The organism is Streptomyces sp. NBC_01689 (genome assembly GCF_036250675.1).
Classification (GTDB): domain Bacteria; phylum Actinomycetota; class Actinomycetes; order Streptomycetales; family Streptomycetaceae; genus Streptomyces.
Genome location: NZ_CP109592.1, coordinates 8,437,260 through 8,494,930, shown reverse-complemented (window position 1 = coordinate 8,494,930; position 57,671 = coordinate 8,437,260). Strand labels below are relative to the sequence as shown.

Below are 57,671 nucleotides of genomic sequence, written 5' to 3'. Positions count from 1 at the left end.
GCACTGACCCGGAGGACGGTGGATTCGCGGGATTCGCGGGACGCGACAGGGCGGGCATCTCCTCCGGGGAATCGGGAGGTGCCCGTCCTGTCCCGTTTCTGGGGGGCGGGCAGGTACCGGGTCCCGCCCGCCGCGCCCGACCGAGCGGACGGAACCCGTCACCCCGGGCGGAACCCGTCACCCCGTCCACCGGACGTCGGACGGCCCGAGCTCTCCGGGCGGACCGGACGGGCCCGCCACGGACAGGGATCGGCACCCCGGACAGCTCCGCGCGACCCGAGGCACGTACCGTTCGAGCAGGTGGGGATACGGACACGGCGGTCTCCGGCGGTTCGGGCCCCGTCCGGCAGGACGGCGCTCCTGACCGGGCGCAGACGCACGGCCGCTACCACCACCGCACCACCCGCACCACCCGCACCACCCGCACTACCCGCACTACCCGCACTACCCGCACCAAAGCCTCCCGGAAGGACGAGCCCCGTGCTCAGGTCGTACGCAGCACACTTCGACACACCCGCCGGGTATCTCGACTTCGCCCGGTTCGGGCCGCCGTCGCGGGACGCCCTGGCCGCCACCACGGGAGCCATGGAGGACTCCGCCCGCGCGGACCACACCACCGTGGACGTCCTGATGCGCGCGGAGGGGGTCGCCCGGGAGACGGCGGGCCGCCTCGCGGGCACCGACACCCGGCACACCGTGCTGCTCCCGAACGCGTCCACGGGCCTGTTCCACGCCGCACTCGGCATCCGGGAGGGAGTGGTCCTCGCGCCGAGCACCGACTTCCCCTCCAACCAGTACCCGTGGCGCCGCACCGCGGACCTGGGCCGGGCCGTGCCGCGCTGGCTCACACCGGCAACCGGCGGCGGGGTCACGCCCGACCTCGTCCGCGCCGCGCTGACCGACGACGTCGTGGCCCTGTCCGTCAGCGCGGTGGACTTCCGCACCGGCTTCCGCGCGGACCTGGCGGCGCTGCGCGAGGCGATCGGTCCGGACCGGCTGCTGATCGTGGACGCCATCCAGGCGTTCGGTGTGGCCGAACTGCCCTGGGACGCGGCCGACGTGGTGGTCGCGGGCGGCCAGAAGTGGCTGCGCGCCGGCTGGGCCACCGGATTCGCCGCGCTGTCCGACCGCGCGCTGGAAACGCTGGACCCGGTCCTCACCGGCTGGACGGGCGTCGAGGACGTCGGCCTCTTCGACGGGACGGAGCACCCGCCGGCCCCGGACGCGCAGCGGTGGTCGATCACCAACCTCAGCCCGGTGACGGCCGCGGCTCTCGCGGCCGCGCTGGGCCTCGTCGAGCGGCACACCGTCGCGGCGATCGAGGCAGCCATCAGCAGCCGGATCGACGAACTCACCGAGGTCGTCGGGGAGTACGGCGGCCGGGTCCTCTCCCCCACCGACCCGGCACGACGCGCGGGCATCCTCTCCTTCACGATGCCGGACCACGCCCCCGCCGTCGTCGCGAAGGCCCTGCACGCCGAGGGAGTCACTCCCACCGTCCGCGCCGACTCGCTCAGACTCTCCCCCCACGCGTCGACACCCCCGGAGGTCTCCACACGCGTGGCCGCCGCACTGTCGTCGCTCCGCGCCTGAACACTCCCGCCCACCGACTCTCACACCGCCGCGTCCGTCGTCCTTTCCCCGTGCGCCTCTTCTCACCTTCACGCACGGTGAGGGCCGGCCCCGTCGGCGCGCGGCGTCATGCCGGGCGCGCGGCTCCCCTCGCCGGTGTCGAGAGGCACAGTAGGGTCCACACGAGTGAGGGGCCGCGCGGACAGAAGACAGAAGCCTGCGGGGCACACGGCATGCGGGAAGGGCGTCGACATCGTGGAGCGGGCCCGAGTACTGCTGCTGGACGCGGCTCCCGGCGAGTTGCTCGATCGTGAGCTGGAGCGGCTGCTCGGCCATGGACTGGCCGTCACGCTGAACCTCCGGCGGGTGGCCGACCCGGCGGGCGCGCGGACCGCGTGGGCCGGACTGGTGGACTTCACCGACTTCGATCCCTTCGACGAGGCCGCGCTACTGGCCGAGACCGTCCGGGACGGGCTGGGCCACCACGCGGTCAAGTCCCGCGCGGGGGTGCCACTGCGGGCCGGGTTCCTCGCGGCGGCGACGGACACCGGCCTGGCCAACCGGCTCCGCGTCATCGGCCGGGCCGGAGCGGGCACCGATCACGTCGAGCTGGCGGCCGCCGTCCGTCACGGGGTCACCGTGACCCACACCCCGGGTTCCAACGCGAACGCCGTCGCCGAGTTCGCCCTCGCCCAACTGCTCGCCCTGACCCGGGATCTCCGCTCTCATGACGACACCGCGCACCGCGGCGAATGGCACGCCCCGGCCGTACCGGCGGTGGAACTGGCCGAACTGACCCTCGGAATCGTCGGACTGGGCCGCGTCGGCCACGCCCTGGCGGAGCGGGCGACCGCCCTCGGCATGCAGGTACAGGTCCTCTCACGGCGCCGGACCGACACCCTGGTGCCCCAAGCCCCGTCCCTCGCCGCGTTGTCGGCCACCAGCGACGTGGTCTCCCTGCATCTGCCGCTCACTCCGCAAACCCGCGGGCTGGTCGGCCGGGAGGAGCTGGCGCTGATGCGGCCGGGGTCGATCCTGCTGAACACCGCGCGGGGCGGAATCGTCGACGAGCGGGCGTTGGCCGACGCGCTGCTCGACCCCGCGCATCCGCTCAAGGCTGCCGCCGTCGACACCTTCCTGCACGAGCACGCCGCCTTCGCCTCACCGCTCTTCGGCGTTCCGGGCGCCCTGCTCACCCCGCACATCGCCGGGATGACACGGAGCGCCATGGCCACGGCGGCCGTCCGTTGCGCGGACCAGATCGCCGCGCTGCTCGCCGGCCGCCCGCACGGCGTGCCCGTGGTGACCTGATGACGGCCGCCGAGGCGAGGACGCGTCAGTGGCAGTGTTCCTGCCGGCCGAGGGTCTCCACGGGTGTCGCGCCCGGGCGGGTCCACTGCGGTACGGGGCGGCTGGTCGGACCCCAGGTGGCGACGCCGTCCGCGTCCGAGCGCCAGTACCAGCAGGCCTGACGGCCCACGGCCGGGTGTCCCTCGCGTACGTCGCCCAGCACGGTGCGGCCCTCGGGGTTGTCCTCCCACTCCTCGCCGCGGCCGTAGGACGTCATGTCGAGCAGGGCGAGTGATCCGTTGACCGGCTCGTTGCCGCGGCCCGTCGTGGAGTAGGTGAGGAACACCCGGTCGCCCTCGCGCAGGAAACAGACGATGTGGCCCATCGCGCCACCGATCGGCGCGTCCACGCCGCGCACCGAGTACCAGGGCTGGGTGTAGCCCATGAAATCGACGTACGGGGCGACTTCGTCCCAGGGTCCCGTGGTCAGGATGGCCAGGGAGACGCCGCGGGCGTTGAGGTAGACGGCGTCCTTGAGGTGCCACGCCGTGGTGGTGCAGCCTTCGCACTGGCCCTGGTGCGGTGCGCCGTCGTGCCACATGTGCTGGTAGACCACGAGCTCGTCGCGGCCCTGGAACAGGTCGAGGAACGGGACCGGGCCGTCGGGTCCGACGACCTCGACCGTGCCGTCGAGCTCGACCATCGGCAGCCGGCGGCGGGCCGCGGCGAGGGCGTCCCCCTCGCGGGTGTGGGCCTTCTCGCGCACCAGCAGCTCGTCGCGTGCCGCCTGCCAGGCGGCCAGGTCGACGACGGGCGGCTTGCCCGTGAGGTCGCCGCTCGTGTGCTCGGACGTGGTCGTCATGGTTGTCCTCCGTGCTCTCTCGTGCCGGGCGGCGTCCTGCGACGCTCCACGGCTTCACGGGTACAGACCCGCGCCCCGGCCGGAACTCATCGCAACTGCGTCCTCCCGGGCGAACCCGTACGGCGGGGTGAAGGTGGCCCGTGCGGCGCGGCCGGTGATGCGCCGCCGGCGCGGACGTATTCCTCAGGCGCCGACGTACCGCGCGAGGTGCTCGCCCGTGAGGGTGGAGCGGGCGGCGACCAGGTCCGCCGGGGTGCCCTCGAAGACGACCCTGCCGCCTTCGTCGCCCGCGCCCGGGCCGAGGTCGACGATCCAGTCGGCGTGGGCCATGACCGCCTGATGGTGCTCGACCACGACGACCGACTTGCCGGCGTCCACGAGCCGGTCGAGCAGGGCGAGCAGCTGCTCGACATCGGCGAGGTGCAGCCCGCTGGTCGGCTCGTCGAGGAGATAGACGCTGCCCTCCCCCGCCATGTGCGCGGCCAGCTTGAGGCGTTGCCGTTCGCCGCCGGAGAGGGTGGTGAGCGGGCGGCCGAGAGTGAGGTGGCCGAGACCGACCTCGGCGAGCCGGTCCAGGACGGCGGACGCGGCGGGCGTCCGCGCGGGACCACCGCGGAAGAACTCCGCCGCCTCGGTCACCGGCATCGCGAACACCTCGCCGATGTCCCGTCCGCCGAGCCGGTACCGGAGCACCGACGCCTGGAACCGCCGTCCCTCGCACTCCTCGCAGACGACGGCGACACCGGCCAGGGCCGCCAGGTCGGTGTGGAGGACACCGGCGCCCTTGCACGTGGGGCAGGCGCCCTCGGAGTTGGGGCTGAACAACGCGGGCTTGACCCCGTTGGCCCGGGCGAACGCCCTGCGGACCGGGTCGAGCAGGCCGGTGCAGGTGGCCGGGTTGCTGCGTCGGGTTCCCCTGATCGGCGACTGCTCCATCGTGATCACGCCGTCCCGGCCGGCCACCGAGCCGTGGACCAGCGAGGTCTTGCCGGACCCCGCGACCCCGGTGACCACGGTGAGCACACCGAGCGGGATGTCCACGTCGACGTCGCGCAGGTTGTGCGCGCTCGCGCCCCGCACCTCCAGCACCCCGGTCCGCTCACGCACGGACGGTTTCAGCGACGCCCGGTCGTCCAGGTGCCGTCCGGTGAGGGTGCCGCCGGCCCGCAGTCCCTCGACGGTGCCCTCGAAGACCACCTCGCCGCCCTCCTTGCCGGCCCCCGGTCCCAGGTCGACGACGTGGTCGGCGAACAGGATGGTCTCGGGCTTGTGCTCCACCACCAGCACGGTGTTGCCCTTGTCGCGCAGCCGGAGCAGCAGTTCGTTCACGCGCCGGATGTCGTGCGGGTGCAGACCGGCCGTGGGCTCGTCGAAGACGTACGTGACATCCGTGAGCGCGGAGCCCACATGGCGGACCATCTTGGTGCGTTGGGCCTCACCGCCCGAGAGGGTGCTCGACGCCCGGTCGAGCGTGAGGTAGCCGAGGCCGATCTCGACGAACGATTCGAGAGTCGCGGCGAGCACCGGGACGAGCGACCTGACGGACGGGTCGGTCAGTCCGCGCACCCAGGGGGCGAGGTCGCCGATCTGCGTCGCGCAGGCGTCGGCGATGCTGACACCTCCGATCTTCGCGGACCGTGCCGCCTCGCTGAGCCGGGTGCCGTGGCACCCGGGGCAGACGGAGAACGTCACCGCCCGCTCCACGAAGGCGCGGACGTGCGGCTGAAGGGTCTCCTTGTCCTTGTTCAGGAAAGACTTCCTCACCCGCGCGAGGAGACCTTCGTAGGTGGCGCTGATCCCGTTCACCCTGACCTTGACCGGGTCCCGGTGCAGGAGGTCGTACCGCTCCTCCTCGGTGTAGTCACGGACCGGTCTGGAGGGGTCGAGGAAGCCCGACTCGGTGAAGGTCCGCACCACCCAGCCGTCGGCCTTCCAGCCGGGGACGGTGATCGCCCCGTCGGCCAGGGACCTGGTGTCGTCGAAAAGTTGGGCGGGGTCGATGTCCGAGACGTGGCCCATGCCCTCGCAGCGCGGGCACATGCCGCCGACCACGCTGAACTCCTTCTCGGTCGTCCTGCCGTTGACCACCAGGACGCCCGACCCGTCGGCCGAGGGGACGTTGAAGGCGAACGCCCGCTGCGTGCCGATGTGCGGTTCCGCGAGGCGGCTGAAGAGGACGCGCAGCAGCGCGCCGGCGTCGGTGGCGGTTCCCACCGTGGAGCGGGCGTGCGCGCCCATCGGCCGCTGGTCGACACGGATCACGGTGGTCAGTCCGTCGAGCACGTCGACGTCGGGCCGCGCCGGGGTCGGCATGAAGCCCTGGACGAAGGCGCTGTAGGTCTCGTTGATCAGGCGCTGCGACTCCGCGGCGATCGTGTCGAACACCAGGGAGCTCTTGCCCGAGCCGGAGACCCCGGTGAACACCGTGAGCCGCCGCTTGGGGATCTCGACGTGGACGTTCCTGAGGTTGTTCTCGCGTGCCCCGTGCACCCGGATCAGATCGTGCCGGTCGGCGGCGTGGGGGGCGCCCGGACGGGAGACCGGCCGTGTGCCGACCGCGGCGGTGCCCCTCCCGTGTGCCGGACGCGGCGCGTCCTCGTCGTGGGGCGTGGTGACGGATTCCTCGGCTTCCCGGTTCATGGGACTTCAACGTATACCTGAAAGAACGGTTGAGACTTGGCCGCCGAGAATGCGGTCTCGGGCGGCTAAAGTCTCAAACCATGAAGCACCTGCGCCCGTTCGACCTGGCTCGTGAGCACGGCATCTCGACCCAGGCGGTGCGCAACTACGAGCGGGACGGGTTCATCCCGTTCGCCGAGCGCACCCCGTCCGGCTACCGGACCTACACCGAGACACACGCGGTGGCCCTGCGCGCCTATCTGGCGCTCGTCCGGGCGCACGGGCACGGCACGGGCGGACAGATCATGCGGTCGCTCCACGCGGGCGACCTCGACGCCGCACTGACCGCCGTCGACCGCGGCCACGCCCAACTGCTGCGCGACCGGGGGACGCTGGACGCGGTCGGGCGGGCCGTCGAGCATCTGGCCCGGCGTGGAGGTCCCGCCGGACCGGATCCCTCCGCGGAAGCCTCCGCCGGCGGCGGGCCGCTGAACGTCGGCGATCTCGCGCGCCGCCTCGGGGTCACCGCGGCGACCCTCCGCAACTGGGAGGCGGCGGGCATCCTCGCACCCGCCCGGGAACCGGTCACCGGACATCGCGTGTACGCCGCCGCCGACGTCCGCGACGCGGAGCTGGCCCATCTGCTCAGGCGCGGCGGCCATCCGCTGGAGCACATCGGCACGGTCGTCCGGCAAATCCGTACCGCCGGCGGCACCGAGGCGCTGGCCGCCGCCCTCGACGACTGGCGGCGACGGCTCACCGCCCGCGGGGTGGACATGCTCGACGCGGCGGCCCGACTCGCGGGCTACGTCGCGCTCTTGGGTGTCCGCCCGCCCGGTGGAAGTCCGGGCCCCGGGGTGTGAGGGTCGGCCACCCGCCCACGTACCGCTTGCCCCGGCCGGTCGTGACGCCGCCGCGGACGGCGGTACGTCTTCTTCGTCGGCGCTCCCCGGGCCTCTCGTGCCGCCGTCGGTCCGACGCGCGTGCGTGGGACCGACGGTGGGGACGGACGGGAAGGAGAGCCGCCGGACACCTCAGGCGCGCGGTGTCTTCCGGTTGCCGGAACCGGTCTTGGTCTCCACGCGCTTCGGCGACGCGGGCTCGGGACGCTGCCGGTGCCGGGACGTGCGCTGGCGCGGTGGCCTGGTGAGGGTGATCTGCCGGACCAGTTGCTGGAAGCAGGTGAGCGACGCGAGCGCCGGTACGACGGCCGCGGCCACCCCGGTGACGGACTTGTGCGCGTCGGCCACGCAGAACATCACGGCGACGAAGGAGAACAGCAGGACGACGTACCACGAGTGCACGGCGCGGCGTCGGTGCAGTGCGGCGCGCAGGACCGAGAGCGACGCCACCATCCAGGGACCGTAGATGAGTAGAGGCCACCACGGTCCCGAGCCGGTCTGGGTGGTGGACGCGATGTGCCGCAGTGGCGCGTAGGCCACCATGCCGCCGAAGACACTCACCATCGACACGATGACGGCGGTCATCGCTGCGATCACGAAGCTCACGGTCTGCAGCCAGCCGGACCGGGGCTTGCGGACCCGCACCTTCCGATGCCCCTTCGAGGAACGCCGGATGGGCGGTAACTCGGCGGTGATCCGGACCAGGTTGTCCATCGGATCGCCGGACGGGTCGTCGTCGTAGGAGGGTTCACCGCGAGGTGGCGGCACGGTGGCGTCCTGCTCCGCGGCCGCCGCGTCCTGCAAGAGGTACGTGAGTTCCTCGACCGGGTCCCAGCCCGGTTCGTAGAGGGCGTCGGCGGCACCGCCGTACCGGTCGGTGCCGGGCCCGCCCGGGTAGTCGGGAGGTTGCTCGTACCGAGCGAAGGAGAGGTCCGGATAGTCGTCGTTCACAGGTATTCCGCCCCCGCCCGCTCAGGGCCGGGTGACAGCCGGGACGTCCCCGTCGGATGACGGGGACGTGGCGGCGAACGTGCAGGTGGGTCGCCCGGACGCGGCGATTCGGGCCGCGGAGGGACGCTCCGCCGTGGCTCCGGGGAGCGACGGGGCAAAGGGACGCGCTTGGGTCATATTCGATTAACGTCGGCCGGGTCCTTCAGGTGTGCGGCAAACGAGTGACCGCACACCTGCCGGACGATTCACGGAAGCGTCGCCCGCGAGCCCCGGTCGACGGTTCCTGCGAGCGCTCCCGTGAGGATCGGACCGCTTCGCCGGCCGGTGCGGAAGGGGTCCGCCCGGGCCCCGTCCGTCACCAGGCCGCCGGGGCCGGCGGCGGTACCACCGGGGGCCGGTCGTCGCAGGTGATGGTGTTCGGCAGTTCCCAGGACGCCATCCAGGCGCCCGTCGTGCCGCCCCCGTCGTTGCCGCCGAGGTCCTGCACCGCGAACTCGGCGCCTGTGGCGGGGAAGTTGAACGATCCGCAGTTGTTGATGCCGACCGCGCCGACGTTGCGGGCGTCCACGTTCTCGAAGGAAGCCGAGCCGGCGGAGCGGGCGCTGAGCACCGACGTGCCGGTGCCGTCGATGCGGATGTCCTTGAAGTGGACGCCCCGGATCGCGTACTTGTCCTTCACCGGGAAATCGGAGACCAGCATGACCGCGTTGTAGGTGGTGTCGAGGAAGTGGTCACCGGTGACCTGGATGTCGGCGTCGATGTCACGCTCCAGCGCGTAGAACCAGATCGCGCCGAGCCCGATCTTCCAGTTCAGCTCGAACGGCCCCGAGCGGACCGTGGTGTTGTCCGTGATCCACAGGTGCCCGGCGAACGGCTCGGCGCCGAAGCGGGAGCCGACCTGGATCGCGCTGCCCTCCCTGATGGGATCGGCGATCAGGTTCTCGGTGACCTTGTTGTCCGAACCCCCGTAGAGCGCGATGCCGTTGGCGATGACGGGGGTCTGCACGGTGTTGTGGGAGAAGACGTTGCGCGAATTGCCGGTCTTCTCCGACCACATGGCCAGACCGTCGTCACCGGTGTTGCGGACGAAGGTGTCCGAGACGGTGGAATCGGTCACGCCGGTGTGGAAGTTGAGGCCGTCGGCGATCTGGTCGGCGATCACGTTGCGGGTGACGCGCAGGCGCGTCATCGGTCCGTCGAACCACATACCGACCTTGGTGTGATGCAGGTAGAGTCCGTCGATCGTCGAGTCGCTCAGCGCCCCGCCGACGGCGTTGACCTGATCGGTGTCGACGCGCTCGCGGACGTCGCCCTCGACGGCGAACCCGGACAGGTGGACGTCGTGACTGCCGCCGTCCGCCGCGTCCTTGCCGTAGAAACCGACACCGGTGTGGACGGAGCCGTCGGGGGCCGGGGTATCGAGGGTGACCTGGTGCCCCCTGACCACCGTGTACCAGCTGCCCGCTCCGACGATCGTCACGTCGTCCACGACGATGTGACGGTTCACCTGGTAGGTGCCCGGCGGCAGGTACACCTTGAGGTGCCGCTTCTTCGCGTAGGCGACCGCCCGGTCGAACGCGTCGCCCGCGTCGCGCCGGCCGGTGGGGTCGGCGCCGAACGCGAGGACGTTCGCCGCGCGCGCCTCGACGTGCGGCGCGCCGACGAGTTGGGTGTCGAGCAGGTCGATCACGGTCCAGGCGGCGGCGCCGCCCTTGGGCGCGGTGAGGCGGACGGTGTCCCCCGCCGCGTACCGCTTGCCGAGCAACAGCCGCTGCTCGTCGTAGAAGTGGCTGGGCCGGAACGGTTTGTCGACGGTGGGTGCCGGAGTGGTGGAGGCCGGCACGCAGCCGCACTCGGTGATCCACCAGTCCGGGTGCAGCAGGTCGGCCCGGGGGTCGTTGGTGAACGGGTACTGGTTGTAGAGCCACGAGTAGCGCGAGGTGAGCGTCATCGTGGAGCGGTGCCTGCCGTCGACGGAGACGTCCAGGGGCGCGGTGATGCCGCCGCCTTCGGGGGCGTCGGGGATGCTGTAGCGCACGGTCAGGGCGTTGGCGGCGCGCGGCAGCGTGAACTCGACGTACTGGCCCGGCTTCAGGCGTACGGCGGTCCGGCCGGAGGCTTCCGAGGGCAGGGTGTAGGCGGTGCGGTCGGGCCCTATGACGGTGCCGTCGGTCGCCGCGTTCTCCGCCTCCTGTTCGGCGAAGTCCACGGCCGCGCCGCGCCCCGCCACCAGCGCCGGGTCGAGCGCGGCCCGGGTGACCACCGGGGTTCCCCCGCCACCGCCGTGCCCGCCGGACCCGGGCGCCGCGAGCGCCGCCGGGACCGGTGCGGTGAGTGTGAGCACGAGTCCGGCGGCCGCCGCCGTCACCACCGTGGCGATCCTGGCCGGTCTCCGTGGCCGGCTGCGGACCCGCTCCGCCGCCGCGCGCGTGCTGTACCGCGACATCAGATTCTCGTTTCTCTCGGAACGGACGAACGAGGACGGATGGGGGGTGAGCACGGTCGAGCGGGGGTCGGGCGGAGCCGGGCCGACGGAGCGGGCGAGGACGCTGGGTCCGCTCTGCGGGCCGAAGGGGGAGGAGCGGACCGTGCCGGTGCGGTGACAGTAGGGCGTCCGCGGGCGCCCGGACAAGACACCGGACGCGTCTTTCCAACTTCCCGTAGGAATCCTGCGTTGTTTCATCGATTTCTTGCAGTACCCGAGCCACCGGGGACACTCTCGGAGGTCCATCGGGGACACTCACGGAGGAGGACACGCGCGGGACGACGATGCCTCGCCGCGCTCGCCACCGCCGCGCGCGGAGAAGGTTCTCCCACTGCCGGGCGGCGATGGCCTCGCGGATGCCCACCCGAGGTTCAGCGTGAACGGGCGGTGGCCGACGCCGTTCCACGACCTCTCGGCGGCAGCAGCGGCCCACCCTGGTCGGGCGCCACCTGCCACGGGCCGGAGGAGAACGACAGCCGCCCGTCATACGGGAGTTCGATGTCGAGCCAGTCGCGCGGAAGTGCGGCGCAGTCGACCTCCATCGCGAGGGCCCGTGCGCCGGTCGCCGGGCCGACCGGCGACCGGAACACCGCGGAGCGCTCAGGCGCCGCCGAACCGCGGCCGGGGCACGGGGCGTCGCCGGGGCGGGGTGAAGGTGTACAGATCGAGGATGTCCGGGCACGGCGCGATCCCGGGTCCGCCGGCCCGCACCCAGGTGTTGATGTCCTCCGTCGCGTCACGGTCGTTGACCAGTCCGAGCCAGACCGGCCGCCCACCGGCCGCGCGCCCGGCCGAGGAGGGCTGCACGACGATCACATTGGCCTGATCGCACACGTCCAGACAGGTCGAGACCCTTACGGGAGCGGCCTCCGCGAGGCGCGACGTCTGCGCGCCGTGGTCGACGCCGGTCACCTTGGGACTGCCGCAACAGCAGTCCCGGCACACGACGATCCGGCACGGCACGGAGCCGACCGCGGCCGCCTCCGTCGTCGCCCGGTCCGCTGCTCCCCGGTCGGCTGTTCTCCCGTCCGCGGGACGCCGGTCCGCGGGCCCTTCGTCCGCGGACCCCTCCTCCGTGGATCCCGGTCCGGCCGGGGTGCCGACCGTCTCGTCAACTGGCCCGGTGGGCATGCCGGATCGTCCTCCTGCCCGGGGAAGTCCGCCCCGGTCCGTCGTCGAGGAGGCGACCGCGTGAGTCTCTGGCTCTCGGTTCGCCGCTCACCCGGGCCTTCGCACCCGTGGGGGGGCGGTGGCCTGTCGGGGATCGGGTCGCCGATCACAGTGGCGGGACCGCGCCGGATTCACACCGGCTTCCTCGTTCCGCCGTCGCCTTGTCGCCGCCCATCATCGCATCAGGGCGAAGCCGTCTTGCGTGGGGGAACGCGCCTGGCCCGGAGCCGTCGAAGCCCTGGTCTCGGGCCGGCTCGGCGCACCCCTCGGGCCGCTCGCGAGCGGCCTCCGTCCGCCGGCCGTCGACGGGCGGCGGACAGCGGACGGCGGGCCGAGGGATCAGCACATCAAACGAGGCGGCCGCGGGGTCGTGACCTCCCCGGTCCGCGCGCTCCCCGCCCCTCCGCGGTGGTGCCGGTCAGGCGGCGGGCAGGTCGGTCGCGGCCGAGGATTCCTTCTGCGTCTCCCGTTCGGCCAGGCGCTCGGTCAGGGCGTCGTGCAGGAACCTGTAGGAGTCGCTTCCCAGGACCCATCGGCTCGGGGCGGGGAAGAGCCCGTACCCGGCGTTGTTCACGGCGACGTCGATCCGGCCCAGGGTTCCGCGAACACCTGTTCCACCACCCGGCGAACCGCGGCCGAACTCCGCGCGGCGGGGGGAACGACGCCGCGGACCGAACCCGGTGCCGTCGACCGGCTCACTCCGCAGGAGTTCCAGATCGCCACACTGATCTCACAGGGCCTGACCAATCCGCAGATCGCGGACCAGCTCTTCCTGAGCCCGCGCACGATCGACTATCACCTGCACAAGGTGTTCGCGAAGCTGCACCTCACCTCGCGCACCCAGCTCGTCCGCGACGGACTGCCACACCTGGCGGACCCCGCCTCCTGACCCGTGCCCCTCCGCCGGCTCAAGCGGTGGCCGGCAGAGGGACGTCGGCTTCCCATACGAACCCGTCCGGGTCGGTGAACGGGCCGGTGGCGCCCGCGAGGACGATCCGGTGCGATCCGGTGCCGTCGGCGGGGACACCCGCGTCCTTGGCGAGAGCGCTGCGCTTGTACAGGGCCGGCTTGACGGAACCCGGCCCGGCGACGAACTCCACGTACTTGCCGCCGAAGCTCTTCCCGACGGTGAGGCCCCGCTCCACGTAGAACCGCTTGGCGGCCTTGACGTCCTCGACGCCCAGCAGGAGGACGAGTTCGTCGAAGGCGCGGGTGACCGGGCCCGTGTCCTTCTTCGCCGACGTCGCGATCTTCCAGATCGTGCCGTCCGGGGCCTGGACGACGCCGCCGTAGCCCCACAGCGACTTCGCGGTGGGCTTCAGGGCGGTGGCGCCCGCTTCCAGGGCCGCGTCGACCAGGGCGTCGACGTTGCCCGGCTGGGACACCACCAGGGACAGGGTGAACCCGCGGAACCCCGTCGTGGGTGACTGCGAGTCACGCAGGCGCACCTGCGACGGCTCCAGTCCGAAGGCGGTGGAGTAGAAGCGGGCGGCGGCCGTGGTGTCGGCCACCTCGAGGGTCACGGAATCGATGGACTTCATGACCTCGACGGTAGGGGCCGCCGGGCCACCGGCGCTTCTCGAAAACTGCCCGGTCCTGGATCCGGCCGTTCGGGCCCGCTCTCTCCCCCGCCGCCGGTGGTCAGCCGTGCCGGCGGAGGTCCAGCATGAAGAAGACCTTGTCGTAGCGGTGTTCACCGACCGCGACGAAGCGGGGCAGACGGCCGTATTCGGTGAAGCCCAGCGAACGGTAGAGGTGCAGGGCTCCGGTGTTGTCGCCGCGGGCGTCCAGGGTGAGGACCTCGATGCCCGCCGCCCGGGCGTCGGCGACGAGCGCGGTGGTCAGTGCCCGGCCCACGCCCCGGCCGTGGGCGGCTGCGTCCACCGCGATCTTCTCCAGGTCGGCGTGCGGCCGGTGGGTCGGCCGGGCGTAGCGGAGCCAGTACCCCAGCCCGACGAGCCGGCGGCCGAGGTACGCGGCTCGCAGGGCGGCGTCCCCGTTCCGCGCCGCGGTCATGACGTGTCCCAGCAGCTCCGCCACCTCGTCCGGCGACGGCGGTTCGACCCAGCCCAGCGCGGCACCTCCGGCGACCAGGTCCGCCAGGATCCGGTGGGCCGACTCCGCGAACCCGGCCGCGCGTTCCGGATCGGCGGCCAGTTCCCTGGCGTCCCGGATGACGGGCTCGGTGTGCGCACCGCCGGTTTGCTCACCGCCGGTGTGCTCATCGCCGTCGCCGGTGTGCTCACCGCTTGTCAGGGCCGCGTCCATGGCGAAAGCCTAACCAGTCCGACGTCCGGCCCCGATCCCGCGCTCGACCGGAGCGCACGGTCCACGTCCGTCGCCCGCCCCCGCGTTCCCGGCCGGGCGGGCAGGCGGGCCGTCCGTCCTCGTGGCGTGGCTGTCCGGGCACGGGAACCCGGGCGGATGTCAAGATCGTGTCCGCAGTGATCCCGTCTCTTCTCAGGCCTGTCTCAGGACTGTCATCGGCTGAGGAAGCGGCGCGGGTGCCCCGTGATGAAGGGAGAACGACCGCGGATCCTCCGCGGATCGGCTATCACGGGGAGAACGACCCAGCATGTTGAAGCGTTTCGCCACCATCGCGATGACCGCCGTCACCGGCACCCTGCTGCTGACCGCCTGCAACGGCGAGGACGGCGCCGCCGACGCGAACGTCGGCCACCCCGCCGCGGGTTCGGCCCAGCACTCGGGTGCGGCACAGGCCGCGGGTGTCATCGGCCGCTACTCCAAGGACACTCCGGGGGCGAGGTACTTCACCTCGGTCCTGACGGGTGACAACGAGGTGCCGGTGAAGGGCAAGCCGGCCGTGGGTGACAAGGACGGCACCGCGCTGGCCCTCATGCGCATCCAGGGCGACGAGGTCTCCTTCGCCTTCGCCTGGACCGGCACCGCGACCCCGACCATGGCCCACCTCCACCAGGGAGCACGCGGTACCAACGGAGACATCAAGATCCCGTTCTTCATGGAGAAGCTCAAGGACGGCGGCCCGTTCGTGTTCGGCAGCGTGAAGATCACCGACGCGCGGCTGCTGAACACCATCAAGGCCCACCCCGACCAGTTCTACTTCAACCTCCACACCGGCGAGTTCCCCGGCGGCGCGGTCCGCGGCCAGGCGATCGCCCTGCCCGGAGCCGTCTCGCTGCCCGACGCCATCCGCCACTCCGCGCTCGCGGGCGTGGTCAAGGGAGCGCAGGTCTACGCCTGCACGAAGCAGGACGACGGCACCTACGCCTTCACCCAGGACAACGTCGACGCCACCCTCCAGGGCCACATCCAGCACAGCTTCGCCCAGCACGGCCCCGCCGGCCCCCCGCAGTGGATCGCACCCGACCACTCCTCGGTGACCGGAACCGTCCTCAACAAGTTCGACAACGGCCCCGGCAACATCCCCCAACTCCTCCTCCGCGCCCACCAGACCGGCAAGAACGAGGGACTCCTCGCCAAGACCACCACCGTCCTGCGTCTCAACACCCACGGCGGCGTCGCCCCCACCGGCACCTGCAACCCCACCACCCACCGCACTGCCCGCGTCCCCTACACCGCCGACTACCTCTTCCTCGCCACCAAGTAAGGACATCCCACCCGTCTCCGCCCCCGCCGAGGTGGCGATGCGCGTCCCCCAGGGGCCCGCGTCGTCACCCGGGCGGGGCGGTCCGGGGCCGCGGGGCCCGGCCATGCGCGGCCCGGCCGGAGGAATCCGCCCGGCGGACACCGGCGTTGTCCTCGGGTGGTCCTCGCGTGCTCGCCGCACGGAGGGCCGGATGTGCGGGCGGTTCCCTCCCGTCGTCCTCCGTGGCGTCGCGGGAAGTCCGTTGACGTCACAGCGCCGTTGGTGAACCATTCCGGACCGTGACGACACACAGCGATCAGGACCGGCCGGCGCGGGACCGGGACCGTACGGGCGACCGTCCGCTCGCCCTGATCACCGGGGTGGGCCGCACGGCCGGGATCGGCGCGGGCATCGCCGGTCGGCTGGCCGCGTCGGGCTGGGACATCGCCTTCACCTACTGGACCCCCTACGACGACCGGATGAGCTGGGGCAGCGAGCCCGGCGCGGCCGACGTGATCAGCCGTACCCTCATCGGGCACGGCGCGGCCGTCACCGCGGTCGAGGCGGATCTCGCCGACCCGGACACCCCGGCACGCGTCTTCGACGAGGTCGAGGAACGATCGGGCCGTGTCACCGCGCTGGTGATGAGCCACTGCGAGTCCGTCGACTCCGGGCTGCTGGACACCACCGTGGAGAGTTTCGACCGGCACTTCGCCGTCAACGCGCGCGCCACCTGGCTGCTCATCCGCGAGTTCGGACGCCGCTTCTCCGCGGAACGGGGAACCGGCCGGATCGTCGGCCTCACCAGTGATCACACGGTCGGCAACCTGCCCTACGGGGCGAGCAAGGGCGCCCTGGACCGCATCGTCCTGGCCGCCGCCCAGGAGTTCGCCCACCTCGGCGTGACCTCCAACGTGATCAATCCCGGACCGGTCGACACCGGGTGGATGTCCGCGGAGGACCGCGAGCACTGCCTGCGCGGCACCCCGGCCGGCCGGCTGGGCACTCCGCGGGACACCGGCCGCCTCGTGGACTTCCTGTGCTCAGGGGACGGCGAGTGGATCAACGGTCAGCTGCTGATGAGCAACGGCGGCTTCGCGTGACCGCTCCGCCGTCCGACGGCCAGGCGACAGCCGCTTGCGGGCGCCGAACGGCAAGGGACCCGCGACAGTTCGGACTCGCGCGCGGCCGGGCATCCGGCGCTCCGGCGCCTTGATCCGACGGCCGTGGCCCTCGCGCCGGGACGGTTCGTCCCCTCCTCGGCTCCGGCAGCCGCCTCCGACCTGTGGCGACGCACAACGGTGCCGGCCTCCCCCGTCGCCGTGTCGGTGCGGGGCCGGGGCGGCCGAAAAGACCTCCCCGGCCCAGGTCGGACGGGGGATCAGCGCAGTCCGGCGAAGAGGTCGTTCTCCGGCACGGCGGCTCCGGTGGTGTCCCTGACCCGGACGAAGGTCTCCATGCCCATCAGGTCGCCGAACCTCTCCTTGCCCATCTTGAGGAAGAAGATGTTCTCGCCCTGGCTGGCGTGCGCGGCCAGGGCGTCGAACTTCTGGCCGCTGAACGCGGTGGTGTCCACCCAGGTGGTGATCTCGTCGTCGGGCAGACCGATCTCGGCGATCGCGGCGGCCTCGGCGGAATCCGGCTCCGGCATCTCCGCACCGAACTCGCGCATGACCTCACCGAACCGCGCCATCGTCGCGCGGGGCATCGCCGTCCAGTAGACCTTCGGTGTCAGGTCCGTCATCTCGATCGCCGCCATGGTGATGCGGTGGGCCTGGATGTGGTCGGGGTGGCCGTAGAAGCCGTTCTCGTCGTAGGTGACCACCACGTCGGGGCGGTAGTGCCGGATGAGTTCCGCGAGCCGGGCGGCGCCCTCGGCCACGGGGGTCCGCCAGAAGGAGCCGGGTGCATCGTTGCTCGGCCAGCCCATCATTCCGGAGTCGGCGTAGTCCAGCATCTCCAGATCGCTGATCTTCAGGACCTCGCAGCTCGCCTCCAGTTCCTGACGGCGCATCAGGGCGACGGCCGCCGGATCGTGCCCGGGTCCGCCCGGCTTGACGCCCCCCGGTCCGTCACCGCAGCCGCCGTCGGTACAGGTCACCAGGACCGTACGGACGCCTTCCGCCGCGTACCGCGCGAGGACCCCTCCGGTTCCCGTGGCCTCGTCGTCGGGGTGGGCGTGCACTGCCATGAGTGTCAAGGGCCGGTCAGCCATGAAGAACAGTCCTCCTGCAGATATGTGTCTCGGTCCGGCTGCGCGGCGGGTGTACCGCGATCCTGAGGTCCGGATTCCGGTGGGGGGCGGACGACCCCGCGGTCTTCGTGTCCATCCGCCCGGGTGGTGCCGGTCCCCGGTACATCCAACCGTGCGGACCTTGCCCGCTGTTCCCGGTACGGGCCCGCGGCCTCGCGGGCCGGTGGACGTCGGCGTCTCAAGACCGACCGGACCGGCCTGGTGGGCCGGTCGCGCCCCGGGGCGTGGGCGGTACCGGTACGGCCGTCGGGCCGTGCCTCACCGCGCGATGCGTGCCTCGATGCCGTCGAGCAGGCAGTCGAGACCGAGCCGGAACGTGCGGTCGGCGTCCAGATGGGCGGCGTCGCGCACCACCCTGGCCAGCGCGGGGAAACGGCCGGTGGCGAAGGTGCGCTCCAGATAGGGCCCGAGCGCGACCTGCCACCGTCTCTCGTCCATTCCGGTGGCCCGCTCGGCTCGCCGCTCGGCGATCTCCCGGCGCACCGCTCCGATCGCGTAGGCGTTGACCGCGGCGACCACCGGCATGATGTCGTCCAGGTCCGCTCCGTCCAGCACGGCGACCACCGCGTCCCCGGTGGCCAGCGCCTGCGGCCCGAGCTGGGGACGGCCGCCCAGGAGATCGGCCAGCCATTCGTGCGCGTGCGCGGCACGCCGAGTGGACTCCGCGAGGGACCGGAGCACCTCCCGCCGGCCGTCGCCGGCCGGCCGGATCTCGGCGTGGACGGCGTCGACCATGAGGTCGAGCAACTCCTCCTTGCCTGCGATGTAGCCGTACAGCCGCATCGGCCGGACGTCCAGCGCGGTGGCGACCTTGCGCAGCGACACCGCCTCCAGGCCGTCCGCGTCCGCCAGCCGGATCGCCGCTCGCACGATCCGGTCCCGGCTCAACGGGGCCGGTACGGGCCGATCCGGCGGCTCCGGCCTCTCCCACACCAACATGCCGGTCACCATACATCGCATCGCTCGATACAGTGTATCGACCCATACGGTGTATCGAGGGGAAGTGGTCATGACCATCGCCATCGTCGGAGCCGGCCTCGGCGGCCTGGCTCTCGCCCGGGTGCTGCACGTGCACGGGATGGATTCCGTGGTGTACGAGCGGGAGTCGTCACGCGACGCGCGCGGCCAGGGCGGCATGCTCGACATCCACTCCGGCCAGCGGGCGCTGCGCGAGGCCGGACTGATCGACCGGTTCCACGCGATAGCCCGTGGTGAGGGCCAGGACATGCGCCTCCTGGAGCCGGACGGCACCTTGTTGCTCCAGGAGGACACACCCGACGACGCCCCGCTCGACCGGCCCGAGGTCGACCGCGCCGATCTCCGCGATCTGTTCCTGGACTCCCTCCCCGAGGGAGTGGTGCGCTGGGGGCACGCGTACCTGTCCGCGGCGGACGGCCTGCTGCGCTTCGCGGACGGCGGCAGCGCGCCGTACGACCTGCTGGTCGGCGCGGACGGCGCGCAGTCCCGGGTCCGCGCGCTGCTCACCGACGCCCGTCCGACCCACATCGGCCAGAACATCGTCGAGGTCGGGATCCCCGACATCGACCGCACGCACCCCGACCTCGCGGCGATGGTCGGGCGCGGCAACTACTGGGTGCTCGGCGACGGACTGTCCCTGGCGGCACAGCGCAACGGCGACGGGCGCGTCCGTATCGGCCTCAGCTTCTACCACACCGACGAGGACTGGTTCGCCACCTGCGGGATCCCGTTCCACGACCCGGCCGCCGCCCGGGCGCGGCTGATCGACCTCCTCCCCGGCTGGGACTCCCGCTTCACCTCGCTGATCGCCGCCTGCGACGATCAGGTCGTGCCGCGGGCGATCACCTCCCTCCCGGTCGGGCTGACCTGGCCGTCGACTCCGGGCGTCACGTTGCTCGGCGATGCCGCGCACCTGATGCCACCGGTGGGGCAGGGCGCCAACATGGCGCTGCTCGACGGCGCCCTGCTCGGTCTCGCGCTGGCCGCGCACCCGGACCACATGCCCGCCGCCGTCGAGGAGTACGAACGCGAGATGTTCGCACGGTCCGGTGCGGCCGCCCGGATGTCCGCGGACCTGCATGAGCTGCTGACCTCACCGGACGCCGCCCGGAAAATGCTCGCCTTCTTCCAGCCCGGCTGACGACGGGTGGTGAGGAGGAAGGGCGCCGTGTCGGCCGCGTCGGGGCGTCAGTACCGCGGCTCCGCCGGGCCGGCGGGCGTACGCCGTGTGGCACCGCGGTAGGTGGAGATGCCCAGGGCGAGCAGCCAGTAGCTGAAGACCGCTCCCATCAGGGCCGTGGTGCCCCAGCCGTTCGCCGCGTAGAAGTGCGCGGGAGTGTTTCCGAAGAACAGGGACGGCACGAAGGCCAGGTTGGCGGCCGCCAGGACGAAGGCGGAGCGTCCCGTCCAGCGCGGCAGTGCGTGGGTACGGGAGATCGCGAAGCCGATGGCGGTCAGGAAGAGCGCGAGCAGGAGCCGGCCGATCGACCCGTAGAGGACGTAGGTACCGCTGACCGTGACGGTCGGGTCGACCGGACGGTCGGCGGCGATGACCGCGCCGGCTTCCAGCCCGCTGGAGACCAGGGTGACCGTCGCGTAGACCAGTCCGGTGGCGAAGGCGAGCGTGCCGACCCATTCGTAGGCGGGGTTCGCCTGTGTGACCAGTTCGCGGAAGGCCATGGCGAAGACGATCAGGAACGCCAGCGCGAGGATGCCGATCAGTAACCTCGTGAGGACGTTCGCGTCGGGCGGCGAACCGGAGTAGACGAAATACAAGGGCACTTGGACGATGAAGGCGGCCGCGGTGGCGATGCCGGCGAGGCCCGTCAGCCGCCGGGCGAGCGTTTCCTGCATGAGGGTCTCCTCAGAGTTCGTACGGTGGGGTTCTCGTGGGTTCGGTGGTGGATCCGGCGCAGAGTTGACGGCGGGGCGCGAGGGGTTCGGCGCGAGGGGTCCTTGGGCCGGTTTCCGGGGCCGCCGGCGCACGGCCGACGTCTTCGTGGTCACCCGAGCGCGTCCCAGAACGCGCAGTGGTGGCGGGAGATCACGCTGTGGGTGGGAACGATGTGGTCCGGCGCCAGGGACAGCACCGCGCGGCGCGACCAGTGCGGCGAGGAAGGACCGTTCGGGTCGCCGGTCCGGGCGAAGCGCGTCCAGTAGTCGATCATGGTGTCGGCCAGCCGGTGCTGGGCCGCGGTCAGATCGCGGGAGCGGCCGCCGAGGTCGAACAGGTAGGGCAGTTCGGCCGCGTGGGGCGCGCCGAGCGGGAACGGGGGCGTGCCCGGGGTGAGCGGTGGCGCGTGCTCGTCGGCGAACTCGTAGCGCCAGACCGGGACTTCGGCTGCCAGCAGACGGCCGGCGGATGCCGTCGGGCAGGCGAAGTCCGCGTCTCCGATGACCGCGCCGAACACCGGGCCGCCGTCGGCGCGGTGCACCGGGTACTCACGCACGATCGCCTGCGCCTGCCCTGGGGCCGGGAAGAAGGCGGCCACGACCCCGGGCCAGGTGTCCGGGGTGACGGGGTTGCCCGCCTGGATGATTCCGGCGGCCCAGCCGTTGCCCTCGTCGTGGTTGTCGCCGATGAGTACCGGGACCCGGTGGAAGCGCCCCGCCGCGAGGGCCGCCGCCGGGTCGGCGGGCAGCAACGGGGTCTCGTGGGCGGGCTGTTGATCGGTGTCCTGGGCCGCGAGCAGGCGGGAGACGGGTACCCGGCGCAGGCACGCCGGAACATCGGGGGCGGCACCGCAGCCGACCCCGGCCGCGAACTCGGCCCCCTCTCCGCGGGCCGTCGCCAGTGCGACGGAGGACGGTGCGAACGGCCTGTCGCCGCGGCCCGTGCAGGGACCGCTCTCGATGACGGCCCGCTCGAAGAGCCCGGTGGCGGTGGGTGAGGCGAGCTGGGCGCAGACGCTGTAGCCGCCCGCCGACTCTCCCGCCAGTGTCACGTCGTGCGGATCACCGCCGAAGGCGCCGATCTCGGCGCGCACCCAGCGCAGTGCCGCCTGCTGGTCGGCCAGTCCGAAGGTGCCGGAGCCGGGCAGCCCGCGGTGCGCGAGGAAACCGAGGGCTCCGAGGCGGTAGTCGACGGTGACGACCACGACGTCACCCCGGACGGCCAGGCGATGGGCGTCGTACGAGCTTGCCGCCCCGGTGGTGAGGCCACCTCCGTGCAGCCACACGATCACCGGCCGGGGGCGTGCCCCTCCCGCGCCCTCCGGCCTGGTGACGTTCAGATGGAGGCAGTCCTCGTCGGTGCTGCCGCCCGGTACCTCGCCGGCCGGCTGCGGGCACGCGCTCGTGGGCCGGGTCGCGTCCCGCACCCCGGACCAGGGTGCCGCGGGGCGGGGCGGCTTCCAGCGCAGCCCGCCGACGGGAGGTGCCGCGTAGGGGATGCCCTCGAAGGTGAGGTAGCCGTCGTGGGCGGCGCCCCGCACCGCACCCTCGTGGGTGCGTACGGTCGCGGTGGTGTCCTGCCGGACGGGCTTCGGGGGCCGCGCCGTGGTCCAGGCCGTCGCCGTCACGGCGAGCAGGGCGCAGCACAGGGTGGTCAGAAGGCGGTGTCCGCTCATCGTTCCTCGGATCGTGGTCGTGCGGGCGCGTCGCCCGCGTCCGCGTGGTCGGCTCTCCCTGGTCGGGGTCCGCGGCGTCGGTAGGGAACCGCGCTCCGTCGTACGAGGCCGGGTCACCGTCTCGGCCGCGGGCGCCGCCGTCCGCCCGGTCAGCGGTCGTTGGTCCACCGGTCCCCGCAGCACGGGCAGCGGGTACGGCTTGGGTACTGCTCCATCGCGCGGGTGGCGGTGCGGCTCCGCCGGGTGGGCGGAGGACAGGGCGGGCCGTGCGGGGCCGCCGTCGGAGGCCGCGGCCCGTCCCGCCGGCCGGGAAGGCCCGGGCGCGGAAGGACAGGAACCGGCTTCCCGTCCGGTCAGCCGCCGCCCATGCCGCCCTGAGCGGCGATCATGGTCGTCGGCAGGGCGCGTACGGCTTTCTCCAGACCGGGCGCGAGGGTGCCCAGCCGCCCCGTGCAGGCGTCGATCCGGGTCCGGAACGTCTTCTCGTCCTGACGGGAGAGGACCGAGCGGACACCGCCCGCCGCGGCGAGCGCGAGCAGCGCGGCGTCGGCGACGGGGATCTCCCGCACGTCACCCTCTCCGCGCAGCACGGCGGTCGCGCGGGCGCGGACGGCGGCAGGCGCGGCGCGGTCGGTCGGGGTCAGGCGCCGTGAGCCGAAATGTGTACGGGGCTCCCGCACGGTGAGGAGTCCCGCACGCGCGAGCAGGTCCTCCACCTCGGTCAGGGTCCGTCGGCGACGGCGGCGCACGAGCTGCTTCCAGCCGTGCCCGGCGGCGTCGCGCAGCGCGGCGTCCAGGACGGTGTTGCCGGTCGGTTCCGTGCCGGACACGGTGACGGTGCCGCCGTCCTCCCCCAGCCGGCCGCGCGACGCGAGGTCGATCAGAGTGGCGGCGCGGACCAGCAGTCCGGTCCGGGCGCGGTCGTACGGGCCCTGGGCCGCGTCGTCGTAGGCGAGCAGGTACACGAGGCTGGGCAGGTCGTCGGTCACACGTCGACGCTAGGGCCGGTCACCCCGGCCGGGGATCGGCCGGTGGGACGGGCTGCCGCTGGGAACCCGGTAGGGGTCCCGGCCCGGCCTCCTCCTGGAGGAGGAGGCGCCGTCTTCAGGGGCGGTGGGGTCGCACGAGGCCGTGGTCGTAGGCGGCGACGACGGCCTGGACGCGGTCGCGCAGGCCGAGCTTGCGCAGCACCGCGGTGACATGGTTCTTCACGGTGGCCTCCGAGAGGCACAGCCGCACGGCGATCTCCGCGTTCGACAGCGCCTGCCCGATCAGGGTCAGCACCTCCCGCTCGCGACCGGAGAGGTCCGCGACGGGCGGCGGCGGCGCGGGGTCGGGCGTCGTCCGCAGGAACCGGTCGAGGACGCGGCTCAGCACGGCCGGTGCCAGCAGTGCGTCGCCCCGGGCGGTGACGCGGATCGCGTCGACGAGCTCGCCGGGGCGCATGTCCTTGAGCAGGAACCCGCTCGCCCCGGCCCGCAGGGCGGCGACCACGTGGGCATCGGCGTCCCAGGTGGTGAGGACGAGCACCCGGGCCGCACTGCCGCTCGCCGCGATGCGCCGGGTCGCCTCGATGCCGTCCAGGACCGGCATCCGTACGTCCATCAGCACGACGTCGGGCGCCAGTTCGCGGGTGAGCCGCACCGCTTCCCGGCCGTCGGCGGCCTCGCCGACCACCTCCAGGTCGTCCCTGGCGTCGATGATCATGCGAAATCCGGTCCGGACCAGGGTCTGGTCGTCGGCGACCACCACACGCAGCGTCATGACGCGCGCTCCACCGGCAGCCGCGCCGCCACCTCGAACCCGCCTCCGGGGAGCGCGCCGGCGTGCAGGCTGCCTCCCACGAGCCGGACCCGCTCCTCCATCCCCACAAGCCCGCGTCCCGCTCCCCGGACGCTCGGACCGCCGTACGTGCTAAGCCCGTTGTCGATCACCGTGACCTCCACGCACCCTCCGTCGGCGGTCACGCGCACCCTCACCTCGTCGGCGCCGACGGCGTGGCGCAGCGCGTTGGTGAGGGCCTCCTGGACGATCCGGTACGCGGCCAGATCGACCGCGGCCGGCAGACCGGCGGTGTCGCCCTCACGGTGCACCAGGACGGCCATGCCGGTCGCGCGCAGCGGATCCGCCAGTTCGTCCAGGCGCGCGAGCGAGGGCTCCGGCTCGCGGCGCCCTTCGGCCCGGATGACCTCGGCGTCGGGGCCGAACGCACGTAGCAGCAGCCGTAGTTCGCCCAGCGCGTCCCGGGCGCCCGTCTCGATGGCCCGCAGCGCCTGACGTGCCTGGTCGGGCCGCTTCGTGAACACGTCGTCGGCGGCGCCCGCCTGAATGACCATCACCGACAGGGTGTGCGCGACGACGTCGTGCACCTCGCGCGCGATCCGCGCACGCTCCTCCATGACGGCCCGGCGCGCCTCCGCCCTGGTGCGCGCCCACTGCGCCCTGCGCCACTGGCCCGCGGTCCACGCCAGCACCACCGACAGCAGACAGACCGTCGTCGCAGGGCCGCCGCCCGCCCCGAACGCCAGCGGCGCCGGCAGACACATGGCAGCGAGCGCGCGGACCGAGACCCGTCGCGGTCGGGTGGCCGACAGCACGCACAGCGTCGTCTGCGCGGCGAGCAGCGCTCCCGTCAGCGACACCGCGGGCAGCAACGCCCATACGACGAGCCCCGTCACCGCGTTCGCCGCCAGGACGAGGACCGGGGCGCGCAGCTGCCACCTCAGGGCGCAGACCTGTACGAGGACGAGGGCCAGGGCGACGGGCAGCCGCGGGCCGTGCTCCACGCCGACTACGACCACCGCGGTGCCGAGGACGGTGAGCACCACACCGGCGGTCCCCCACCACAGCGCACGGTCCGCCCGGGGCGACACCGTGCTCCACGCGTCCCCGACGAACACGTCGTCCGGCTCCCTGCGCCTGCGCTCCACGCCCTCACTCTATCGACGGGGAACGCGCGTCAAGGGACCACGCGTCAACGGATCGCGCTCGGGCCCGGCGGGATCGCCGGGCCCGGCCGGTCGCGTGCGCGGCCGGTCGCGCCGAGGTCAGTCGTTGATCAGGTCGAATTCCTCCCAGGGTCCGATCGCCGTGCGGTTGGCGATCAGCGGATCGGCGCCCGCGCTCTCGGCGGTGACGTAGTTGCCGTTGACCAGGGACTTGAGGCTGACGCTTCCGTCGCCGTTGTGGACCAGCTGGAACTGCTCCCAGGTACCCACGGCGTCCACCTTGGCCAGCAGCGGGTCGGCGCCGGCGTTGTCGGCGGTGACGTACTTGTTGTTGGCGTGCGCGCGGAGCGCGACGGAGCCGTTGCCCTGGTCGATCAGGTCGAACTGCTCCCAGGGGCCGATGGCGGTGCGGCTGGCGATCAGCGGATCGGCGCCGCCGTTGTCGGCCGTGACGTAGTCGCCGTTGGCGTGGGCCTTCAGGGAGACCACGGAGCCGTTGCCGGGTGTGCCGCCGCCGCTGCCGTCGAGGCCGATCTGTACGGTGCCCAGATGTCTGGCGGTGGTCGCCGGGGACCCGGAGACCTGTGCGTACGGCAGCGCGGTGGTGGGGGCCGCGACCTGCTCGACCAGGTAGGACTGGCCGGAGACGACCGGCACGTTGAAGGTACCGGCGGTGGTGGAGGGGACCACCACCGCGCCGCCGGAGCCGTTGACGACCTGGACCGCCTTGCCGGGCCAGGGGGTGCGGACCTTCATGGTCCCCGACGAACCGGCCCGGATGGCCACGGTGACCGGGCTGCCGCCCTGCACCTGCACGCTCACCTTGGAGTTCCCCTGCACCGCGACGGTGCCGCTGACGTCCCAGCCGGAAGGCCAGGCCGGGGCGATCCGGAGGGTGCCGTCGTAGTCCTGTACGAGTGCCTCGTCGAGCGCGGTGGCCACACCGGCGACCTGCTCGATGTAGCCCTCGGTGCCGACGGTGCTGCCCAGGTCCGCCAGTCCGTTGATATAGACCTGGTGAGCCTGGGTGATGGCGGCCAGCCGGGAGGCGACCTCACCGGCCATGCCGAGGCGCGCGGCGTGGATCGCGTCCATGTTCCAGTCGTTGCCCGCGCCGTAGAACACCCGGTGGTTGTAGGTGCGCACCGCGAGGTCGTGCAGCGGGCCGGGGTCGTCCGTGACGAGGTTGAACGGCCACACCGGCTCCAGGTCGATGTTCTCGCCGTTCCTGATCGTCGCCGTCGGCTGGTAGGACCAGGCGATGACGTCGTTGCCGGCGGAGTCCGCCGACGGCGGCAGGACCTGGGTGTGGCCGTAGTCCGTACGCGCCCACGGCGGGATCTGGCCGAGCGCGGTGGTGAGTTGGGACTGCAGGGAGGTGTCGGTGTTCAGCAGCTTCGCGGCGCTGACCACGGCGGGGAACAGCGCGGCGTCGGCGGCGAGGTCGGTGGTCGGGTCCTGCACCGCCCACTGTGTCTCGTGCGCGTTCGCCACCGCGTGCAGTTTCCCGTCGGATCCCACTTTCTGGTACGCCAGCAGGAAGGTCGCCGAGTCCCGCATCAACGGGTAGTACGTGCGCAGGAAGTCCAGGTCACCGGTGTACTGGTACTGCTGCCACACGTAGAGGCTGATCTCCGCGCCGGAGGTGACGTTGAGGGCGTTCCAGTTGGGGCTCCCGGGCCGGCTGCAGGCCGCGTTGGCGCCGGGCGACGGGTCGCCGCCGTTGCCGTTGAACCGCATGACCTCCGGCACGCAGGCCCCCGCCAGTCCGCCCATCTGCTGTTTCGTCCAGGCCTCGATGGCCGGCAGATTGTTCTGGTAGAGGTTGAAGATCGGGATGTTGAGGGCGAAGTTGGCACTGCTCATGTTCGCCGAGATCTGCGTGCGCAGATTCCACAGCCACGTCGCCGACGGCGTCCAGTTCTGGTGGTCCTGACCGAAGTTGAACATGTCGGCGACGCCCGCTTGGCTGCCGGGGACGGCGCCCCGCATCGAGGCGGCCTCCATGAACAGATAGATCGTGCGCAGCGACTCCATGTACGGGGCCTGGCCGTCGGCCGAGTTGGCCACCAACAGTCCACTGTCGGCCCAGTAGTTCGCCCACCAGGACTGCTGGGTGGACAACAGGGCGGACTCCGCCGCGCCGGGGTCCGAGCCCAGCAGCGCGGAGGCGGTGCTGCCGGCATTGCCACCGGTCCAGGTGGGTGCGCCCGCGATCACCCGGAACGAACCGTCGGCGTTGGGCGTGAAGTTCACCTTCACCTGTGTGCCGCCCACGACCTGGGCCGAGACGTTCCGGCCACCCGCGCTCAGTGCGGCCAGTGATCCGAAGGTCCGCCCGGAACTGCCGGCTTCCTGGTTGTCCACCCATGTCTCGGCCAGCGTGCCGATCGCTCCCGAGGCCGCCGCCTGCGGACTGCGCCCGGACCAGAGGCCGACCGTGGCGGACTGGGCGGTGCCGGGATCGGCTCCGGTGACGTCCACCACCAGTTCGTCCTTCGTGGCCGACACCCACGCCTTGAGCGTCATGCCGCCGCCGGACTCGTTCAGCACCCCGGTGTACAGGTCGAGGTAGCCCTTGAAGTCCGCGGCGCCGGTCAGCTTCGACAGACCGGGAATGGTCACCTGCCCGGGCGACTTGCGGCCCGGCAGGGTGTCGGAGCGGTTGAGCTGCGCGGTGAATCCGTTCGCCGCCCACACGGCGGCGCCGAGCGAGCCGTTGCCGAGCGGGAGCGACTGCGCACCGGTCGGGTTCGGTTTGCCGAGCACGATGTCGGAGCGGCGGACCACGTTCGGTGTGTCCACATGGAAACTGCCGTTCTGCCAGGCCGTGGTGGCGGTGACGGCCGCGGCCGCGGCCGGCTGCGCCACTGTCGGAACGAGGAGCCCGGCCGTCAGGAACGCGGCAGCTGCTCCAGCTAATGATCGGATCATTCTGAGACGCCGAGCGGTGTGGTGCCGTTGCAGCATGATCGCTCCTAATGCGCGGCATACGCGGCGCATGCGGGAAAGTGAGCGGAAGAATGCGGGAGTTGGCGAAGCACACAGTGGACGCTCGGGCGAGAACATGTCAAGAGAATGGATACGAAGACATCCGATGTGTGAGAGGGCCTCGACGAGCCGACAGGAGGGAGCCTCACAGAGCGGCGGGAGGGCGGCCGGGACCGACGAGAGCGACGGTGCCGGGACCGCCGGCGCCGTGTCGTGCCGGCCATCGCTCTCCTCGGCGACGTGTCGGGCCGTCCGCACCCGGGCCATGCGCCGCCACCGCCGGTGCGTACCCCGCTCGACGGCCAGGGCGGAATCCTCACGACCCGACGTGGTTCCCGGGCACCGGGGCCGCCTTCGACGGGGAGGCACGGTCCGCGTGTTCTTCGTCGACCCTCAGGAGTGCGAGGGGGCGGGCAACCTCGACGCTCCGGCAGGGCGCCCGCGTGCCGCCGTCACGGCGGATCCGCCGCGGGCCGTGGAGGAACCGACGGACCCGCCGGCGGTCCTCGCCCGGACAGTGGGGACCGCCCCTCCCCGACTCAGCACATCCGCCCCGCCCCGGCTCCGGGGGTTCCGGACCGGCCGCCTCGATCAGTGCCACGGGGCGGTCGGCCCGGACTCGGGCCGTATCGTCACGCGCCTCCGACGACCGCCCGCAGTTCGTCCGACGCGTCGAGCTCCTCCTGGAGCCGGATGGCCTGCACGATGGTCCCGCTGAGCGTCTTGCGGATGATCGGATCCGTGATCCCCCACGCGTCCATGGCCTCGTCGGGGGAGAGCGGCGCCGAGGCCGCCTCACGGTTCATGTCCTGGGGCCCTCTCTGCTCGGGAATGTGACCAGTCTCCACCAGCAGCCTCCGGTGATCGAGATCGAGGACCGTCGCCCACATCGTCAGCTGTGAGGGCAGCGGCAGGGTCTTTCCGTCCAGCGTCCGGCTGATGGTGGTCAGGCTCAGGCCGGTCAGGGCCGCCAGTTGAGCCCGGCCACCCTGTCTCGGCCGCACGTCGTACCCGGCCGCGGTCGCGACCGTCGTGAGATACGCACCGGCCCGGCGTGCCTGCGCCTGCCGCCCGGACAGACTTGGTGGGGGGGAGGTTGCCCGACTCCCATGGGGGGGATCTTCCATGCTCCGCATCTTTGGAGGGTAGCGCGCATGCATGTCAGTGCATGCCGGTTGCACGCGTGCACCTTTGCAGGTCAAAGCCTAGATCGATATACCCGCAGGCCACTTCGCAGATCTCGCATTTGTGTGCGAATCAAAATGCCCTTGCGTCACTATCGTCTGGCAACTTGCATATGTTGCGTGCGTGTGGGTTAGCCACACGCACGCATGTCTCTGAGGGGGTTCTCTGACCATGCTCCGCCTCCACATGGCCAAGCTCCTGGTGAAGGCCAGGGAGTTCGGCGACGAGAGCGTCACCGACGTGGCGCAGCGCACCGGCATCAGCCGGTCGACGCTCCACCGGCTCGCGGCCGGCACGAAACAGCCGAGCCTCGCCACCCTCTGGACGCTGCGCGGCGCCTACGGAGTCCGCCTCGACACCCTCGTCTACGACGACCCGCGTGCCCTGCGGTCCACCCCCGTCCGTCCGGTGCGCGCGGACGGCCGGCCCGGCGCGGGTCCCGCTCCACGCCCGGCCGCCCGAGCGACCTCCGCGCACCGCGAGCCCACCACCCCGTACCCACTCCACGATCCGGGAGCAGACCATTGACCACCCAGACCCGTACCGCGACCGGCCCCCGCACCACGGAGGTTCAGGTCCCCGGGGAGCCGGCTCTCATCACCCGTGCCCGGCAGGGCGATCCCGACGCGTTCGGCGAGTTGTACCGGCTGCATCGCGACGTGATCGCGGCGTTCATCAGACAGCGGGCCAGATCCAACGCCGCCCTGACCGAAGACCTCACCTCGGACGTCTTCGTCAAGGCGTGGAACAAGATCGCCACGTTCCGCTGGAACGGCACACCCATCCGCGCCTGGTTGTGCACCATCGCCCGCAACGTGGTCGCCGACCATTTCCGGGGCGCCTCCACGCGGCACCTCACTTTCGTCGACCAGATCACCCTGGTCGGCGACCTCTGGACCCCTCCGGTCAACACCGCCGAGGACACCGTCCTCAGCACCTTGGACATCGACGATCTGCACGACGTCCTCTCGGACATCACGCCACGTCAGCAGGCCGTCATCCGGCTCCGCTTCCTGGGAGAGATGTCCATCGTCGAAACCGCCCGCACGCTGGGCACCACCACCGGAGCCGTCAAGACCCTCCAATGGCGCGCACTGAACTCATTGCGCAAGGCCTGCACGGGAGCCACAGCATGACCGCCACCCCCGAGAACCACACCGACATCGAGGAACTCACCAGACGTCTGGGCCGGTTGGCCCACACCTTCATCGCCGAACTCGACGCCCTGGGCCGCCTGGTCGACACGGGCGGCGCCCTCCCTCTCGGATCACCGGACCAACGAGACCGGCCACAAACCGACTTCGCCCCCGCGACCGCCGCGCCTCAGCCCGTTCCCTCCGAGCCCACGGCGGCGGAGCGGGCGCTCACCCAGCTCGCCACCGGACCGGCGCGCCCGCCCGCACCGCGCCGGGCTCCCACGGACGCCGCCGACGTGCGACCCGCCGGCGACTCCTGGATCCCCCACCCCCCGATCGTCGCACTCCGGGGCACGATGGTCCTCCCCCGTGCCGACCGGCGGACTCCCGTCGCCGACGGCACCGCTCACCCGCACGGGATTCCGGGCGGCACGCCCCACCCGTCCCCCACCGAGCAACCGGCCACGACCGCCGCACGGGACGACACCGGCGAAACCGGCGACGGGACGGCACACCACGAACACGCCGCCCGCTGGGAGGTCGTCAACCGGACGGCCGCCACCGCGGACCGGCTCAGGGCCGCGCACGCCCACCGCCTCGAACTCACCCACATCGCCTCGGACGACGAACGCGTCACCGTCCAGATCCGCGCCCTCGCGCTCGAGGACTGGGAGTACTGGCTCACCGCCGTCGGCGCGCCACCCGCCGCGCACACCCACCGCAGCGGGGAGGCCCAGGTCGCCTCCGGAGAGATCGACGAAGTCGGCATCCACCTCACCGCACACGGTGTCCCCCGCCTGCTCGAGCAAGCCGTCCGGACCGCCGAGATCCCCTACTGCCTCGGCGGCCGCGTCTACGACCTGGCCCTCGACCACAGCGACCGCCACGGCCAGAGATGGCACTACCTGGGTCACTGCCAAGAGGACGAGACCCCTCTCCTCACCCTTCACGGCACCGACGGCCCCCACTACCCGTTCCCCTCCGTGGTGACCGCCAACGGCCCGCTCGTCCCCACCGCGTAGAGCCGCGCCCCTCCCCGTCCGGCTGTGCCGACCCACCGCCGGCACACGCCTCCGGCGACGGCACGTGTGACGTGTGTGCCGTGTGCCGTGTGCCGTGTGCCGTGTGACCGCACAGGAGCGGGCCCGGATCTCCTCGTGTGTCACTCAGGTACGGCGGGTCACGAATTCCGCTCCGTCGAGAGGCTGTTCACGTGCTCTTCGTACAGGGATCGTCGGTGACCGCCGTGGTGCGCGGCGGTGTCGGAGAACCGGTGATCTTCCTCCCCGGGACATCGCGTCCGGCTGCCTGGGACCCGGGCTGGACCGACGTGCTCAAGGCGGCGCACGTCGTCCTGAACGCCACGGAACTGCAGTGCCTGCGGGCCGCCATGCTCACCTTCGGCACCTGGCTTCCCGATTCCTACGTGGTCGCCGAAGGGGACATCCTCGCGGTCTACCGGTTCCGGTGACCTCCGGAGCGCGACGGACGACCCACTCCCGCGCCGGGGACACTCCCGTGGAGCAGGCGGACCGGTGAAGCGGGCGTGACCGGGCGCGCCCCGGCCGAGCCCGGGTTCTACGCGCGTCCGCGACCCGGCCGGCCACCGGGCGGTCGAATCCGTGGACGGCGCAACGCCCCAGCGGTCGACGCCAGTTCGGGATTCGACGCCCGTTCGGGGACGCACGGGTGCGCCGGTCCGGACGGACCCCCGCTCCGACCAGGCACTTCGCGGGCCGTCCCGCGGTGACACTCCGTCACGACCAGAACAGGCGCACGACTTTGAACGAATGTCGGGTATGGAGGGTTTGCGCAAGGCGCCCGCCTTCCATTACCGTCCAGGACCTCCGGACAGAACGTCCTGAGTCTCTGGACGGCAGAACGCGAACACACCAGCGTGTTCCCTTTCGTGGATCTGCCGTTCAGGACCTCGCCGGCCGGGGCGCCCCACGCCCCGGCCGGCGAGAGCAGGCGACTTGTCCGGACCCGGGCACGGGAGCGGACCGGCGAACCGCCGGCCAGGCGGCCTCGTCGGTCGGACCCGCGGGGGGATCGATCCGCGGGAGTGACTTCCGAGTCAGCGACCCGCTTCCGTGCCGCAGACACCTACATCTATGAAGGGTATCCAAATGAACATCAGTCAGCTCGAGGCCGAGACCGCCGAACTCCTGCCCGGCCGCGAGGCGCTGGCCCGGTTCTCGTTCAACCTCACCAGGATGACCTCCGTCTCGAAGAAGGTGGCGAACCTGGACGCCCACAACGAGTCCGCGGCCGTGAACCAGTTCTCGCCGCTCGCCGTCGCGCAGTCCCAGGCTTCGCAGGCCATCAGCGTTCACCAGTAGCACGCCGACGTTGCGGGGCGGGTCTCTCCGCCCCGCCCCGCAACGCCCCCGAGCCACCGTCGACATCGGCTCGGCCGGGGGCATCCGGTGCCGAGGCTCCCGCCGCCTCTCCCACGCCTCGCGAAGGGGCGGACAGAAGCCACGTACACACCAGGCGCCAGTCGCGCCGTGGAGAAGTGATGACGCCGCCCACTGAACACGACATCCCGCAGGGCCGAACGGGAACGCGCCCGGCCCCCGGCGATGCCGCGCCCGCCACGACCACCGGGACCGTATGGCTCCCGGAGTCGTTCACCACCGCTCCGGAGGACGGCGCATCCGGCATCCCCGCGTCGGTGAGCGCCCCACCCGTTCCCCATCTCACCCACGGGCTGCGGACCCTCGGCGAATACCAGGGTTCGGGTTTCACCGACCGCAGATACGTCGTCCGCCGGGGCGACGGCCAGGTCCTCCTGCTCTCCCGCCTGCTCTACCTCGTCGTCAGCTCCATCGACGGCACCCGCGACACGGAGACCATCTCCCATCGTGTCTGCGGCCGGTACGGCTCCGAGGTCACCGCCGAGAACATCGCGTACCTCGTCGACAACAGACTCACCCCCCTCGGAGTGACCGTCCCGCTGGGCCGGCCGGCCCAGGAGTGCGAGAAGGCGCCCAGGTCGGATCTCCTGCTGTCCCTGCGCGGGCACCGGGTGATCTTCAACGAGGCACGGGTGGCCCGTATCGCCTCGGCGCTCAGCTGGCTGCACCGGCCGTGGATCGTGGCTCTCGCCCTGGCGGGCACCGCTGCCGTCGACATCTGGCTCTTCGCGGTCCACGGGGCCATGACTCCCCTGTTGCAGGTGCTGGAGCAACCCCTGTGGATGCTCGCGGTGTTCCTGCTCACCGTCGCCTCGCTCCTCTTCCACGAGTTCGGCCATGCCTCAGCCTGCAGATACAGCGGGGCCGTCCCGGGGAAGATCGGGTGCGGCATCTATCTGATCTGGCCTGCCCTCTACACCGACGTCACCGACGTCTACCGGATCAACAGAGGGGGGCGGCTGCGCACCGGCCTGGGCGGCGTCTACTTCAACGCCGTCTTCATGCTCGTTCTCGCCGCCTGCTATCTCCTCACCGATCAGCCCTTCTTCCTGGCCTCCGTCTACCTCGCGCACTTCGAGATCCTGGAACAGCTGATGCCGGCCCTGCGGCTGGACGGCTACTACATCCTCGGCGACCTGGCCGGTGTCCCCGATCTGTTCGGCAAGGTCAAGCCGATCCTGCTGAGCCTGCTCCCCGGTCGCGCACCCGCCGAGACCGTGGGACTCAAACGCTCCGCACGCACCATCGTCGCCACCTGGGTGCTGACGATGATTCCGCTGCTGATCGCCGAGGCGGCCTACGCACTGTGGAATCTCCCACGCATCGTCACGACCGCTTTCCGTGGCCTCGTCGACCAGTCGCTCGGCACGATCGACGCATTCGGCGCGGGCCACCCGGCCGCGGGCACCGTCGGCGTCATCGGGGCCCTGATGCTCGCATGTCCCATGGTCGGCGGCGCCTATCTCATCGGGAGGGTGCTGGTACGACTGGTCCGGGCGGCCCTCAAGGCGACCCAGGGCAAGCCCGCGCTGCGGCTCGCCCTGGGAGCCGCGAGCTGCGTCGGGGTCTGCGCTCTCGCCGCGGCCTGGTGGCAGGGCATGACGCCCGAGCCGCTTCCCCGCTCGGCGCCGGCGGCCCCTCTCCTGCAGCCCGGAGTCCCCCGGACCGGAGCCACGGAGAGCGCGCACGCCCCTCGTCCGACCGGCAGTCCGGCCGCGCCGCCTTCCCCGGACCCGCTTCCCGTCAGGCACCCCGGCGCCATCACCGCGGGCAACGGTCCCGAGACCGTCGGGACATCAGCCCCGCCGACCGGCACTGCCGGCGCCCACCCCGGAACACCACCGCCGTCCACCGCGCGCACGACGTCCTCCCCGTCGGCCCCGCACGTCTCACCCCCGGGCGCCACCTCCACGGTCACGCCCTCCACCAGTCCGACGGCCTCGGCATCCGCGTCCTCCGCACCACCCTCCGTGACCGCTTCACCGTCGACCACCGCACCGACGTCGGCGAGCCCCGGCCCGTCCTGACCCAGGGCCACCGCACCATCCCAGGAGAGGTACATGAATCACCGCAAGCCGCACACCGGCACCGTCGCCAAAACGGCCGTGAGCCTCAGCATGGCCGCCGGCGCCGGCCTCGCCATGACCACCAGTACGGCGTCCGCCGCCACCGGACTCGGCATCTCCCACGACGTCGCGACCGCCGTGGACCTGGCACACAGCCGCGCCGACCGTACCCATGTGCGTCAGTTCGACGAGACCTTCCGGGTCCACGAGTACGGTCCGTCCGTCGCCGTGACGGCCAACAACCGTGCCACGGCGGAGTCCGTCGCCTGCTCTCCGCACGCTCCGTGCCGCTCGATCGCCCTGTCCTTCCAGATCGTCACCACCTCCGGCCGCAACGCCCGGCTCATCAACACCACCAACATCAGCCGGGCGCTCAACGAACACTGCGCCGGCTGCGAGACGTTCGCCGGGTCCTACCAGTTCGTCGTCGCCACCCCACGAGCGTTCACCCTGAGCGGCCGGGCCCGCGACGAACTCGCCGGCCTGGGCCGACGCGCCGCGGCCCTGCGGTCGTCGAGCCTGCCGGTCGACCGGATCAGGCAGTACGCCGACGAACTCGCCCGTGAGGTCAAGACCGTCCTGGACCGGGAGGCGGCACGCGCTCCTCGGGGCGGCGGCAGCGACCCCCTGGCCGACTTCGATCCCACGGTGACGATGCATCGCCACGTCCGCTAGCCCGGCCCGGCAGTCCGGGGCCGCGAACTCCCTTCGCAGCCCCGGGCCGTCCGGTCGACCCGCCCTCCCAGAAACGGCACGGACGCATGTACTCCACTCCACCCTTCGCCGCTGACGCCTCCCCCCGCACGGCCGGCGTCTTCCTCGCGGGCCAGGCGCACCGCATGCTTCTGTACGCCGCTCTCGACGCAGCCGGGGTCGCGCTGCAGATCGGTGACGTACGGGCCGTCTTCGACATCGCCGAACTCGACCACGTCACGGTCCAGACGGTCGTCACCTGGATCGCCGTGGCGGGAAGGCCGGTTGACGGATGAAGGGTGTCCGGTCGGTCCCGGTGGACCGGCGTACGCGCACCTGGCCTATTCCGCCTGCTCCTCCTGGAGCAACGACTCTATGAGCACCGCCACATGGCGACGGTCCTTCGGAGTCAGCTTGTGCACACTCGCGATCAGGATCTCCACCTCGGGATCCGTGGTCTCGGGGGCGTTCTCGAAGTACAGGTTGACGCCCGCGGCCTCGGCGGCGGCCCGCTGCACCGGGCCCACCGGTACGCCCAACCCCTTGGCGAGGCCCTCCAAGGTCGTCTGCTGCGGCAGCTGCGCCAGCCGCACCGAGGTGGCCAGATGGTGGACCGTCGAGCGGGAGATCCCGCCACGGCGCGCCACATCGCTGTAGGACCAGCCGTTCTGGTCCAACTTGCGTTTGATCATTTCCTGCAGTGTGTTGGGCACCGCCGAAACTTCCTGTCGGGGCGAGGGTCAGCCTGCCGACGAGTCTAACGGGATCGCGCGGGGTCGCTCGGCACCGTTCTCCGTTCGCTCCCCTCCGCCACCCCGGCGGTACGAGCGGTCCGGAGGGACCGGCCTTCCGGGGCACGGCCGGACCCACCGGCGGACAATGCCCCCGCCCGACTCCGCGATACGAGGCGGACCATGGACTCGACGGGCTCCCCGGGGAAGAGCGGTCGGTGAGTCCGGGTCCCTCAGGCCGCCGTCCGCGGCTCCAGCATCCTCCTGGCCTCGGCGACCACGGCCGGGTCGGTGACGAAGTGGGTGTCCTGATCGGCGGACGCGCTGGACGCGCCGAGGGGGATCCACGCTGCCCCGCGCCGGGGTTCGGCCCGGCGCTTCGCCGAGAGGTGGACGGCCGCCACACCGGTGGCGGTCAGCGCCGGGATGTCCGCGGGGCGTACCCCGCCGCCCGCCATGACCTGCACGCCGGGCGCGGCCTCGACCATGGCGGCGAGGCGGTCCAGTCCCTGCCCGGCGGCCGGGGCGCCGCCGGAGGTGAGCACCCGGGTGAGTCCCAGCGCGGGCAACAGCGCGGCGGTGGCGACCGGATCCGAGGACAGGTCGATCGCGCGGTGCAGTGTCACCTCGACCGGGCGGCCGGTGTCGTGAGCCGCCGCCGCGAGACGGGCGACGGCCTCGGTGTCGAGGCAGCCGTCGGCGGTGAGCGCGCCGATCACCACACCGGAGGCGCCGGAGACGATCACGGATCGCACCTCGGCGGCCATCAGGGCGGTCTCCTCGGCGTCGTGGACGAAGTCGCCCGGTCGGCAGCGGACCAGTACCTGGACCGGCAGGCCCACGGCGGCGACCGCCTCCACCAGGGCGGCCGACGGGGTCAGACCGCCCAGCTCCAGACCGGTGCAGAGTTCGACGCGATCGGCTCCGTGGTCGAGGGCGGTCCGGGCTCCGGCCGGTGAGGTGACGGCGATCTCCAGAGCGGGCCGCCGCACGGGTCCCGCCGGGCCGGGCCGCCGGTGTCCGGCCCCCGTCCCGGCGGCCACCGGTGTGGAGGCCGGGCCCGCACCGGTGGCGCGGGAGGAGTCGAGAGGCCGGTCGCTGTGCCCGCTCACTCGTCGATCCCGGTGAGCGGCTGGTCCGACGCCGGGATGATGCGCGCCGTCAGGTCCGGGGCGGCCATGTCACGGTCGAAGGGATACATCGGGCGGCGGATCCGGCGGTGGCCGAGGCGCACCAGGTCCTGGTCGACACCACCGGGGGTGAGCGCCATCTTCCAGCCCACCGACATGTCGAACAGTTCGGGCTCCAGGTAGCCGATCTTGACGATCACGATGTCGGCGGAGCGTGGCGCGAGGCCGAGGTCGGTGAAGTCGTGCTCGTGGTGGTACGGCTTGCGCAGCCTGGTGAGGATCGCGTACACGCTGCCGACGCGGACGACGACCTCGGTCTCGGCGTCCCGGTCGCCGTGCCGGATCGCGTGGACCACGCCGGTGAGGGTGACGGGACCCGCGTGCCGGTCGTCGACCTCCGCGCCGGCGGTGACGGTGACGGTGGCGCCGATCCCGGCGGCGACGGCGGTGTCGATCGCGGCGGGGGCGGGCACCGAGGCGTAGACGACGGTCGGCCCGTCCTCCTTCTGGAACTCCGGTCGCTCCAGCAGCCGGGTCAGGCCCCAGGTGACGTCGCCGGCGCCGCCCGCGGTGGGGTTGTCGCCGGTGTCGCTGATGAAGTACGGCCGCCGGTCCGAGGCGAGCGCCTCGTCGATCAGCTCGTCGTAGGTGCCGGTCGGGGCGACGAAGTCGAAGTCGTGGCGGGCGTCCCAGAAGCCCCGGGCGAGGCGTTCGGCCCCGGCCGAGACCGCCGCCGTGTCGTCGCCGGTGACGACCACGACGGCGCGGTTGCGGGGTTCGTCCGCCCAGGCGTAGCCGACCCAGATGGCGGCGTCCGTCACGCCGTCCGCGGCCTCGACCTCGTCCACGGCCGCGTACACGCTCTTCGCGGGCTCGATCCGGGTGGAGGTCTGCTCGCCGGCCAGCAGCACGGGGACCGGCACCCACGCCTTGACCGGGCGGGGGCCGCCGGAGACCAGCAGCTCGACCAGGTTGCGCACGGCGCGCTCCTTGGTCTCCATGTGGTCCTCGTGCGGGGCCATCCGGTAACAGGTGATCAGGTCGCTGCCGTGGGCGAGTTCGCGGGAGACGTTGCCGTGCAGGTCCATCGAGGTGGAGACGATCACGTCCGGGCCGATGGTGGCGCGGATGCGTTCCAGCAGCACGGCCTCGGCGTCGTCGACGCCCTCCACCGTCATGGCGCCGTGGATGTCGTACCAGAGGCCGTCCAGCCGGGGCAGCGCGGCGAGGCGTTCCACGAGTTCGTCGGTGAGCGCGGTCCAGGCGGCGGCGGTGACGGTGCCGCCGGGCAGCGACTTGCCGACCAGGGCGCCGTGCCATTCGGCGGCCTCACGCAGTTCCTCGCCGGGGGCGAGGAAGGGGTACCGGTCGAACACCTCGGCGCCGCGAGAGGGGTGGAAGGCGGGCGCCTCGGTGCGGGCGGGTGAGAAGGTCGAGGACTCGATGCCGAGGCCGGCTACGGCGATGACGGGGCGGGCGACGGCGGGGCGGGTGTGCGTCATGGCTCCTCGTGCGGGGTGGCGGTGCGGATGGTGCGGGCGGTGCGGGAGAGCCGTTCAGCGGTTCTCGGGCTGCTGCCCGGGAGGCGTGGCCCGGGACTCGGAGGCCGGTGCTCGGCGACTCGGAGACCGGGACTCCGCGACTCGGAGACCGGTGCTCGGCGACTCGGAGACCGGGGTTCGGGTCCCACTGCGGGCGGGTACCGGGCTCCGGACTTTCTTCGCTTCCGTCAGGACTTCGTTTCCGGCGGCGGGCCGCTGCCGGACGGCTTCGGTGCGTGGAACGCGGTCCGGGGCGGGAGTCGGCCCGGGACCGGTGCGGCAGTGGTGAGCGACGTCAGCCGCTCCTGGAAGGAGTGCCGGTACGGAAGGGGTCCGTGCCGGTGCCACCGGCGTCGCCCAGAGCGCGGGCCAGGGCGCGCTGCAGGGCGAACAGCCCGACTCCGGCCAGTCCCGCGTCGGCGCCGAGGGCGGCCCGTTCGATGGTGAGGTGTTCGGTCACCAGGGGGTGGCAGCTCTCGTAGAGCTGGCTGCGTACCGCGGCGACGAACGGTTCGAGGGTGGAGAGGATGCCGCCGAGGTAGACGGCGTCCGGGTTGAAGAAGTTGACGTTGGCGGCGAGCACCTGGCCGAGGTGGTCGCCGGCCCTGCGGACGGCACGGGTGGCCTCCGGGTCGGCGTCGGTGGCGAGCTGGACCACGTCCTCGGTGCTGGTGACGTCCAGACCGCGTTCGCGCAGGATGCGGACGAGCGCGGCGCCCGACGCGACGGTCTCCAGGCACCCGGTGTTGCCGCAGGAGCAGGGGATGTCGGCGCCGCCGTCGATCCGGATGTGGGTGATGTCGCCGGCGGCTCCGGTGGCGCCCCGGTAGAGGCTGCCGTCGATGATGACTCCGGCGCCGATCGCCGAGCCGATCTTCACCGTGATCGTCCGCCGGTGCTCGGCGGGCCTGACACTCTGCTCGCCGACGGCCATGCAGTTGGCGTCGTTGTCCACGACGGCCGGGACGCCGAATCGCTCCTCCAGCCAGGCGGCCACCGGGAAACGGTTCCAGCCGGGCATCCGGGAGGGCAGCACGACGGCGCCGGCGGTCACGTCCACCGGGCCGGGCAGCGACAGCCCGACGCCTCGGAGCCGGGCGCGTCCCCGCCGCTCGGCCAGGGACTCCAGGTGCTCGGCGAGCCTGGGCAGCGCGGCCTCGGGACCGTCGCCGATCTCGAAGGGGACGTTGGCCACGTCGCGGACCCCGTTGCCCGGGAGCACCACCCCGATCCGGGCATGGCGGCCGCCCACGTCGGCGGCAACGGCGTACTCGTCGGTGCTGCCGGCCCTGAGCACCCTGCGCGGGCGGCCCCCGGTCGAGGACTGGGTGCCCTCCTCGGCGATGAGCCCGCGCTCGACCAGTTCGGCCACCGTGAGGGAGATGGTCGAGGGAGCCGTGCCGAGGAGCTGCGCGAGTTCGGCGCGGGACGACGCCTGCCCCGATGCGACGAGTTCGAGAACCCGCGTGGCGAGGGTCGCGCTCTTCGGCGCGGAACCCTTCGAGGACACGCCCCTGGTGCTCTTGCGGTCCCGTGCACTTATTTCAGTCATGTACGAAGTAACTTCCACGGTGTTGGGTGTGCCGGAGACAGTACGCCGGATGTAGCCGACGGGGAACGGCTTCGCGAAGAAAGCGCGAAGTGCCGACGCCAAGTTGAATCTCGCCAAATCGGTACAAACAGCCCGATGTGGTCGCAGGAAGCGGGCCACTCGGACTTTCGTCGAGATCGCAGTAACTTATTTGTTATTAATTCTTGTTTGTTTGTTCGGCGGGTCCGTCGTTGACTGTCGCCATACACAGCGCCGATCCCGCGGCGCCGGTTCTGGGTCCTCCCATGACGTGTGCGGGTCCTTTCACCCTGAGGAGAGTCATGTTCCTTGCTCACCCGGCCGCCAGCCGCCGCTGGGCCTTCGTCGCGGGTGCCGCCGTCATCACCGGCGCGCTGGTCACCGGCTGTTCCGGCGGCGGTACCTCGTCCTCCGGTTCGGCGGCGTCGGACACGATCAACTACGCGCTCCCGGCGAACTTCACCCCGAACTGGATCCTCCCGATCGGCACCGCCGCGCACCTGAACACCAACAACTCGTCCATATCCCAGGCCGCCTGGGAACCCCTGATCGCGTACGACGGCTCCACCGGCAAGGTCGGCTGGAACAAGGGCAACTCCCTCGCCTCGGACGCGAAGTTCGCCCCGGACAGCAAGAGCGTGACGATCACCCTCGGCGCGCGCCACTGGAGCGACGGCAAGCCGATCACCTCGCGCGACGTGGAGTTCTGGTTCAACCTCGTCAAGGCGAACAAGGCCGACTGGGCCAGCTACAGCCCGGGCAAGGCGCCCGACAACTGGACCTCCCTCAAGACGGTCGACGACACGCACTTCACGATCACCTTCGACAAGGCGTACAACCAGGAATGGATGCTCGCCAACGAGTTGAGCATGATCCGGCCGATCCCGCAGCACGTCTGGGACAAGACGAGCGACTCGGGCGCCGTCTCCGACCTGGACCGCACCGCCGCCGGCGCCAAGCAGGTCTGGACGTACCTCAACAACGCCGCCAAGAAGATCTCCGGCTACGCGACCGACCCGCTGTGGAAGACGGTCAGCGGCCCGTACACCATCAAGTCGTTCTCCACCGCGGGCAAGGTCCAACTGACCGCCAACGCGAAGTACGACGGCGGCGGCAAGGCCAACATCAAGAACGTCAACCTGCTGCCGTTCACCACCACCGACGCCGAGGAGAACGCCCTCCGCGCCGGGACCGTCGACTACGGCTACATCAACGCCACCGACCTGGGCCAGGAGTCGGCCTTCAAGGCCAAGGGCTACTCGGTGAAGCCGTGGAGCGGCTGGGCGATCACCTACATGCCGTACAACTTCAACAACCCGGCCATGGGCCCGGTGTTCAAGCAGCTGTACGCCCGTCAGGCGATCCAGAAGTCGGTGGACCAGGCCACTCTCTCCAAGGTGGTCTTCAACGGCAGCGCCGTGTCCACCTACGGGCCGATCCCGCAGGGCCAGGAGTCGTCCTTCGTCTCGGCCGACCAGAAGAACAACCCGTACCCCTTCGACACCGCGGGGGCCAAGAAGCTGCTCACCGACCACGGTTGGACGGAGAAGGGCGGCACCATGGTGTGCAACGCCCCCGGCACCGGTGACAACCAGTGCGGAGCGGGCGTCGACAAGGGCACCAAGTTCGAGATGCAGGTGCTGTCCCAGTCCGGCTCGACCGTGACCGACAACATGATGAGCGCGCTGCAGTCGTCGTTCGCGAAGACCGGCATCAAGTTCGGCATCAAGACCGCACCGGTCAACTCCGTGCTGTCGCAGGCCGGTCAGTGCAAGTCCGGCGACTCGGGCTGCTCGTGGCAGCTGTCCTTCTTCGGCACCGCGGGCAGCTGGTACTTCCCCGCCTACCCGAGCGGTGACTCGCTCTTCGCCTCCGGTGGCGGCTCCAACTTCGGCAGCTACTCCAACGCCGACGTCGACAAGCTGATCACCGAGACCACCACCTCCTCCTCGAACGAGTCGGTGCAGAAGTACAGCGCCGCCCTCGCCAAGGACCTCCCCGTGATCTGGCTGCCGGAGCCCGACTACCAGATCTCCGTGGTGAAGAACGGCCTCGGCGGCTTCGCCCAGGACTCGCTCGCCAACTTCCACCCCGCCATGTGGAAGTGGACCAAGTAAGCCCGGTCGGTGACCGCGCGGGCCGACGACTCCCGGCCACCCGGCCGGCCGTCCGAGGCCCGCGCCCACCCCTCGCGCTCCCGCGTCACCCCGACGCCCATGTCGCGGTGACGCCCCTGTCCAGGTGACGCCCGTACGCGCCACAGAGACGAAGCGACCGGAAACCACATGAGCACTTCCTCGTACCTGATCAGACGCGTCCTCCAGGCCGTCGTGGTGATCGTCATCGTGACGATCGTCGTCTTCGGCCTGCTGCACGCCCTTCCCGGTGGCCCCGCGCGCGGGATCCTCGGGCCGCAGGCGACCGCCCAGCAGATCGCCCGCTTCAACCACGAACAGGGCCTCGACAAGTCCCTGCCCGTGCAGTACTTCCACTACCTCGGCCAGTTGCTGCGCGGTGACCTCGGGACCTCGTACACCCTCAACGAGCCGGTCTCCCAGCTCATCGGCGAACGGCTGCCGAAGACGCTGGTCCTCACCCTGCTGTCGGCTCTCGTGGGTCTCGTCCTCGCGATCCCGCTGGGCATGTGGCAGGCCGTGCGGCGCAACAAGGCCACGGACTACATCATCACCACGCTGAGCTTCATCGCCTACTCCACGCCCGTGTACTTCCTCGGGCTCGTCCTGGTGCTGGTCTTCAGCCAGCAGTTGGCCTGGTTCCCCTCGCAGGCTCCGCAGGGCGACACCCTGGGCCAGGTGTTCTCCGACCCGCAGGCACTGGTGCTGCCGGTCGTCGCGGGTGCGGCCTCCATGGTCGCGGTGTTCAGCCGGTACATGCGGGCGGCCACCCTGGAGAACCTCTCCGAGGACTACGTCCGCACGGCCAGGGCCGGCGGCTCCCGCTCCCGCGCCATCCTGGGACGGCACGTCTTCCGGAACTCGCTGACGCCCGTGGTGGCCATGCTCGGCTACTACATCCCGGTGCTCTTCGGCGGCGCCCTCGTCGTCGAGCAGCTCTTCAACTACCCCGGAATGGGGCTGCTGTTCTGGACGGCGGCACAGTCCTCCGACTACCCGGTCCTCCTGGGCTGCGTCCTGGTGATCGCCGTCGCCACCGTCACCGGCACCCTGCTCGCCGACATCGTCCAGCGGATCATCGACCCCCGAGTGAAGGCAGGCCGGGCATGAGCGCCGTCATCCAGCCGGACCCGGCCCCGGCGAAGGCCGCCGCTCCGCACGAGGCCACCAGCACCCGCCTCGCCGTCCGCCGCTTCCTGCGCAACCGGCTGGCCGTCGTCGGACTGGCCGTCGTCGTGTTCTTCTTCCTGTTCTGCTTCGCCGGCCCGCTGGTGTACTCCACCGACCAGACCCACACCCTGCTCCAGCAGGTCAACCTCGCTCCCAGCGGCGCCCACTGGCTCGGCACCGACGCCGTCGGCCACGACGAGCTGGGCCGGCTCATGTACGGCGGCAAGGTCTCGCTGATCGTCGGCCTCGCCGCGGGCGTCCTCGCCACCTGCATCGGCACCCTGTGGGGCGCCGCCGCCGGTTACGCGGGCGGCTGGATCGACGCCGTGATGATGCGGATCGTGGACGCCGGCATCGCGATCCCCGCGCTGTTCATCCTGCTGGTGGTCTCCGCCATCACCACACCGGGCCTCGCCGGACTCGTCCTCATCCTGGGCCTGGTGTCCTGGCTGGTGCCGTCCCGGCTGGTCCGCGCCGAGACACTCACCCTGAAGAACCGGGACTACGTCCTGACCCTGCGCGCCATCGGCGGCACGCACGCCCGGGCGATCCTGCGGCACATCCTGCCGAACTCGGTCTCGACCGTCATCGTCGCCGCGACCTTCCAGGTCGCCGACGCCATCCTGCTGGTCGCGTACGTCTCCTACCTGGGCATGGGTGTCCGGCCGCCGCAGACCGACTGGGGCGGCATGCTCTCCGCCGGTCTCACCGCCGCCTACTCCGGCTACTGGTGGCTCATCCTGCCGCCCGGCCTGGCCATCATCCTGGTGGTGTGGGCGTTCAACGCGATCGGGGACGGGCTCCGCGACGCATTCGATGTGAGGGGACGCGGATGACCGCCACCACCAAGGGCTCCCCCGCCCGCACCGCAGCACCCGGCCCGATCCTCGAACTCGACGGCCTCGGCGTGGTCTTCACCACCGAGACCGGTGAGGTACCCGCGGTCAAGGGCGTGTCCCTCCAGGTCCGGCCGGGTGAGACGCTGGCCCTCGTCGGCGAGTCCGGCTCCGGCAAGTCGACGATCGCTCTCGCCGCGATGGGTCTGCTCACCGGCAACGCCCGTACCACCGGCAGCGCCGTGATCGGCGGCACCGAGATCGTGGGCACCTCGGAGAACGGCCTCGCGGCGCTCCGCGGAAAGACCGCCTCCATGGTGTTCCAGGAGCCGGCCACCGCGCTCGACCCGCTCACCCGCATCGGCAGACAGATCGCCGAGGTGATCCGCAACCACCGCGAGGTGACCTCCAAGGACGCCGCCGCCGAGGCCGTCGACCTGCTGCGCCGGGTCGGCATCCCCGAACCGGAGAAGCGGGCCCGCGCCTACCCGTTCCAGCTCTCCGGCGGACAGCGCCAGCGGGTCGTCATCGCCATGGCCATCGCCAACGAGCCCAGGCTGCTCATCGCCGACGAGCCGACCACCGCCCTCGACGTGACCGTGCAGGCCGAGATCCTCGACCTGCTGCGCCGGCTCGCCGTCGAGACCGGCACCGGCGTCCTGCTCGTCACCCACAACATGGGCGTCGTCGCCGACTTCGCGGACCGGGTCGCCGTCATGTACCACGGGGAGATCGTGGAGACCGGGTCGGTGGAGGACGTCCTGCTGCGTCCCACCCACGACTACACCCGGCGTCTGCTGGCCGCCGTGCCCCGGCTCTCCGTCGCCGAGACCCCGGAGAAGGCGGCCGGCGCGCCCGTCACGACTGCGTCGGCGTCCGCGCCCCGTCCGACGGCCGAACCGTCGGTCCCGCCCGCCCGGTCCGGCGCCGCCGAGGACCGCCCGGTGGTCGAACTGCGCGACATCAGCGTGGTGTTCGGCCGCGGGAAGACGGCCGTGCACGCCCTCGACGAAGTGTCGTTCCAGGTAGGAGCGGCCGAGACCCTGGGTCTGGTCGGCGAGTCCGGCTCGGGCAAGTCGACCGCCGCCCGCGTCGCGCTCGGTCTGATCCCGCCCACGTCCGGGACCGTCTCCCTGTTCGGCGCCGACCTCGGCCGCACCCGTGCCCGGGCCCGCCGCGCGCTGCGGGCCGGCATCGGTGTGGTGCTCCAGGACCCGGTGGCCTCCCTCGACGCCCGGATGACCATCGGCGAGTGCGTCGCCGAACCCCTCCGGATCCACCGTCGCGAGCTGTCCGCGAAGGACCGGCAGGCCAGGATCGCCGACGTCCTCGACCGGGTCCGGCTGCCCCGCGAGGTCGCCCGGCGCACACCCCGCGAACTCTCCGGGGGCCAGCGCCAGCGGGTCAGCCTGGCCCGCGCCCTGGTGCTGGAACCCCGGCTGCTGGTCGCGGACGAACCCACCAGCGCGCTCGACGTGAGCGTGCAGGAAGCGGTCCTGGAAGTGATCACCGAACTCCAGGGTGATCTGGGCTTCGCCTGCCTGTTCGTCTCCCACGACCTCGCCGTCGTGCAGCACTTCGCCCAGCGCGTCGTCGTGATGCGCGCCGGCCGGATCGAGGAGCAGGGCTCCACCGGGACGACCCTGTTGCACCCGGAGACCGATTACACCCGTCGTCTGCTGGCCGCCGTGCCGGTGCCCGACCCGGTGGTGCAGCGGGGCCGCAGGGCCGAACGCCTGGCCACCCTCGCGGCCGGCCGTACGGAGGCACAGGCGTGACCGGCGGCCCCCTTCTCTCCCCCCACACCCCGCAGGATCCGGCCATGCCCCTCTCTCTCCGGCCGCTGTTCGCCGGCATCGACATCGGCGGCACCACCACCCAGGTGGTGGTCTGCTCCGACGACCTGAAGGTCCTCGACCGCGCCGAGACCGCCACCCCGGCACGCGAGGGCGGCCCGGCCATGGTCGGCGCCGCGCTCGACGCGCTCGCCCCGCTGCTGGCCCGTACCCCGGGCCGGCTGGTGGGCGCCGGAATCGGTGCCGCCGGGGTGGTGGACTCCGCGAACGGCCGCATCCTGGTCGCCAGCGACTCCTTCAGCGGCTGGGCCGGCTTCGCCGTCACCGCCGCCGTCGAGGACGCCCTCGGCGTCCCCGCCTACCTGGACAACGACGTCAACGCCTTCCTCTACGGGGAGGTCCACGGCGGAGCGGTGCGCGGCGAGGCCGACGTCCTCGGCATGACCCTCGGGACCGGTGTCGGCGGCGCCCTGTGGACCAACGGCGTCCTGTACGCGGGTCCGCACGGCGCGGCCGGCGAGATCGGGCACATCCCCGGCTTCGGGGACCTGCCCTGCTCCTGCGGCGGCCGTGGCCACCTGGAGACGCTGGCCTCCGGCCGCTCCATCGGCGCTCGGTACGCCGACCGCACCGGCCTGCGCCGCAGCGCACGCGAGGTCGCCGAGGCCGCCGCCGCCGGAGACGACGACGCGCTCGCGGTGTACCGCGCCGCGGGGGCGGGCATCGCCCGCGCGATCGTGATCACGGCGGGCGTCGCCGACATCACGACGGTGGTCGTCGGCGGTGGCGTCAGTCGCGCCTGGCCCCTGCTGGAACCCCTCGTCCTCTCCGCGCTCGCCGCCGAACCCCCGATCAGCGGTCACCCCGTCCGCCTGGTCAGGGCCGCCCTGGCCTCCGACGCGGTGCCGGTCGGCGCCGCGGCCCGTGTCCGGGGCGAACTGGGCACGGGGCTGCGCGCGTTGACGTAGCGACGGGTCCCACGGCTTCCGGAGGCCCAGGGGTCGACTCCTCGTGGAGTCGGCCCCTGGCCCGGCGCAAGGGACGCGCGGAGGGTTCGCCCACGGTGGAGACGCGGTGCGTGCGGCCTTCGGCGTCGAGGACTTCGACGAAGTTCGCCAGGCCGACAGCTCGCGCTCCGGCCCGGATCAGCAGGAGGTCAGGCTCGGTCGGCCCGGATGTGGGGCCGTGAGCCGGGGCAGCGAGGCGGCCACCCGCTCACGGCCGGGCCATCAGCTCGCGGACGGTCCGCCCATCGTTTCCGTCACGGTCTCGCGGACGATCCGTACCACGCGTTCCACGTCGGGGCGCGTCACGTCCAGGTGGAACACGAAGCGCAGTTGGCCCGGGTAGGCCGCGCACAGCAGGCCACGACGCCCCAGCCGGGCGCCCATCTCGTCGGCGTCGAGACCGGGAGCGGGCTTCGCGAAGACCATGTTGGTGCCGCTCGGGTCGACGGTCAGACCCTCCAGCCCCTTCAGCCCCTCGGCGAAGAGCGCGGCGTGCGCGTGGTCGTCCGCGAGCCGGGTCACGTGGTGGTCGAGCGCGTGGAGGGCACCGGCCGCCAGGACGCCCGCCTGACGCATCCCGCCGCCGAGGACCTTGCGCCAGCGTCGCGCGCCCGCCACGAACTCCCGGGACCCCACGAGTGCCGAGCCGACCGGCGCGCCCAGTCCCTTGCTGAAGCAGACCGAGACGCTGTCGAAGTGACCGGCGATCCGTCGTGCCTGCTCGTACGGGTCGTCGCCGCCGGCCACGGCGGCGTTGAACAGCCGCGCCCCGTCGAGGTGCGTGGCCAGTCCGCGGTCCCGGGCGATCCGCGTGGCCGTCTTGAGGTAGTCCATGGAGACTGCCCGGCCGCCGATGGTGTTCTCCAGGCAGAGCAACCGGGTCCGGGCGAAGTGCGGGTCGTCCGGCTTCACGGCCGCCGCGATGTCCCGCGGGTCGAGCGTTCCGTCCGCCCGGTGCGGCAGCGGCTGGGGCTGAATGCCACCGAGGACGGCCGCGCCACCGCCTTCCCACCGGTACGTGTGGGCCATCTGACCGGCGATGTACTCGTCCCCGCGACCGCAGTGGGTCAGCAGGGCGCAGAGGTTGCTCTGGGTCCCCGAGGAGACGAACAGCGCGGACTCGAATCCGAGAATCCCGGCGATCCGCTCCTGGAGCGCGTTGACGGTGGGGTCGTCGCCGAAGACGTCGTCCCCCACCTCGGCCTCGGCCATCGCCCGGCGCATGGCCTCGGTGGGCCGGGTGACGGTGTCGCTGCGCAGATCGATGAGGTGACCGGGCTCGTCGTGGGCGGCGGCCGCCCCGTGCTCGGCGGGAGAGACGTCGACGGAGGCGGCGGCGCGGGCGCTATCGGTGGTCGGCACACGCATACTCTGCCACGGTCGGCGGGGGCGGGAACGGTGAGGTCCGGGGAAAGAGGCGAAGACCGTCTCGGCCCGCGCCCGGCTGATCCGGTCCGCCGTCCCTCACCTGCGGCTCCCGCGGCTCCGCGGCCGGCTCCGGGGTGACAGTTGTACGGATCGCCGGGCCGTCCGCCCGTCCGGCGGGCGCGGGCCGAGATCACCGTCGCCGGGCCCCTGCCGCCGGGAGACGGCGGGAACCCTGGTCCCTCGCCCGCCTCGGTGGCTGCTGCCCGGTCTCAGGGGCCGAAGAGCGCGCCTCGGCTGCTGCCCGGTCTCAGTGGCCGAAGAGGTGGATACGCCTGCCGCGGTGACGACGCGGTGCGGACGTCGCTTCGGGCGCGGACGCCCGCGATGCGGACTCCGCCGCTCCCGCCTGACCCGCGGAGGTGTCCGTGGGGCCCTGGGGCCGCGCGGCGTCCCGCTCCGACATCCGGCCGGCCCTGACGCCACGCTCGTCGCGCATCCGCACGGCACGGTGACGACGGTGCAGGGCACTCCCGGCGGTCATCCACAGGCCGAGCGAGAAGAGCAGGGCGAGGGCGAGTCCCGCGCAGAAGATCATCAACGCGCTCATGGTGGCGATGTCGTGCCCGAGCACCGACACCGTGTAGTCGGGACCGCCGCCGAGGTTGTCGGAGATCGCCAGCCCTGTGAACGCGGCCGTACCGGCGATCAGGAGAAGTCCGAGGACGAGCATGCAGATCACCTCCGGGTGTCTACTCGGCGGCTACCCGCGGTAGCCCCGCTCTAACATCCGACGATCGCGTCCTCGCGCCGGAGGAGGAAGGGCGGCAGGTGAAGCAGGCCGTGACCTCGCACGCCGCCGTGGACCGGGCCATCGGCACGATGGTCGCGCCCGGCCGGACGTGCCCCGCCCCCGTGCCTCACCTTCCGGGTTCGGATCCGTGGCATCGGCGTCGACCGCCCCCACCACCCCTGTCTCGCGTCCAAGCAGGTGATGATGCGGATCATCGCGAGCCCTACGCCGCGAACGAGCGTTGAGCACGGCACCCGACGACACTCACCCTGGAGGACGTTCCCATGCGTCGTACCGCGCTCTACGCCGTCTGCGCTCTCATCACCGCCGCAGCGACCGGGTTCTTCACCACCAGTGCCCTGCGCAGCCATTGATCACCTTCGTGTCCCTCATTCCGTGACCCGATAGCCGGGCCACGTCCCGGTCCCCGTCCGTCCTTCCGGCAGAGCCGGACGGGGACCGCCCGAGGGACGGACGACGCGCGGAGGGCGGGGCGCGTGACGCGGGTGGCGCCGCTGCGGACCCGGTCCGAGGCACGAAAGCCCGGACCGGCACGGATCAGCCGGTGGTCCTGACGGGCGCGCTGCCGCGGCCGTGGCGCCGGCCGCTCAGCTCCGCGTCGAGCGTCTCCTGCGCCACCCGCATGGCCTCGGCGTGGACGGGTTCCCGCAGGCGCTCCCACATCTCGTCCTCGGCGACGTCCTCGACGCGCCCGACCACCCACCAGATGGTGCCGAAGGGGTCCTTGACACGCCCGCCGCGCTGCCCGAAGGCGTCGTCCGTCAGCGCGGTGACGACCCGCCCGCCGGCCGCGACGGCCCGCGCGAACGCCCGGTCCGGATCGGTGACGAACACACGGAGCAGACTCGGCGTCCTGGGCCAGTCCGCGCGCCGGTCGAAAGCCAGCACGACGGTGTCGCCGACGCGGATCTCGGCGTGCCCGATCAGGCCGTCCTCGGTCACCACCCGCGCGAGCTCCTGTCCGTCGAAGGCCTCCGCGACGAAGTCGAGGAAGGCACCCGTGTCGTCGGTCACGACCCAGGGTGCGACCGTGGTGTAACCCTCGGGCGCGGCGTTGTCCGGCTTCGGCATGGCGTCCCCTTCACTGTCGTTGCGTACCGACGGCGAGAGTAGGGAGGAAATAGGTCCGATCCCGTCCTAGACGGGGGGGCGGGACGACCGACGGTGCGGCGGCACCGCTCGACAGGGCCGCTCCGACCTCCGCCGGGTCCTGCCCGGGCCGGTCACCGCCACCGGTCCGGGCGGCGTCACGCACTACGCACTGGTGGGCGTGGTGGAAGCCGAACCGTCCGAGGTGCTCGACGGGTCCATCCACATGACCTGCCAGCCGTGACCGTCGAGGTCGAAGAAGCTGCGTGCGTACATGAAGCCGTGGTCCTCGGGACCGTCCGCCTCCACTCCGCCGGCCGCGAGCGCGGTCTCGGCGACCGTGTCCACCTCGTCGCGGGACGACACTCCGAAACAGTAGAGCGCCAGTGCGTGCGTGGTCGGATCGGCCATCGGCAGCTTCGAGAACTGTGCGAACGTCTTGTGGCCGAGGAGCATGACGGAGGCCTGCTCGCCGACCCGCATGCACGCGGCGGTCCCGTCGGTGAACATCGGATCGAAGCCGAACCCGAGCCGGGCGAAGAACGCCTTGCTGCGCTCGACGTCCGCCACGGGCAGGTTGACGAACAGCAGGCGACCGGCGTGTGCGGAAGTGGTCATGGTGGTTCTCCAGTCCGGGGTGCGATGGTCTGCGGGAGATGGACCGGCCCGGACCGCGGAACTCATCGGTGCGCGGAGCCAGGTCGTACGAGGATCAGGACGCGCGCGATCGGCGCGGAGGATCAGCCCTTCCGTCCCCCGGCCCCTCGGCGCGCCCTGGACCCTTCCCGCCCGGCCCCTCGGCCGCCGTGCTGCCGTGCTGTCGCGGAGGGTGTGGGCGGCCGAACAGGAGCTCAGCCGCGCCCGATCCGGTCGGCGGCGAACCGGCCGCCCTGCTCCACACTGCCGTTGAGGTGGTACGTCAGATGCGCGGCGCTGTTGCGGCCGTTGCCGCAGACCGGGTCGCCGGTGTTGCAGAACTCCTTCGCCTTGATGCCGAACAGCTCGCTCTCCGAGGCGATGGTGCGGCCCGACAACCGCAGGGGGTTGCCGAAGACCACGACCGCCTTGATCCGATCGGCGAGTCCGGCGGGGACCGCACGGCCGGTGCCGAGCCGGGTGGGGATGCCCAGGGCGATGTCGGTGACACTGCCGCCCTGGGAGTAGCCGCCCAGCACCAGAGACGTGTCCGGGCAGTCGGCGGCGGTGGACTTGACGCGCTCCGTCATGTCGGTGGCACCGGGACCCGCACTCGTCTGCGCGAAGTTCGCCGCGTAGTCGACGGCATACGACGACACCGACCTGCCCGGCAGAGCGCTCTTGATGTCCTTCACGAGCGGGGTTCCCGTGATGCCGAGCCCCGGGGCCTCCCCGGTGCCGCGGGCGAAGATGACCTCGACGTCGGCGCAGGGAGCCGCGGACGCCATCGAGGGCAGCAGGGAGATGCCGGCCGCGGCGAGAGCGCCGACGCCCGCGAGGGACACGAGGGTGAGACGACGCCGTGACGCATGACGTGACATGGGGGTTCCTCTTTCTCGAGCGGTGGTACGAGCGCTCCTGGGGGTGTCCGGTTCGGCGAGCGCACCTGCACCGTAGGAAGCGTCACGCCCCGCACGTATCGGTGGAATCACCGGTCGGCCACCGGCGCGCCCCCGGGAGACGGGCGGTTGCCAATGCCGCGCAACCGCGCCCCCGCCGGTGGGCCGCTCGCTACTCTCGGCACAGCAGGACCACAGAGAACGGTGGTGCGCGTGGGACAAGAGGCGACGGGTACGGACTCCGGCCGACCGGACGCTCCCGCTGCGCGGGCGGAGCAACTCCCGCTCGCGCACGAGGAGATGACGCTCGGGATTCGCCTGTCGCGGGACGGTCCCGTCTCCGACGCCCACAACCTCCTGCTGCTCGCCGCCGGTTCGCTCCGGACGACCGACGCGGACCGCTCGCGCGAGGCGGGCGTCCACGCCGTTCTGGCGGCCTGGTCGGGAGGTGACCGTGACGGCTGCCTCGCCGCCCTCGACACGCTGTGCCCCGAAGACCTTCCCCGCGACGGGGCATCCCGCGCGGACCACGATCCCGTCGAGACCTTCTGGCGCGGCTACCGTGACGGCATGCGCGGCGTCCTGCGCGGCGACTTCGAACGCGCCGCCACGCTGCTCCGCCCCGTGCTGGACGTACTGACGGCGCGGCAGGAGACCTCGCGGCTCCTGTCCGCGGGCACGATCGCCCTCATGCTGGGCGACCTCGGGGCCGCGCGGCAGGTCCTCGGCCTCGCCCTGGCCACCGCCCGCAGCGAGACGACACCGATGCTGCTTCCCCGCGTTCTGGAACATCTCGCCTACGCCGAGCTGCGGGAGGGGAGATACCACCAGGCCCGGGTCCACGCGGAAGCCGGTCTGGAGGCCGCCGCCGGCCGGGCGCAACGCAATGTGACGGCCGGCCTGTCCGCGGTCCTCGCCCTGGCCGCCTCCATCGCGGGCGACCCGGCCACGGTCGCGACGCACGCGCGGTCGGCGCTGCGGATCGCCCACGCCCACGGCCTCAGCCAGGCGAGGACGCTCGCCGAATGGGCCCGGGCCCGCGCGGACCTGGGGCACGGCCATGCGGAGCACGCCGCCGCGCGGCTGGCCCCGCTCGTCCAGGAGGGGCCGCGTCAGGGCCACTTCGGACTGTGGATGATGGCGGTCCCCTGCTACGTCGAGGCCGCGGTCCTGTCCGGCCACGACCTCGGCACCGGCACCGGCACCGACGTGGAACTCCTCATCGACCGCTACGCCCGGTGGGCCTCGCTGGGCGCGGATCCGCAGGCCCCGGCGGTCGTCCTGCGCTGCCGGGCCCTGGTGGCGGGCGACGAGCGCAGGGAGACCCTCTTCAGCGCGGCTCTGGCGCGGCACGCGAGTGTCGACAGTCCCTACGAGCACGCCCGGACCCACCTCGCGTACGGGATGTGGCTGCGGCGCCGACGCCGTCCCGTCGAGGCGCGCGTCCAACTGCGCCGTGCCGTCATGGGGTTCGACCAGTGCGGGGCCGACGTGTGGACCGCGCGGGCCGACGCCGAACTCGGTGCGGCCGGGGAGACGCCCGTCGCCGCGCCCTCCATCGCGTCCGGAGCGGCACCGCTGACGCTGCTCACCCCGCAACAGCTGCGGATCGCGCGGTCGGTGGCCCTCGGTGCCACCAATCGTGAGGTGGCCCGTCAGCTGTCGATCAGCACCCGGACCGTCGAGTACCACCTGCGCAACATCTTCACCCACCTCGGCGTACGGTCCCGGGTGGCCCTCGCCCGCTGCCTCGGCCCCGATCTCTCCCCGCCCGGGCGGGCCGACGGCTCCGCCGGCTCGCCGGCCGTCCGTACGGCGCCGGACTGACGCGCCCGCGCCAGCGGCGGGACCGCCCGGCGAGGACGCCGACGGGTCCGCGTCCTGGGTCCCGCCGTCCCGATCTCCGCCGGAACTGCGGACGTCGTGACCGGGATGCGGTCACGACGTCCGTCCCTCAGCGGCCGGACGAGCTGTCCGGCGTCATCCCGTCTCGCACGTCAGCGACAGGGGCACCGTGTTGGACCTGCCCCGGAGAGGAGCGTTGAGCTCCACGCCGATCTCGCTGCTGAACGTCCCGGCCTTCGCCCACGTGGTCAGGCTGACCGAGACCTGCTTGGTGAGACTGCCGCCGTTGGGGAACGACAACGTTCTCCACGCGTCGTCGGTGACCGAGCCGTCCTTGGAAACCCACCGGTAGGAGAACTGTGCCGGGAGCCGGTCGACGGTGAACGTCGCCGTGAAGGTGGGCGCCTCCCCGTCCGGAGGCGGGCACTCCCCCGCGTACGTCGTCCGGGAACCCGTCACCTTCATGCGCACCCCCTCGGAGGTGGACGAGTCGTCCCCCGCGCCGGGGGCGGCGGCCTCCTCGGCCCCCTGCGAGCCGCCCTTGGTGTCCGCCGAGGCCGAACCGGGGCTCGCGGTGGCGCCGGCCGTGCTTCCCTTCTTCCCGCCGTCGTCGTCTCCGCCGAACAGGGCGTAGCCCGTGCCCGCGAGGGCCACGGCGCAGAGAGCCGCACCCGCCGCCACGAGGGCGACACCGCGGCGCGAGACCGGCCGGGAAGGACTCCGCGCGGCTGTCTCCCCGACGACGGGACCGATCGGCTCGGGAGGGGTCGGCGCGGGATGCGCGGGCGCCGCGGAGTGTCCGGCGGACGGCTGCGCGGAGACCTCCGTGGCGTCCTGGTGCGCTTGGGGCTGCGCTGCGGGGCCGGCCGCGGCCTCGGCCCGCGTGGTGGACGGCGGTGCCGTGTCCCGCCTCTCGGTCCGGGCCATGGACAGCCGTGTCGTCTGCTGCTGCTCCTCGGTCTCCGTCACCACGGTCGGCGAGTACGTGGCCTCGCGCGCGGTCTCCGTCGCGAGCGTGCCGCCCTCGCCGACCACCCGGAGGTCCTGGGCCGCCTGTTCGGCGCCGAGGCGTTCGTCCGGATCCTTGCGCAGCAGCCCTTCGATGACCGGGGCCAGGGCGCCGGCGCGCCGGGTGGGGGGCAACTCCGTGTCCACGATGGCCCGGAGCGTGCTCAGGGGCGTGTTCTGGCGGAAGGGGGAGATTCCTTCGACGGCCGCGTAGAGCAGGACACCGAGCGACCACAGGTCCGACGCCAGCCCGGGGTTCTTGCCCAGGGCGCGCTCGGGCGCGAGGAATTCGGGCGATCCGACGACTTCACCGGTCATGGTCAGCGCCGTGTTGCCCTCGACCACGGCGATTCCGAAATCGGTGAGGATCACCCGGCCGTCCTTGGCCATCAGCACGTTGGCCGGCTTGACGTCGCGGTGGAGGACGCCCGCCTCGTGGGCGGCCCGGAGCGCGGCGAGCACCTCACCGCCGATGGACGCGGCGCGCTGTGCGGTGAGCGTGCCCTCGGCGTCGAGCAGGTCGGCGAGGGACTGTCCCCGTACCAGCTCCATGACGATCCACGGGCGGCCCTCTTCCATCGCCACGTCGTAGACGGTCACCACGTTCGGGTGCGACACCCGTGCGGCCGCCCACGCCTCGCGCTCCAGACGCGTGTACATCCGCTCGACGGCGGCCTCGCTGAGCCCGACGGGCGGACGGACCTCCTTGATCGCGACCTCGCGGTGCAGCACCTCGTCCTGAGCACGCCACACGGTGCCCATACCCCCCGCGCCAAGGCGTGACAGCAGGGAGTAGCGGCCGGCGATCACACGTGTGGGGGCCGACTTCTCGGTCACGCCGTCCTCACTGGTCATCGGATCGGTTCTTCCTCTCTTCATGCAAACAGCTCGGTACAGCGTGGACGTCACCCTCGGGATTCCCTGCGTACGGCCGCCGCGTTCCGCGGAGCGGTCGTCCGTCGAGATGCTCGCAACGCGGTTGCTGCGCCTCGACGCCGGGTACGGGGAACAGGCCCGCGCCCGCCACACCCCTGGAGCGGACCGCGGATCATCGAGCTCGCGGCGGACGTATCCGACGCGGTCTCGCGGGCCCGTCGAAGGTTGATCGTACTGCCGTGCGAGAGCGGAGCGCGCCGAAGTCCGCACGGTCCCGCCCGCGTTCGACGGGCCACCCACGGAATCCGGGACATCCGCCGCCCGAGCGCGCTTGCCCGCCATCGCGATGTCCCCGTCGCCGCTCGGGCAACGCCCCTCGGGACGGCTCCGCCGGGAGCCACGACGGCGTCCCCCGTCCGCGCCAGCGGCGGCCCACGACACGCTACTTTGGGGCACCCCAGAGCAGAGGAGAGCCCCGTGGGCAAGGTGGTCCTGTACAGCTCGGTGTCGGTGGACGGCTTCATCGCGGACGACAACGACCAGCCCGGGCCGCTGTTCGACTGGTTGTCCAGCGGTGACGTCCCGTTGGACGAGAGCGGCGTGCTGAAGGTGTCGCAGACGTCCTACGACTACGTCCGGCCGTACTGGGACGAGATCGGGGTCACGATCGTGGGCCGCCACGTCTTCGACCTGACGGACGGCTGGGACGGGAAGCCTCCGGGCGGGATCGACCACGTGGTCGTCGTGTCGCACCGGCCGATGCCCGAGGGCTGGGACCCCGGGGCGCCGTTCCACTTCGTCGACGGCGTCGGGTCGGCCGTGGCCAGGGCGCAGGAGCTCGCCGGTGACCGCGTGGTCGAGGTCGCCGCCGGCGACGTCGGCGGCCAGGTGCTTGCCGCGGGCCTGATCGACGAGGTGCGCATGGACGTCGTACCCGTCGTGTTCGGGTCCGGCAAGCGCTGCTTCGGGTCGGTCCACGCGCAGCACCTGTTGGAGGATCCCGACGTGGTGATCCAGGGCGACCGGGTGCTTCACCTGCGTCACCGGGTGCGCCGCTGACCGGCGACGCGGGCCGTCCCACCCTGTCCGACGTCGCGGCCCGGGCAGGTGTCAGTGTGGGCACTGCCTCCAAAGCGCTCAGCGGCAACGGACGGATGCGCCCCGAGAGCCGGCGGTGCTGCGCGCCGCGCCCGACACCGGCGCGTTCTTCTGCGGCAACGACCAGATCGCCCGGGGCGTCGCGGACACCCTGCGCGAGGAGGGTCGCCGGGTGCCGCAGGACATCGCCGTCGTCGGCTACGACAACCGGGACACCATGGACCTCGCGTCCCGCCCGCCCCTGACCACGATCGACGTGAACCTCACGGAGATCGGCCGCGTCGCGGCCCTGCGCCTGCTGGAGGCGATAGACGGTGGGACGGTCGGCGGGGTGCGGACGGTGCCGTGCCGGCTGATCCTGCGCGAGTCGTCCTGAACGAGCGCGTCACGGGCGCGGGGCGGTTGTCGTCCCCGCGTCAGGTCACGACGGCTCAGGTACGACGCGATTCCGTGGCGCCTCAACCGT

The 57,671-nt window shown here is 72.2% G+C and carries 51 protein-coding genes and 1 riboswitch (2 of these 52 cut by a window edge); of the genes, 24 read left to right on the top strand and 27 right to left on the bottom strand.

The window, feature by feature from the left end; genetic code table 11:
* The 3 genes from OG776_RS36460 to OG776_RS36450 all read left to right on the top strand — a co-directional run.
* A protein-coding gene (locus OG776_RS36460; RefSeq protein ID WP_148011868.1) for an MFS transporter crosses the window boundary here: on the top strand, positions 1-7 show its final stretch. The gene continues 1,706 nt to the left of window position 1, outside the view; 7 of the gene's 1,713 nt are visible here — the last part of the coding sequence; its start codon lies beyond the left edge, outside the window; it ends in the stop codon at positions 5-7.
* Positions 8-480: 473 nt separating this feature from the next.
* Positions 481-1,593, top strand: coding sequence for an aminotransferase class V-fold PLP-dependent enzyme (locus OG776_RS36455; protein ID WP_148011869.1), 1,113 nt, complete (start codon positions 481-483; stop codon positions 1,591-1,593).
* A gap of 234 nt (positions 1,594-1,827) precedes the next feature.
* A complete protein-coding gene (locus OG776_RS36450; protein WP_148011870.1) occupies positions 1,828-2,883 on the top strand; it encodes an NAD(P)-dependent oxidoreductase in 1,056 nt (351 codons plus the stop codon).
* Between the two features lie 25 nt (positions 2,884-2,908).
* Here OG776_RS36450 and OG776_RS36445 read toward each other — a convergent pair whose 3' ends face one another.
* Positions 2,909-3,724 carry a DUF899 domain-containing protein gene (locus tag OG776_RS36445; RefSeq protein WP_148011871.1) on the bottom strand — a complete coding sequence of 272 codons (816 nt, stop codon included), beginning with the start codon at positions 3,722-3,724 and terminating at the stop codon, positions 2,909-2,911.
* A 183-nt stretch (positions 3,725-3,907) separates the two neighbouring features.
* Entirely contained in the window at positions 3,908-6,364 is a 2,457-nt protein-coding gene (locus tag OG776_RS36440) for an ATP-binding cassette domain-containing protein (protein WP_148011872.1), read from the bottom strand.
* Between the two features lie 80 nt (positions 6,365-6,444).
* Between OG776_RS36440 and OG776_RS36435 the strand changes: the two genes are divergently transcribed.
* Positions 6,445-7,206 (top strand): TioE family transcriptional regulator, encoded by a 762-nt coding sequence (locus OG776_RS36435; RefSeq protein WP_329323197.1) that lies wholly within the window; start codon positions 6,445-6,447, stop codon positions 7,204-7,206.
* A gap of 171 nt (positions 7,207-7,377) precedes the next feature.
* Here the strand turns inward: OG776_RS36435 and OG776_RS36430 are convergent, their stop codons facing one another.
* The 3 genes from OG776_RS36430 to OG776_RS36420 all read right to left on the bottom strand — a co-directional run bounded on the left by OG776_RS36430 (position 7,378) and on the right by OG776_RS36420 (position 11,644).
* Complete coding sequence (locus OG776_RS36430; RefSeq protein ID WP_329323196.1) at positions 7,378-8,196, bottom strand: DUF2637 domain-containing protein; 819 nt, start codon at positions 8,194-8,196, stop codon at positions 7,378-7,380.
* Positions 8,197-8,551: 355 nt separating this feature from the next.
* Positions 8,552-10,642: a glycosyl hydrolase family 28-related protein gene (locus OG776_RS36425; protein ID WP_148011875.1), complete on the bottom strand. Its 2,091-nt coding sequence runs from the start codon at positions 10,640-10,642 to the stop codon at positions 8,552-8,554.
* A 639-nt stretch (positions 10,643-11,281) separates the two neighbouring features.
* Positions 11,282-11,644, bottom strand: a complete 363-nt coding sequence (locus tag OG776_RS36420) for a (2Fe-2S) ferredoxin domain-containing protein (protein ID WP_148011900.1) — start codon at positions 11,642-11,644, stop codon at positions 11,282-11,284.
* A 210-nt stretch (positions 11,645-11,854) separates the two neighbouring features.
* Positions 11,855-12,043, bottom strand: a riboswitch (cobalamin riboswitch).
* Positions 12,044-12,347: 304 nt separating this feature from the next.
* Here OG776_RS36420 and OG776_RS36415 point away from each other — a divergent pair.
* Positions 12,348-12,740 carry a helix-turn-helix transcriptional regulator gene (locus OG776_RS36415; protein ID WP_261994801.1) on the top strand — a complete coding sequence of 131 codons (393 nt, stop codon included), beginning with the start codon at positions 12,348-12,350 and terminating at the stop codon, positions 12,738-12,740.
* Between the two features lie 19 nt (positions 12,741-12,759).
* Here OG776_RS36415 and OG776_RS36410 read toward each other — a convergent pair whose 3' ends face one another.
* A complete protein-coding gene (locus OG776_RS36410; RefSeq protein ID WP_148011876.1) occupies positions 12,760-13,392 on the bottom strand; it encodes a VOC family protein in 633 nt (210 codons plus the stop codon).
* A gap of 100 nt (positions 13,393-13,492) precedes the next feature.
* On the bottom strand, positions 13,493-14,119 hold the full coding sequence (locus tag OG776_RS36405) for a GNAT family N-acetyltransferase (RefSeq protein ID WP_148011877.1): 627 nt from the start codon (positions 14,117-14,119) through the stop codon (positions 13,493-13,495).
* Positions 14,120-14,426: 307 nt separating this feature from the next.
* On the opposite strand from OG776_RS36405, the gene OG776_RS36400 reads away from it, so the two are divergent.
* Positions 14,427-15,440, top strand: coding sequence for a CHRD domain-containing protein (locus tag OG776_RS36400; protein ID WP_329323195.1), 1,014 nt, complete (start codon positions 14,427-14,429; stop codon positions 15,438-15,440).
* 278 nt (positions 15,441-15,718) lie between these two features.
* Positions 15,719-16,522 (top strand): SDR family oxidoreductase, encoded by an 804-nt coding sequence (locus OG776_RS36395; protein WP_148011450.1) that lies wholly within the window; start codon positions 15,719-15,721, stop codon positions 16,520-16,522.
* 278 nt (positions 16,523-16,800) lie between these two features.
* Here the strand turns inward: OG776_RS36395 and OG776_RS36390 are convergent, their stop codons facing one another.
* Both OG776_RS36390 and OG776_RS36385 read right to left on the bottom strand, forming a co-directional pair.
* Positions 16,801-17,634, bottom strand: coding sequence for a PIG-L family deacetylase (locus OG776_RS36390; protein ID WP_148011451.1), 834 nt, complete (start codon positions 17,632-17,634; stop codon positions 16,801-16,803).
* Between the two features lie 297 nt (positions 17,635-17,931).
* The gene (locus tag OG776_RS36385; protein ID WP_148011452.1) at positions 17,932-18,612 is read right to left on the bottom strand and encodes a TetR/AcrR family transcriptional regulator; all 681 of its coding nucleotides are present in this window, start codon (positions 18,610-18,612) and stop codon (positions 17,932-17,934) included.
* 70 nt (positions 18,613-18,682) lie between these two features.
* Between OG776_RS36385 and OG776_RS36380 the strand changes: the two genes are divergently transcribed.
* A complete protein-coding gene (locus OG776_RS36380; RefSeq protein WP_148011453.1) occupies positions 18,683-19,792 on the top strand; it encodes an FAD-dependent oxidoreductase in 1,110 nt (369 codons plus the stop codon).
* 47 nt (positions 19,793-19,839) lie between these two features.
* Here the strand turns inward: OG776_RS36380 and OG776_RS36375 are convergent, their stop codons facing one another.
* The 7 genes from OG776_RS36375 to OG776_RS36345 form a co-directional block, all read right to left on the bottom strand.
* Positions 19,840-20,505 carry a hypothetical protein gene (locus OG776_RS36375; RefSeq protein ID WP_148011454.1) on the bottom strand — a complete coding sequence of 222 codons (666 nt, stop codon included), beginning with the start codon at positions 20,503-20,505 and terminating at the stop codon, positions 19,840-19,842.
* A 149-nt stretch (positions 20,506-20,654) separates the two neighbouring features.
* Positions 20,655-22,220: a carboxylesterase/lipase family protein gene (locus tag OG776_RS36370; RefSeq protein ID WP_148011455.1), complete on the bottom strand. Its 1,566-nt coding sequence runs from the start codon at positions 22,218-22,220 to the stop codon at positions 20,655-20,657.
* 353 nt (positions 22,221-22,573) lie between these two features.
* Positions 22,574-23,209, bottom strand: a complete 636-nt coding sequence (locus tag OG776_RS36365; RefSeq protein ID WP_148011456.1) for a GPP34 family phosphoprotein — start codon at positions 23,207-23,209, stop codon at positions 22,574-22,576.
* A 115-nt stretch (positions 23,210-23,324) separates the two neighbouring features.
* Positions 23,325-23,984 carry a response regulator gene (locus OG776_RS36360; RefSeq protein WP_148011457.1) on the bottom strand — a complete coding sequence of 220 codons (660 nt, stop codon included), beginning with the start codon at positions 23,982-23,984 and terminating at the stop codon, positions 23,325-23,327.
* A complete protein-coding gene (locus tag OG776_RS36355) occupies positions 23,981-25,150 on the bottom strand; it encodes a sensor histidine kinase (RefSeq protein WP_187285781.1) in 1,170 nt (389 codons plus the stop codon). Before OG776_RS36355 ends, OG776_RS36360 begins: the two co-directional genes overlap by 4 nt.
* Positions 25,151-25,267: 117 nt before the next feature.
* On the bottom strand, positions 25,268-28,039 hold the full coding sequence (locus tag OG776_RS36350) for a fascin domain-containing protein (RefSeq protein ID WP_148011458.1): 2,772 nt from the start codon (positions 28,037-28,039) through the stop codon (positions 25,268-25,270).
* A 752-nt stretch (positions 28,040-28,791) separates the two neighbouring features.
* Positions 28,792-29,163 carry a transcriptional regulator gene (locus OG776_RS36345; protein WP_261994725.1) on the bottom strand — a complete coding sequence of 124 codons (372 nt, stop codon included), beginning with the start codon at positions 29,161-29,163 and terminating at the stop codon, positions 28,792-28,794.
* A gap of 352 nt (positions 29,164-29,515) precedes the next feature.
* Between OG776_RS36345 and OG776_RS36340 the strand changes: the two genes are divergently transcribed.
* From OG776_RS36340 to OG776_RS36305, 8 genes are all read left to right on the top strand, one after another.
* The gene (locus OG776_RS36340) at positions 29,516-29,872 is read left to right on the top strand and encodes a helix-turn-helix domain-containing protein (protein ID WP_148011460.1); all 357 of its coding nucleotides are present in this window, start codon (positions 29,516-29,518) and stop codon (positions 29,870-29,872) included.
* Positions 29,869-30,480, top strand: coding sequence for an RNA polymerase sigma factor (locus OG776_RS36335; protein ID WP_148011461.1), 612 nt, complete (start codon positions 29,869-29,871; stop codon positions 30,478-30,480). Before OG776_RS36340 ends, OG776_RS36335 begins: the two co-directional genes overlap by 4 nt.
* Positions 30,477-31,502, top strand: a complete 1,026-nt coding sequence (locus OG776_RS36330; protein ID WP_148011462.1) for a BN159_2729 family protein — start codon at positions 30,477-30,479, stop codon at positions 31,500-31,502. Before OG776_RS36335 ends, OG776_RS36330 begins: the two co-directional genes overlap by 4 nt.
* A 191-nt stretch (positions 31,503-31,693) precedes the next feature.
* Positions 31,694-31,951: a hypothetical protein gene (locus OG776_RS36325; RefSeq protein WP_148011463.1), complete on the top strand. Its 258-nt coding sequence runs from the start codon at positions 31,694-31,696 to the stop codon at positions 31,949-31,951.
* A 658-nt stretch (positions 31,952-32,609) separates the two neighbouring features.
* Positions 32,610-32,822 carry a hypothetical protein gene (locus tag OG776_RS36320; protein WP_148011464.1) on the top strand — a complete coding sequence of 71 codons (213 nt, stop codon included), beginning with the start codon at positions 32,610-32,612 and terminating at the stop codon, positions 32,820-32,822.
* A gap of 179 nt (positions 32,823-33,001) precedes the next feature.
* A complete protein-coding gene (locus tag OG776_RS36315; protein WP_329323194.1) occupies positions 33,002-34,927 on the top strand; it encodes a hypothetical protein in 1,926 nt (641 codons plus the stop codon).
* A 33-nt stretch (positions 34,928-34,960) separates the two neighbouring features.
* Entirely contained in the window at positions 34,961-35,641 is a 681-nt protein-coding gene (locus OG776_RS36310) for a hypothetical protein (RefSeq protein WP_329323193.1), read from the top strand.
* An 86-nt stretch (positions 35,642-35,727) separates the two neighbouring features.
* On the top strand, positions 35,728-35,955 hold the full coding sequence (locus OG776_RS36305) for a hypothetical protein (RefSeq protein ID WP_148011466.1): 228 nt from the start codon (positions 35,728-35,730) through the stop codon (positions 35,953-35,955).
* Between the two features lie 45 nt (positions 35,956-36,000).
* Here the strand turns inward: OG776_RS36305 and OG776_RS36300 are convergent, their stop codons facing one another.
* The 4 genes from OG776_RS36300 to OG776_RS36285 form a co-directional block, all read right to left on the bottom strand.
* Complete coding sequence (locus OG776_RS36300; protein ID WP_261994727.1) at positions 36,001-36,351, bottom strand: helix-turn-helix domain-containing protein; 351 nt, start codon at positions 36,349-36,351, stop codon at positions 36,001-36,003.
* Between the two features lie 272 nt (positions 36,352-36,623).
* The gene (locus OG776_RS36295; protein ID WP_148011546.1) at positions 36,624-37,382 is read right to left on the bottom strand and encodes a copper homeostasis protein CutC; all 759 of its coding nucleotides are present in this window, start codon (positions 37,380-37,382) and stop codon (positions 36,624-36,626) included.
* Positions 37,383-37,498: 116 nt separating this feature from the next.
* On the bottom strand, positions 37,499-39,022 hold the full coding sequence (locus tag OG776_RS36290; RefSeq protein WP_329323192.1) for a M81 family metallopeptidase: 1,524 nt from the start codon (positions 39,020-39,022) through the stop codon (positions 37,499-37,501).
* A gap of 334 nt (positions 39,023-39,356) precedes the next feature.
* A complete protein-coding gene (locus tag OG776_RS36285) occupies positions 39,357-40,613 on the bottom strand; it encodes an ROK family transcriptional regulator (RefSeq protein ID WP_148007288.1) in 1,257 nt (418 codons plus the stop codon).
* A gap of 320 nt (positions 40,614-40,933) precedes the next feature.
* On the opposite strand from OG776_RS36285, the gene OG776_RS36280 reads away from it, so the two are divergent.
* The 5 genes from OG776_RS36280 (at position 40,934) to OG776_RS36260 (ending at position 47,536) form a co-directional block, all read left to right on the top strand.
* Positions 40,934-42,748 (top strand): peptide ABC transporter substrate-binding protein, encoded by a 1,815-nt coding sequence (locus OG776_RS36280; RefSeq protein WP_148007289.1) that lies wholly within the window; start codon positions 40,934-40,936, stop codon positions 42,746-42,748.
* Positions 42,749-42,916: 168 nt separating this feature from the next.
* On the top strand, positions 42,917-43,876 hold the full coding sequence (locus OG776_RS36275; protein WP_148007290.1) for an ABC transporter permease: 960 nt from the start codon (positions 42,917-42,919) through the stop codon (positions 43,874-43,876).
* On the top strand, positions 43,873-44,772 hold the full coding sequence (locus OG776_RS36270) for an ABC transporter permease (RefSeq protein ID WP_187285472.1): 900 nt from the start codon (positions 43,873-43,875) through the stop codon (positions 44,770-44,772). The genes OG776_RS36275 and OG776_RS36270 overlap by 4 nt, the downstream gene beginning before the upstream one ends.
* Positions 44,769-46,550 carry a dipeptide ABC transporter ATP-binding protein gene (locus tag OG776_RS36265; RefSeq protein ID WP_148007291.1) on the top strand — a complete coding sequence of 594 codons (1,782 nt, stop codon included), beginning with the start codon at positions 44,769-44,771 and terminating at the stop codon, positions 46,548-46,550. Before OG776_RS36270 ends, OG776_RS36265 begins: the two co-directional genes overlap by 4 nt.
* A 44-nt stretch (positions 46,551-46,594) precedes the next feature.
* On the top strand, positions 46,595-47,536 hold the full coding sequence (locus OG776_RS36260) for an ROK family protein (RefSeq protein ID WP_148007292.1): 942 nt from the start codon (positions 46,595-46,597) through the stop codon (positions 47,534-47,536).
* 261 nt (positions 47,537-47,797) lie between these two features.
* Here OG776_RS36260 and ltaE read toward each other — a convergent pair whose 3' ends face one another.
* The 5 genes from ltaE to OG776_RS36235 form a co-directional block, all read right to left on the bottom strand.
* Entirely contained in the window at positions 47,798-48,937 is a 1,140-nt protein-coding gene (ltaE, locus tag OG776_RS36255; RefSeq protein WP_261994367.1) for a low-specificity L-threonine aldolase, read from the bottom strand.
* Positions 48,938-49,250: 313 nt separating this feature from the next.
* Positions 49,251-49,673, bottom strand: coding sequence for a hypothetical protein (locus OG776_RS36250; protein WP_148007294.1), 423 nt, complete (start codon positions 49,671-49,673; stop codon positions 49,251-49,253).
* Between the two features lie 618 nt (positions 49,674-50,291).
* On the bottom strand, positions 50,292-50,825 hold the full coding sequence (locus OG776_RS36245) for a VOC family protein (RefSeq protein ID WP_148007295.1): 534 nt from the start codon (positions 50,823-50,825) through the stop codon (positions 50,292-50,294).
* Positions 50,826-51,008: 183 nt separating this feature from the next.
* Positions 51,009-51,461 carry a VOC family protein gene (locus tag OG776_RS36240; protein WP_187285473.1) on the bottom strand — a complete coding sequence of 151 codons (453 nt, stop codon included), beginning with the start codon at positions 51,459-51,461 and terminating at the stop codon, positions 51,009-51,011.
* A 233-nt stretch (positions 51,462-51,694) separates the two neighbouring features.
* Complete coding sequence (locus tag OG776_RS36235) at positions 51,695-52,360, bottom strand: cutinase family protein (RefSeq protein WP_148007296.1); 666 nt, start codon at positions 52,358-52,360, stop codon at positions 51,695-51,697.
* 231 nt (positions 52,361-52,591) lie between these two features.
* Between OG776_RS36235 and OG776_RS36230 the strand changes: the two genes are divergently transcribed.
* Positions 52,592-54,205, top strand: a complete 1,614-nt coding sequence (locus OG776_RS36230; RefSeq protein ID WP_261994368.1) for a LuxR family transcriptional regulator — start codon at positions 52,592-52,594, stop codon at positions 54,203-54,205.
* Between the two features lie 153 nt (positions 54,206-54,358).
* Here OG776_RS36230 and OG776_RS36225 read toward each other — a convergent pair whose 3' ends face one another.
* A complete protein-coding gene (locus tag OG776_RS36225) occupies positions 54,359-56,086 on the bottom strand; it encodes a serine/threonine-protein kinase (RefSeq protein ID WP_329323190.1) in 1,728 nt (575 codons plus the stop codon).
* A gap of 498 nt (positions 56,087-56,584) precedes the next feature.
* Between OG776_RS36225 and OG776_RS36220 the strand changes: the two genes are divergently transcribed.
* Together OG776_RS36220 and OG776_RS36215 are read left to right on the top strand one after the other, a co-directional pair.
* A complete protein-coding gene (locus OG776_RS36220) occupies positions 56,585-57,166 on the top strand; it encodes a dihydrofolate reductase family protein (protein WP_148007298.1) in 582 nt (193 codons plus the stop codon).
* Positions 57,167-57,281: 115 nt separating this feature from the next.
* Positions 57,282-57,581 carry a substrate-binding domain-containing protein gene (locus tag OG776_RS36215; protein ID WP_261994369.1) on the top strand — a complete coding sequence of 100 codons (300 nt, stop codon included), beginning with the start codon at positions 57,282-57,284 and terminating at the stop codon, positions 57,579-57,581.
* Between the two features lie 82 nt (positions 57,582-57,663).
* Here OG776_RS36215 and OG776_RS36210 read toward each other — a convergent pair whose 3' ends face one another.
* A protein-coding gene (locus OG776_RS36210; protein WP_148007299.1) for a DUF2637 domain-containing protein crosses the window boundary here: on the bottom strand, positions 57,664-57,671 show its 3' end. It continues 784 nt past the right edge of the window; the window shows 8 of its 792 coding nt (coding positions 785-792); the start codon falls outside the window, past its right edge; the stop codon is at positions 57,664-57,666.

Bases quoted from the DNA above. Each gene is read 5' to 3' on its own strand.
- OG776_RS36275 (WP_148007290.1), top strand. From the start codon at position 42,917: ATGAGCACTTCCTCGTACCTGATCAGACGCGTCCTCCAGGCCGTCGTG.
- OG776_RS36290 (WP_329323192.1), bottom strand. From the start codon at position 39,022: ATGACGCACACCCGCCCCGCCGTCGCCCGCCCCGTCATCGCCGTAGCC.
- OG776_RS36250 (WP_148007294.1), bottom strand. From the start codon at position 49,673: ATGCTCGTCCTCGGACTTCTCCTGATCGCCGGTACGGCCGCGTTCACA.
- OG776_RS36340 (WP_148011460.1), top strand. From the start codon at position 29,516: ATGCTCCGCCTCCACATGGCCAAGCTCCTGGTGAAGGCCAGGGAGTTC.
- OG776_RS36285 (WP_148007288.1), bottom strand. From the start codon at position 40,613: ATGACTGAAATAAGTGCACGGGACCGCAAGAGCACCAGGGGCGTGTCC.
- OG776_RS36400 (WP_329323195.1), top strand. From the start codon at position 14,427: ATGTTGAAGCGTTTCGCCACCATCGCGATGACCGCCGTCACCGGCACC.
- OG776_RS36385 (WP_148011452.1), bottom strand. From the start codon at position 18,612: ATGTTGGTGTGGGAGAGGCCGGAGCCGCCGGATCGGCCCGTACCGGCC.
- OG776_RS36240 (WP_187285473.1), bottom strand. From the start codon at position 51,461: ATGACCACTTCCGCACACGCCGGTCGCCTGCTGTTCGTCAACCTGCCC.
- OG776_RS36260 (WP_148007292.1), top strand. From the start codon at position 46,595: ATGCCCCTCTCTCTCCGGCCGCTGTTCGCCGGCATCGACATCGGCGGC.
- OG776_RS36315 (WP_329323194.1), top strand. From the start codon at position 33,002: ATGACGCCGCCCACTGAACACGACATCCCGCAGGGCCGAACGGGAACG.
- OG776_RS36270 (WP_187285472.1), top strand. From the start codon at position 43,873: ATGAGCGCCGTCATCCAGCCGGACCCGGCCCCGGCGAAGGCCGCCGCT.
- OG776_RS36405 (WP_148011877.1), bottom strand. From the start codon at position 14,119: ATGGACGCGGCCCTGACAAGCGGTGAGCACACCGGCGACGGCGATGAG.
- OG776_RS36310 (WP_329323193.1), top strand. From the start codon at position 34,961: ATGAATCACCGCAAGCCGCACACCGGCACCGTCGCCAAAACGGCCGTG.
- OG776_RS36300 (WP_261994727.1), bottom strand. From the start codon at position 36,351: ATGATCAAACGCAAGTTGGACCAGAACGGCTGGTCCTACAGCGATGTG.
- OG776_RS36380 (WP_148011453.1), top strand. From the start codon at position 18,683: ATGACCATCGCCATCGTCGGAGCCGGCCTCGGCGGCCTGGCTCTCGCC.
- OG776_RS36330 (WP_148011462.1), top strand. From the start codon at position 30,477: ATGACCGCCACCCCCGAGAACCACACCGACATCGAGGAACTCACCAGA.
- OG776_RS36265 (WP_148007291.1), top strand. From the start codon at position 44,769: ATGACCGCCACCACCAAGGGCTCCCCCGCCCGCACCGCAGCACCCGGC.
- OG776_RS36425 (WP_148011875.1), bottom strand. From the start codon at position 10,642: ATGTCGCGGTACAGCACGCGCGCGGCGGCGGAGCGGGTCCGCAGCCGG.
- OG776_RS36320 (WP_148011464.1), top strand. From the start codon at position 32,610: ATGAACATCAGTCAGCTCGAGGCCGAGACCGCCGAACTCCTGCCCGGC.
- OG776_RS36225 (WP_329323190.1), bottom strand. From the start codon at position 56,086: ATGACCAGTGAGGACGGCGTGACCGAGAAGTCGGCCCCCACACGTGTG.
- OG776_RS36435 (WP_329323197.1), top strand. From the start codon at position 6,445: ATGAAGCACCTGCGCCCGTTCGACCTGGCTCGTGAGCACGGCATCTCG.
- OG776_RS36360 (WP_148011457.1), bottom strand. From the start codon at position 23,984: ATGACGCTGCGTGTGGTGGTCGCCGACGACCAGACCCTGGTCCGGACC.
- OG776_RS36370 (WP_148011455.1), bottom strand. From the start codon at position 22,220: ATGAGCGGACACCGCCTTCTGACCACCCTGTGCTGCGCCCTGCTCGCC.
- OG776_RS36305 (WP_148011466.1), top strand. From the start codon at position 35,728: ATGTACTCCACTCCACCCTTCGCCGCTGACGCCTCCCCCCGCACGGCC.
- OG776_RS36280 (WP_148007289.1), top strand. From the start codon at position 40,934: ATGTTCCTTGCTCACCCGGCCGCCAGCCGCCGCTGGGCCTTCGTCGCG.
- OG776_RS36235 (WP_148007296.1), bottom strand. From the start codon at position 52,360: ATGTCACGTCATGCGTCACGGCGTCGTCTCACCCTCGTGTCCCTCGCG.
- OG776_RS36410 (WP_148011876.1), bottom strand. From the start codon at position 13,392: ATGAAGTCCATCGATTCCGTGACCCTCGAGGTGGCCGACACCACGGCC.
- OG776_RS36245 (WP_148007295.1), bottom strand. From the start codon at position 50,825: ATGCCGAAGCCGGACAACGCCGCGCCCGAGGGTTACACCACGGTCGCA.
- OG776_RS36375 (WP_148011454.1), bottom strand. From the start codon at position 20,505: ATGCAGGAAACGCTCGCCCGGCGGCTGACGGGCCTCGCCGGCATCGCC.
- OG776_RS36445 (WP_148011871.1), bottom strand. From the start codon at position 3,724: ATGACGACCACGTCCGAGCACACGAGCGGCGACCTCACGGGCAAGCCG.
- OG776_RS36390 (WP_148011451.1), bottom strand. From the start codon at position 17,634: ATGGCTGACCGGCCCTTGACACTCATGGCAGTGCACGCCCACCCCGAC.
- OG776_RS36440 (WP_148011872.1), bottom strand. From the start codon at position 6,364: ATGAACCGGGAAGCCGAGGAATCCGTCACCACGCCCCACGACGAGGAC.